Genomic DNA, 52,509 nt, shown 5'->3' with positions numbered 1-52,509 from the left:
CGCTTCAAGGCCAGCGCCGCAACCGCAAAAGGACGAAAGGAGAAAGCCAATGCCTTGACCAAAACCTGACCGCAGGAACATAAAAAGGCGGGTCACTTCTCAGTGAAAATCCCGGGTCAGTTCCAAACGGAAATCAACACCACGTCCTTTCCATAACGCCTTTCAATCAGTTCCAATGGTACTTCACAATCCTCAACTGCATCGTGCAGGAGCGCCGCCACGACCAGGTCGGGGTCTTTGCCGTTCGTTGCCTCTGCGACGAGGTTGGCGACCTCAAGGAGGTGGTTGATGTAGGGCTCGGCGGCTGGGCCCTTGCGCCGCTGGTGGACATGCCAGCGGGCCGCCGCATTGGCGGCTTCGAGGACGGCGATCCATTCTTTCATGTGGTCTGTCTCATTGTTGGGGATGTTGATGAAGTGGCCAACGACTCGGCGATGCCGCGAGGAAATGGCGTTTGGCTAATGTGATCTCCTGTCAGCATTCCATTAGGATCTGGAAAGCCATAGATTGGCGGCGGCTCATATCGAAAGCGGAACCGGAGTAAGCTTGCGGCAGCCGCCTATCATGCGACAGCGAAAATTGATGGAGCGCCCCGATGGTGAAAATAATCGAAATGCCAACGCCGGATTTAACCGACCCGATGTGGCACGAAGGGGCGGCGAGCTTTACTCCCCGCCCGGTCGTTAAGCAAAACTCATTAGAACCGCCGCCAAAAGGTCGGGCGAGCGTCCCACGCCCTCCATCCACGTCGGACAAAGCGCCGAACCCAGTAGAGCGAAATACCGTCTAGCCCAAAATACCCTGCGCGATATCAAAGGGGAAGTCGCGTTAAACTACCTAGTTTTATAAGCAATAACCTTGGACTACATAATGGGAAAAGAACCATCAAGCACCAAAAAGCGAGCCAAAACACTTTATGCTAAACCGGCATTTCCGCCGCTAATTTCTGGTGAAATCACCCCAGCTCAAATCGATGCTGTGAGGCGCTCAACTATATTACGCCCTAAACTGAGCGAATCGCTAGAAGATTCAATAACGTTTTTTAGAGCTGAGGCAGACAAAAAAAAGAACGGGTGCCACACGGAATATGAGCTATCTTCTACCATGATAGAAAATATAACTTCTGTTACGATAGAAAGCCTGTTAACTAAACCTATTATATCTTTTAACCAAGCTCAGGTAGACCTTCTTGCGGATGCCGCTCTCGATACGCTAGGAAATAATTCGGTCGATTCTCGCCTAATTCGACGATGCTACGAAGAGACCGACCCCGGAGACTCAGAGGGCTGCAAATTTACGTGGTTCATAACGGGAGTTCGGGGGGCATATATCGTCTGTGGTCCACCAGAATCAGACGATTTGGGAGTTTATTCGACACTCAAAGAAGCGGAAATGGCTCTCCGGGTACTGGGAGTTGCTTTAAAGCGAATCAGCTAACCCATCTTATTCATGACAGTTTAGTTTTTTGAGGCTGCGAGCGTGGCGCAAAGCGCTGATACGATATGGCATAGGATTGGGTTGTATACACCCTTCCGATGCGCAAATCGCGCCAGCCACGACCACCATGAAAAAGACTACGATTCTCCCTTCAAAGTCACAGCGGATTTCGATGACCGCTCCTTCAGACGGCGGCGTCACGCTGCTTGCGATGGCGAAGAGGCGGCTCGATCTCGCCAAACGGCTGGCCTGTCGTCTTCCTGTTCGCCGCGATCCGGCGCGTGTCGCCCATAATCTTGCCGACATAATACGCGCGCGCGTTTTCGCGATTGCCTGCGGTTACGAGGGCACCGACGACCTCGACTTGCTTCCGCGCTTCGATACGCGAATGAGCGTGCAATCACCCGCCAGGGGGAGACGTGAAGTCGTCCGCCGCAAAGCGATATTGTACAAACATTGCACAAAATTTGTGGGAAACGTCGTAACTATTTGATTTTATTGGCGCGCCCAAGGGGAATCGAACCCCTGTTTTCGCCGTGAAAGGGCACGAAAGGTCCAAAACGACCACACAGCCAGGCGAAGTGCGAGAGCCGCTTTGCGGTAGCTATCTGGTAGCTACAACGCGCCCTCAATCGCATGTTTCCATCTAAGTCATTGTTTTGATGGTGCTGCGAGAGAGGATTGAACTCTCGACCTCTCCCTTACCAAGGGAGTGCTCTACCACTGAGCTACCGCAGCTGGCGTCCCAGAAACCGACGAGACCGTCTGGTGGGGCGCGCGGTTTCTGCCACAGCGTTGCGGACATGGCAAGCGGCAGTTTCGACGCGCAATCGCAATTTGTCGCAATTCGGTCGAGAAAGCTTGTTCGCAACGTCATTCGCGCTTAGAACCGGCCCGCATGCAAGGGATATCCATGGACCAGGAAGAAAAGCCCGCGTCAGTTGACGGCCCCGCCGAGGCGCGGCCCACTCTTTCGCCCGCGAAACTGGCCGAGAAGCGGCGTCTCGCCGAGGCCTTGCGCGCAAATTTGCGGCGACGCAAGGCGCAAGTGCGCGGGCGCCGCGCCGAAACAAGCGAGGATTCAGGGCCTCGGGAGGCCTAGCGGCCGGTTCGCGCCGTCAGCCGCCGCGCCGCCGCCGCAATCGGGGGCCATAGGCGAGAAAGCGGAAGACGCGCGATTCGCGCAGACAAACATTGCGCGGGATTACGCCGCGCCAGCGAGGATCAATGGATCGCATTCGTATCGTCGGCGGCAAGACGCTGAATGGAATCATCCCGATTTCGGGAGCCAAGAACGCGGCGCTGCCGCTGATGATCGCCTCGCTGCTGACGGATCGCACGGTCACGCTGGAGAACTTGCCGCGCCTCGCGGACGTCAGCCTGCTCGTCCGCATCCTTTCCAATCACGGCGTGGACTATTCCATCGACGGCCGCAGGCAGGGCGAGGACCCGGATTCGGGCCAGACCGTCCACATGACCGCGCGCGAGATCGTCGACACCACCGCGCCTTATGATCTTGTGTCGCGCATGCGCGCGAGCTTCTGGGTGGTGGCGCCGCTGCTGGCGCGCTGCGGCGAGGCGCGGGTGTCCCTGCCGGGCGGCTGCGCCATCGGCACGCGCCCGGTCGATCTGTTGCTCATGGCGCTGGAGCGCCTCGGCGCCTCGATCGAGATCGACGCCGGCTATGTCGTCGCCAAGGCGCCCAAGGGCCTGCGCGGCGGGGAGATCGACTTCCCTAAAGTCACGGTCGGCGGCACCCATGTTGCGCTGATGGCCGCCGCGCTGGCCCACGGAACGACTGTGATCCACAATGCCGCGCGCGAGCCGGAAGTCGGCGATCTCGCCGATCTGCTGACGAAAATGGGCGCGAAGATCCGGGGCGCGGGAACCTCGACCATCGAGATCGACGGCGTGGCGCGGCTCAATGGCGCCAAGCATCGCGTGCTGCCGGACCGCATCGAAACCGGCACCTACGCCATGGCGGCGGCGATGACCGGCGGCGACGTCTTCCTTCAGGGCGCGCAACCCGAACATCTCCAGGCTGCGCTCGACGCGCTCGAACTGGCCGGCGCTCATGTCCAATCCAGCCCCGAAGGCATTCGCGTTTGGCGCAATGGCAATGGACTCCGTCCTGTCGATGTCGAAACCGCGCCCTTCCCCGGCTTCCCGACCGATCTTCAGGCCCAGTTCATGGCGCTGATGACCCGCGCGGAAGGCGCCTCGCGCATTACTGAGAAGATTTTCGAAAATCGCTTCATGCATGTGCAGGAGCTGGCGCGCTTTGGCGCCCATATCCGCCTCGAAGGCGACAGCGCGATCATTGACGGCGTGCCGCTGCTCAAAGGCGCGCCGGTGATGGCGACGGACCTGCGCGCCTCGGTCTCGCTTGTGATCGCGGCTCTGGTCGCCGAAGGCGAAAGCATGATCCAGCGCGTCTATCATCTAGATCGCGGTTTCGAGGCGCTGGAGCGCAAGCTGAGCCGCTGCGGCGCGGACATCACCCGCATTTCCTCGGGCGGCTGACGCCGCCCGAACCATCCCGCTCTTCCTCGGTCTTCAGATTTTGGAGAGCGCCTTGCCGACGGCCGCCGACACGGCCGAGGCGGCGGCGCCGGAGCTCACCGTGGCGGACGGCGGCTCATTGACTGCCGGCGCCGGGGCCTTGGCGTGGAAATCCGCGACCTGCTTCTTGGCCGCGCCCAGAGTGGCGGCGTCGAGCTGAGCGCCGACCTCGTCGCGCTTTTTGGCGGCGTCCTCGTCGCCCTGCTGCGCGGCGATTGCGAACCAGAGATAGCTCTGCCCAAGGTTCCGCGGCACGCCCATGCCGCGCGCATAAAGAATGGCGAGGTTGAACTGGCTGTCGCGCACGCCATATTCCGCCGCACGGCGGAACCAGTTGGCGGCGGCGGCATAATCGGGCTTGCCATCCACGCCTTCGGCCAGGATCACGGCCAGATTATGCATGGCGCGGACATTGCCCTGGTTGGCGGCCTTTTCATAATAATCACGGGCCTTGGCGGGGTCGCGCGGCGCGCCCACGCCCTTTTCATAGATCGCGCCCAGGCGATATTGCGCCTGCGGCAGGCCCTGAGCCGCCGCCTTTTCGAACCAGGCGACAGCGGCGGCCTTGTCCTGATTGACGCCCCGGCCCTCGGCGAGCCGTGCGCCATAATCGAATTGCGCGGCCGGGTCGCCCTTTTCGGCCATGTCCTTGATGGCCACCGCCTGGACGCCGGCCTGAACCGCCGACAAGCTATTGGGACGCGTGCTGATGGCGCCGGTCGCGAGCGGGTCCGGCAGACCCGCGCTCTTGCCGATGTCCGAAACCTTGGCGCTCTCGGAAACCTTAGCGCTCTTGGGAGCCAGAGCGGAACTCGGCATGATGGGCGCGGAATTGAGCGTCGCGGTCGGCATGGCGACAGGCGCCGCCGAGGACTGCGGTCCGGGCAAGGCGGGGAAGGCGGTGGCGGGCGGCGCGGCGGATTCGACAGGCTTGGCCGGCGCCGCGTCGGCGGCGGGCGCAGGGACTTGGGCAGAAGCGCCTTGGGCAGGAGCGGCCTGGGCAGGATTCTGGGCCGGAGCCTGGGCGGCTGGCTGTCCCTTGTCGGCGTGCGGCTCGGGAACGGCCTGCATCGGCGGCGTGGAATTATCGAAGATCCGATAGGCTTGATAGGCGCCGATGGACAGCACCGAAACCGCCGTGAACAGCAGCGCCGGCATACGGCGGCTGCCGCCCTTGCCGCTGACCTTCAGCGGACGGACGAAACGGGCGGAGGCTTCCTCGGCGGCCGGAGCGGGGGCGGCCGGGCGCAGCTGCTTGTCGGCGTCGAACTTTTCCGCCGCCTCGGCCGCGACGCGGGCGGCAAGCGCGCGGCGGGCGACGTCGATATAATTGCTCTGCGTAGACTTGGCCTCTGCCTGTTCGGCGGCCTCCGCGCGTCCGCCCAGTCCGAGAACCGTGTCTTCCGGCGCCAATTCATCGCGTTCGCGCAAGGAGAAAGCCCGCGAATGGTCCTGACGCTCGCCCGGACGCCCGGCGCCCGGCTCCATCAGGAAATCGTCCGCATCCACATCCAGCTGCGGCCGGCCATCTTGCGCCGGAGTGGCGGGCGCCCGCGCGGCGGCTTCGGCGGCGCCGCGCGCCTCGATGACGTCCTCCTCGATCATCGCCAGGCGATCGACGACCTTCTCCAGCGTCTCATGAACGGCGGAAAGGGTTTGCTGGGCGCGACGGTCCGAGGATTCGGTCTTTTCCCGCAGGTCCGCGATCTCGCGGGCGTTGCGATCTTCGCGCTCGGGATCGCGGGCGAGGTCAAGCCGCTCCGTGATCTGCTCGATGGCGCGCTGCAGCCGGCGCTCGGCTTCGGTGTCGCCATGCTCGAGCCGCTTGGAAATCTCCGCCATGCGGCGTTCGACCGATTCGAACGCGTCCGCGCCGATCGCCGCCGCAGGCTCGGCGTCGAGCTTTTCGGACAGCGCGCGCATCAGCGATTCCAGCTCCGGCGCATGAGCGCGCGACTCGGTTTCCGCGTCGTCTATCCGCGAGGCCAGCGCATGATGGACGAAATCGAGCCGGCGCGAGAAATCCTCCAGCCGTGAATCGTCGATGACGCCCGGCGCGGGCGCACGATCCTGCGCGACGCGGTCGATCCGCGAGGCCAGGGCCTCGTGCATCACCTCAAGCCGCCGCGAGATGTCATCGAAACGCGCGTCGTCGACGGCGGGCTGCGGGGCGCGATCGAAAGAGGCGCGGTCGATCCGCGTGGCGAGATCGTTCAGGCGCGATTCAATCTCGCCCCAGGGCAAGGCGATCTGCGCCGCATTGGCTTCGCGGGTCTGGCGCGCGACGTCTTCCAGCCGCTCGCCCAGCCCGGCGACCTGACGCTCCAGCCGTTCGATCGGGGCCATTTTCTCCATAGCCTGCGCGATCATGGCGCGAATCTGCTCGGACTGGTCGAAGACCTGCAGGAAGTCGGCGCGGTCGACGCCGCCGGTCTGCCGCAATTCCTCGATCTTGCCCTCAACCTCCTGCAACTGGCGCGAGACGCCTTCGAAATTGGCGGAGGCCCCTGCTTCGGCGAGCGCGCGGCGCACGTCGCCGGCAAGGGATTCGATCGGCGCGAGCACGACCTCGCGCATGCCTTCGTCGCGCGAGCGTTCGATGCGCGCGGACAGGGCGCGCACGGCGCTTTCCAGCGAGCTGACCTGGCTGCGCGGCGCAAGATCGGCGAGGGTCCGGCTCATCGCCGCGACCTGCTTTCCGAGGGCCTCGAGTTCGGCGGACGAGGTCGGCTCGGGACGGGCGCTGGCGGCGCGAAGCATCGCCTCGCGCGTGGCGTCGACGCGGTTGGCGAGATCGCGCATCGCGTTTTCGAGGCCCGAGACGGCGGCGCGCGGCGCGACGTCGCCGAGGTTGCGGCTCAGGACGGAAATGTCGCGGCGCAACTCGGTCAGGCCCTTGACGCCGGCGTCGGAAGGCGCGGCCAGGGCCGCTTCGACGCGGCCCGACAGATCGCGCGCCAAACTCTCCAGCGCGGCGTGCGAATGGGCGCCTGCGGCGGTGAAATCCTTGCGCATGTCCTCGATGCGGCCGGACAAAGCCTGGATGCCGTTCTGCAGCAGGTCGATCCGCGCCTTCTCGGCCACCGCCGGAACCGGCGGCGCGGCCTGTGCGGCGAGGTCGAACTTGCGCGCCAGAGCTTCGAAACGCTCGTCGAGCATGGCGGTGAGTTGCGGCGATGGTGGACGCGGCCCACGCGAAGCGGCGGAATCGAGGTCGCGCTGGCGGGCGGCGATTTCAGCGACGGCGTCGTCGAGGCCCCGGCGCGGCGGCGCGGCGGGCGCCGGAGCGGGACGGTCGAGCCGGGTCAGCAGGGCGTCGAAACGCTTTTCGAGACGGGAGAATTGTTCTTCGCGCGCGGCGCTGGGAGGGCTGGCCTCGACCCTTTCGAGCCGCGAGAGAATGGCGGCGAGCCGCGCGTCGAGCTGGCGCAGCGGAGCTTCGTCGGCGGCTTCCTCGCTGCGGCGCGACACTTCCTCGCTGCGGCGGGACATGGCCTCGATCCGCCCTTCGAGCCGCTCGAGCGCACCGCGCAGGGGGCGATCGTCGGCGAAACGATCTCTTTTCGTCAGCCGGGTCTCGATCTCGCCAAGCCGGTCCTGAACCGAGGCGATCATCCCATGCAGCGGCGGCTTGATTTCCTGCTTTTCGTCGAGCTTCAGCCTGCGCTCGATCTCGGCCAGCCGCTCGTCGAGCCGCGCATGCAGCGGCTCGGCGTCCCGTGACGTGACGCCCCCGCGCGCGCCACGTCCGCTCTGTTCGTCCGAGCCTTCATCGTCCCACGTCGCGGCGGCGCTGGACGTGCGCGGCGGGCGAATGTCTTCGGCTTCGGTCCGGGCGAAGAAGTCGCGCGGCGCCGGACGCGGGGACTTGCGTTCGGTCGATGCGCGGCGGCGCGCTGCGCGTTCGCGCAGCAGATCGTCGTCCCATTCGGCGTCTTCGGTTCGCGCGACCGGCGCGCGCTCTTGTTCGGTTCGCGCGATGGGCGCGCGTTCTTGTCGCGCGATAGGCGCGCGCTCTTGCCGGCGAGCGGGTTCGGCGCTGCGGCGCGGCGACGGCGCCTCGCCCTCGGATTCGCGGCTCAGGCGGGCGAGCTGGGCGGCGACCGCCTCCAGCCGCTCATCGGCGTCAAATTCCTGCGCGCTGACGCCGATCTCGGCGGCGCGGTCGGCAATGGCCCTGTTCATCCATTCCCCCAGCGTGACCCCGTCGCGGCGCGCGGCCTCCTTGGCGGCCTCCCGCACGTCGAAATCAACGCCTTTGATGCTCCAGGGAACCGCTTTGCTCATTTTCTTGTCCCGGTTGATCCGCCGGATGAATGGCTTCATGCGACGGTCGGCCCGGCCGAGGCGCGAATCGGATGCGGCGAAGCGCGGCGGCCTTCGCGTTAACTTTCGTTTCTCTCGGTAAACAACCGGTTAATTCTGCCCAATTTTGGAACAATCTCACTGCGCGCCGGCCAATCCCGATTGCAACCTGAGATTACGAATGTTACAACTTTTACGTGTGTTACGTCGTGATTCACGATATCTCAGGACTCTCTCATGAACGCTTCCGCCCAACGCCAGCAAACCCTCCCGCAACCCGAATACACGACAGCCGAACTCTTCACGATCGGCGAGCTTTCTCGGATCTATGGCGTGACATTGCGCGCCTTGCGCTTCTACGAACAGCGCGGGCTGCTGAGTCCGGCCCGCAAGGGCGCGGCCCGCTTCTATGATTCGACCCAGAAGGACCGCCTTCAGATGATCCTGAAGGGCAAGCATCTCGGCTTTACCCTCACGGAAATCTCCGATCTGCTGGACGCCGAGCCGGGACGTCCCAAGGCGGATGGATTCACGCTGGACGAGAAAATGGTGCTGTCGCAACTGCGCCATCTCGAAGAGCGCCGCGCCGACCTCGAACAGGCGATCTCCGAATTGCGCGCCACCCATCAACGCCTGACCGGCGCAGCAAGCTGAAAAACGCGCCCTCAAGCGCATGATCCATAAAATCCTCCCAGGCTTATGTTTCTCGACTCGTCTCTCTCGGCTTATTGATCCCGGCCCGCCTCGTGCGGGCTTTTTTTCGCTTTTCGGGCGGCAGCGCGCGGCGCATCCTATGGCCATTGGGTCCGGGCGGAGGCCCGGCGGCGCGCCGGCAAAAAAACAAGGCCGCCTCTTGCCTCGTTCGGCACAATTGTTTATATGTGAACTAACTGATGCGGCAATCAAGCCGCGCCATCTGCTTTTCCTTGGGAGAACGCCATGCCGAGCTTCAAGGCTCCCGTCGCCGATTCGCTATTCCTGCTCAACGACGTGTTCCGCATGCATGCGCATGGCAATCTCGCCGGCTTTGCGGAAGCCTCGCCGGATATTGTGGAGGCGGTGCTGGAAGAAGCCGCCAAGCTCGCCGAAGAGCAATTGCAGCCGATCAACCTGCCCGGCGACCAGGAAGGCTGCCGCCGCAACGATGACGGCTCGGTGACCGCGCCGAAGGGCTTCAAAGCCGCCTTCGACGCCTATGCCGGCGGCGGCTGGATCGGCCTCGCCTTCGATCCCGAGTATGGCGGCCAGGGCCTGCCCTATGTTCTGTCGGCGGCGGTCGGCGAATATTTCATCGCCGCCAACATGGCCTTCTCGATGTATCCGGGCCTGACCGCTGGCGCCGTCGCCGCCCTGCTGACCCATGGCTCGGAAGAGCAGAAGCAGCTTTATGCGCCGAAAATGCTGGAAGGCCGCTGGACCGGCACCATGAATCTGACCGAGCCGCATTGCGGCACGGATCTCGGCCTGCTCAAGACCAAGGCGGCTCGCCGCGAGGATGGCGGGTTCGCCCTCACTGGCCAGAAGATCTTCATTTCGGCCGGCGAGCACGATCTTGCCGAAAACATCATTCATCTCGTGCTTGCGCGCATCGAAGGCGCTCCGGCCGGCGTGAAGGGCATTTCGCTCTTCGTCGTGCCGAAGTTCCTGCCCGACGCGGACGGCAATCCCGGCGCGCGTAACGCCGTCTCCTGCGGCTCGATCGAGCACAAGATGGGCATCCACGCCAACTCGACCTGCGTGATGAATTATGACGGCGCCATCGGTTGGCTGGTTGGCGAGGAGAATCGCGGCCTGAACGCCATGTTCGTGATGATGAACGAGGCGCGGCTGATGGTCGGCCTGCAAGGCCAGGCGCAATCGGAAGTTGCCTATCAGAACGCCCTCGCCTATGCCCGCGACCGCCTGCAAGGCCGCGCGCTCACCGGCGCGAAAAATCCGGAAAAGCCTGCCGATCCGCTGATGGTCCACCCCGACATCCGCCGCACGCTGCTCGAAATCCGCGCCTTCAACGAAGCCGGCCGCGCGCTCGCCTATTGGGCGGCGCTGCAAAGCGACATCGCCCATCGCAGCCCGGACGCCAAGGCGCGGGAAAAGGCCTCCGACATGCTCGCCTTGCTCACCCCGGTGATCAAGGGCGTGCTGACGGATCGCGGCTTCGACAATTGCGTCAAGGCCCAGCAGGTGTTCGGCGGCCACGGCTATATCGTCGAATGGGGCATGGAGCAGTTCGTCCGCGACGCCCGCATCGCCATGATCTATGAAGGCGCCAATGGCATTCAGGCGCTGGACCTCGTCGGCCGCAAGCTCCCGGCCAATGGCGGGCGCGCGATCATGGCCCTGCTCGGCGAGATCGGCGCCTATGCCAAGGCGCATGATACGGATGAAAACCTCAAGCCTTTGCTTGGCCCCCTGAGCGCCAGCCTCGGCCATTTGCAGCAGGCGACGCTCTGGCTGATGCAGAACGCCATGGCCCAGCCCGACAACGCCGGCGCCGCCGCGACCGATTACATGCATCTGATGGGCCTCGTGATGTTCGGCTATATGTGGGTCCAGATGGCGCAGGCCGCGCATGCCGCCGCCGACCCTGGCCGTGCCGATTTCATGAGCGCGAAACAGGCTTGCGCGGCCTTCTATGTCCAGCGCATCCTGCCGGAAACGGCCCTGCGCCTCGCCCGCATCACCAGCGGCGCCGCCAATGTGATGAGCCTGCCGGCGGAGTTGTTCTGAGACGAGAGCCGTCTCGCCTTCGGCGCCCCCTCATCCGGCGCTTCGCGCCACCTTCTCCCGCGAGGGGAGAAGGGAAATACCACAAAGAATTCGACCTGTTTTTTCGAGGAAACGTCATGACCGAAGCTTTCATTTATGACGCCGTTCGCACGCCGCGCGGGCGCGGAAAGCCTGACGGCGCGCTGCATGAAGTCTCGACCCTTGGCCTCGCGGTCAGCGCCCTGACTTCCCTGCGCGAACGCTCCCTGCCCGACCCGTCTTTCGTCGAGGACGTCATCCTTGGCTGCGTCGATCCGGTTGGTGAAGCAGGCGGCAATATCGGCCGCGCCGCCGCGCTTGCGGCGGGCTATGGCGACAAGGTTCCCGGCCTGCAGATCAATCGTTTCTGCGCCTCGGGCCTCGACGCCGTGAATTTCGCCGCCGCGCAAGTCATCTCGGGCCAGCAGCACGTCGCCGTAGCCGGCGGCGTCGAGGCCATGGGCCGGATTGGGATCGGCGCCTCGGGCGGCGCCTGGCCGGTCGATCCGTCCATCGCCGTGCCGAGCTATTTCATGCCGCAGGGCGTCTCGGCCGATCTCATCGCCACCAAATATGGCTTCTCACGCGAAGCCTGCGACGCCTATGCGGTCGAGAGCCAGAAGCGCGCGGCGCGCGCCTGGAACGAGGCCCGTTTCAGCAAATCCATCGCGCCGGTCAAGGATTGCAACGGCATCGCGCTGCTTGACCGTGACGAGCACATGCGGCCCGGCGCCGACATGCAGTCGCTCGGCGCGCTCAAGCCCTCCTTCCAGATGATGGGCGAACAGGGCGGCTTCGACGCCGTGGCGATCCAGGCCCATCCCGAGCTCGAGCGCATCAACCATGTCCACCACGCCGGCAATTCCTCCGGCGTCGTCGACGGCGCCTCGGCCGTGCTGATCGGCAACAAGGACGCGAGCGCCATGCTCGGCCGCAAGCCGCGCGGCAAGATCAGGGCCTTCGCCAATATCGGCTCGGAGCCGGCGCTAATGCTGACCGGCCCGGTCGACGTCACGCACAAGTTGTTCGCCCGCACTGGCCTGTCGTTCAAGGACATCGACCTCATCGAGATCAACGAGGCCTTCGCGGCGGTCGTGCTGCGCTATCTGCAGGCTTTCGACCTCGACCCGGAAAAGGTCAATCCGAACGGCGGCGCCATCGCCATGGGCCATCCGCTCGGCGCGACGGGCGCGATGATCCTCGGCGCCGCGCTCGACGAGTTGGAGCGCACCGACAAGACGCTCGCCCTTGTCACACTCTGCATCGGCGCCGGCATGGGCACGGCGACCGTCATCGAACGCGTCTGAGGGGGATAGAAATATGAACCTGACCCAATTCCGCCTTGAGAAAGACGCCGACGGCATCGCTCTTCTGACCTGGGACGCGCCCGGCAAGAGCATGAATCTCATCGACGCCACAACAATGAACGAGCTGGAAGCTGCACTCGACGCCACGACGGCTGACGCCGAGGTCAAAGGCGTCGTAATCGCCTCGGGCAAGGACAGCTTTTCCGGCGGCGCCGACCTGACCATGCTGGAGGCCTCTGGCCGAGCCTATCGCGACGCCGCCAAACGCGACGGCGCCGACAAGGCGATGCTGGCCTTTTTCGCCGCCATTTCCAACCTGTCGCGCATCTATCGCAAGATCGAAACCTGCGGCAAGCCGTGGGCGGCGGCGATCAATGGAACCTGTCTCGGCGGCGGCTTCGAGCTGGCGCTAGCCTGCCATCATCGCGTCATGGCCGATGACGACAAGACTCGCGTCGGCCTGCCGGAAATCAAGATCGGCCTGTTCCCCGGCGCAGGCGGCACCACCCGCGTCTCCCGCCTGATGTCGACGCCCGACGCGCTGCAAATGCTGCTCAAGGGCGACCAGATCAAGCCCGCAGCGGCCAAGGCCAAGAACGTCGTTCACGCTGTGGCGCCGCGCGCGGAAATCGTGCAGAAGGCCAAGGACTGGATCAAGGCTGGCGGCAAGGGCGTCGCGCCCTGGGACGTGCAGGGCTGGAAGGCGCCTTCCGGCAAGATCTTCTCTCCGGGCGGCATGATGATCTGGCCGCCGGCCAACGCCATCTACCGCCGCGAAACCTTCGACAATTACCCCGCCGCGCGCGCCATCCTCCAAAGCGTCTATGACGGGCTGCAATTACCGATGGACCTCGCTTTGCGCGTCGAGGCGCGCTGGTTCACAAAGATCATCCGCTCGCCGGAAGCGCAGGCGATGATCCGCACGCTGTTCGTCTCGATGGGCGAGCTGAACAAGGGCGCGCGCCGTCCGAAAAACGTGCCGCCCGTCGCCATCAAGAAGATCGGCGTACTCGGCGCCGGCTTCATGGGCGCCGGCATCGCCTATGTCTCCGCGCAAGCTGGAATCGAGGTCGTGCTGATCGACCGCGACCAGGAGGCCGCCGACAAGGGCAAGGGCCATGCCGACAAGCTGCTGTCGACCGCTGTCGCCAAGGGCCGCAGCACCGAGGCCAAAAAGGCCGAAGTGCTGGCGCGCATCGCGCCGACCGCCGATTATTCCGCGCTCAAGGGCGTTGACCTGATCGTCGAAGCAGTTTTCGAGGATCGCGCGGTCAAAGCCGAAGCCATTGGCAAGGCGCTGGCGGTGGTGGGGCCGGATGCGATCTTCGCCTCCAACACCTCGACCCTGCCGATCACCTCGCTCGCCGAAAACTGGCCGAAGCCGGAGAATTTCGTCGGCGTGCATTTCTTCTCGCCGGTCGACAAGATGCTGCTGGTCGAGACCATCCTGGGCGCCAAGACGGGCGACAAGGCTTTGGCCACGGCTCTGGACTTCATCCGCGCCATCAAGAAGACGCCCATCGTCGTCAATGACTCGCGTGGCTTCTTCGCCAATCGCTGCGTGCTGAACTATATCCGCGAAGGCCATCTGATGTTCATGGAGGGCGTGCCCGCCGCCATGATCGAGAATGTGGCGCGCATGGCGGGCATGCCGGTCGGCCCCTTGTCGCTTAATGACGAAGTCGCGCTCGATCTCGGCTGGAAGATCCTGCAGGCGGCCAAGAAGGATCTGGGGCCGGAGGCCGTCGATCCGGCGCAGGAGAAGCTGCTGGGGGAAATGGTCGTCAAGCTTGGCCGCTTCGGGCGCAAGAACGGCAAGGGCTTTTACGATTATCCCGCCAGCGGGCCGAAGGTTCTGTGGCCGGGCCTCGCCGATCTCCAGCCGCACAAACTCGACCCCGACAGCCTCGACGTCGCCGAACTGAAGCAACGCCTGCTGGTGACGCAGGCGGTCGAGGCCGCGCGCACGGTCGAAGACGGCGTGGTGGTCGATCCGCGCGAGGCGGATGTCGGCTCGATCATCGGCTTCGGCTTCGCGCCATTCACCGGCGGCGCGCTGAGCTATATCGACTTCATGGGAACGAAGGCTTTTGTCGCCCTGTGCGACAGGTTGGCGGCCAAATATGGCCCGCGTTTCGACCCCCCCGCCCTGCTGCGCGACATGGCGGCCAAGGGCGAGACCTTTTACGGCCGGTTCTCGGCCAGGAAAGACGCGGCCTGACCGCCGCGTTTAGACTGTGCTAAAGAGAGAGGCGGCCGATGGCCGCCTTTTTCGGCGAGGATCCCATGAGCCGTCATCTCACCGTCTATTTCTCGCTGCTCAGCCCCTGGGCCTATATTGGCCATGGCGAATTACAGGGCCTCGCCGCCAAGCATGAGCTTCGGGTGGATTATCGCCCGGTGGCGCTGTCGCAGGTGTTTCCGGAATCCGGCGGCCTGCCGCTTTCCAAGCGCCACCCCGCGCGCCAGCGCTATCGCATTCTCGAATTGCAGCGCTGGCGCGAGAAGCGCGGCCTCGATTTCCATCTTCATCCGCAATTCTGGCCCTTCGATCCCGCCCCCGCCGACCGGATCATCTGCGCCATGGTCCTGGCGGGCGCCGATCCGCAGAAATTCATCGCCGCCGCCTTCGCCGCGACCTTCCAGCGCCAGCGCGATCTCGCCGACCCCAAGGTTCTCGTCGAAACGCTCGAAGAAACGGGCTATGAGCCGCATTGGCTGCAACGCGGCGAGAGCGGCGAGGCCGAAACGAGCTATCAGCGCAACCTCGCCCTGGCGCTCGAATCGGGCGTGTTCGGCTCGCCCTCCTATGTGCTGGATGGCGAGGTTTTCTGGGGGCAGGACCGGCTCGACCTGCTCGATGACGCCTTGACTTCCGGCCGCAAGCCTTATCAGCCCGACGCCTGACCCGGCAAAAAAGGCTTCCCCTTTGCCGCCTCGCGCTATAGGAAGAGGCGTTTTTTGAAAAAGAGGCCTTTTCGTGGGTTCAAAACGCATTTTGGTGACTGGCGCTGCGGGTTTCATCGGCTCCGCCGTTGCGCGGCGCATCATTCGTCAAACCCCGCATTCGCTTCTGGTGTTCGACAAGCTGACCTATGCGGGCAATCTCGCCTCGCTCGCGCCGATTTCAAACGATCCCCGCTACCAATTCGTGCGCGGCGACATTTGCGACGCCAAGGCGGTTCGCGAAGCCTTCGAATCCTTTCGCCCAGACTGGGTGATGCATCTCGCCGCCGAAAGCCATGTCGATCGCTCGATCGACGGTCCCGGCGAATTCATCCAGACCAATGTCGTCGGCACCTATGTCATGTTGCAGGAGGCGCTGAACTACTGGCGCGGCCTGAAGGCGGACAAGGCCGAAGCCTTCCGTTTCCACCATATTTCCACCGACGAAGTGTTCGGCTCGCTGGGCGAGGACGGGCTGTTCCGTGAAGACACGCCCTATGCGCCGAATTCGCCCTATTCGGCCTCGAAGGCAGGGTCGGACCACCTCGTGCGCGCTTGGACCCATACCTATGGCCTGCCAACGGTGGCGACCAATTGCTCGAATAATTACGGGCCCTATCATTTCCCCGAAAAGCTCATCCCGCTGATCATCCTCAACGCGCTGGAAGGCAAGCCCCTTCCCGTCTATGGCGCGGGCGAGAACATCCGCGACTGGCTCTTCGTCGAGGATCACGCCGACGCCCTGCTCACCGTGGTCGAAAAGGGCCAGATCGGCGAGAGCTACAATATCGGCGGCGTCAACGAGCGGAAAAACATCGACGTCGTCCATGCGATCTGCGACCTGATGGACGAACTCGCGCCCGATTCCGCCATCGGCCCGCGCCGCAAGCTGATCACCTTCGTCACCGACCGTCCCGGCCACGACCTGCGCTACGCCATCGATTGCTCGAAAATCGACCGCGAACTGGGCTGGCGGCCGAGCGAAACTTTTGAGACCGGACTCCGCAAGACCGTGCAATGGTATCTCGACAACCGGTCCTGGTGGGGCGACATCCGCTCGGGCCGCTATCGCGGCGAAAGGCTCGGAACGCTCGCCAGCTAAGCGAAAGGCGCCCCATGAGTTCGTTATTGGTCGAAGCGACCGCCATTTCCGCCGTCAAGATCATCACCCCGAAAAAATTTGGCGATCATCGCGGCTTCTTCTCCGAAGTTTACAACCGCAAGGCCTTCGCCGAGGCCGGCATCGCGCTTGAATTCATCCAGGACAATCATTCGCTCTCGGCGCAGGTCGGCACCCTGCGCGGGCTGCACTTCCAATCCCCGCCCTTCGCCCAGGACAAGCTGGTGCGCGTCACCCGTGGCCGCATCCTCGACGTCGCGGTGGACCTGCGGAAAAGCTCTCCCACCTATGGCCAGCATGTCGCGGTTGAGCTTTCGGCCGAAAACTGGCGGCAATTGCTGATTCCGATCGGGTTCGCGCACGGCTTCGTCACGCTCGAACCCGACACCGAAGTCATCTACAAGGTCACAAATTATTATTCGGCGGCGAATGATCTCGGCCTCGCCTGGGACGATCCCGACCTCGGCATCGCTTGGCCGGTTCCGCCCGGCGGCGTGACCCTGTCCGACAAGGACACGAAACATCCGCGTCTGCGCGACCTGCCGGAGATTTTCCCAGAGATCGTCGCATGAACCGCGCCATGCGACTGATCGTCACCGGAACCAATGGGCAGGTCGCGCTCGCCCTGATCGAGCGCGGCGCGGCGCAAAACATCAGCGTCGCCGCCATCGGGCGCAGCTGGCGTCCTGGCCTCGATCTCGCCGATCCGGCGGCTGTCGCGAGCGTGCTGGGCTCGGTCGAGGGCGATGTCATCATCAACGCCGCCGCCTATACCGCCGTGGACAAGGCCGAATCCGAAGAAGAGATCGCAATGCGGATCAATGGCGAGGGCGCCGGCGCCGTCGCGCGCGTCGCCGCGAGGCGCGGGCTTCCGCTGCTGCATCTCTCGACCGACTATGTGTTTGACGGCTCGCTCGACCGGCCCTGGCGCGAGGATGACCCGACCGGTCCGATCGGCGCCTATGGCCGCTCCAAACTCGCGGGCGAGCAGGCGGTTTTGCGCGAGAACCCCGGCGCGACGATCCTGCGCACCGCCTGGGTCTATGCACCCTTTGGCGCCAATTTCGTCAAGACCATGCTGCGTCTTGGCGAATCGCGCGATGAGCTCTCGGTCGTCGCCGACCAGCACGGCTCGCCAACCTCCGCGCTCGACATCGCCGACGCGCTGATCGCCATTGCGCGCAAGCGCCTTGCCCATCCGGACGATTCCTCCATGTCCGGGGTTTTCCACATGACGGGCTCAGGCGAGGCCGTCTGGGCGGATTTCGCCGAGGAAATCTTCGCCGAGGCTGAAAAACATGGCCGCAAGCCGGTTCGCGTGCGCCGCATAACGACGGCGGACTATCCCACGCCGGCGCGTCGTCCGGCCAATTCCCGTCTCGACAATGGCAAGCTTGCCCGCGTCTTCGGCGTCGCTCTCCCGGACTGGCGCGTCTCCACCCGCGCCTGCGTCGCGCGATTATTGCAAAATCCTGCATGAAACGGATCAATTGATGAAGGGCATTATCCTCGCTGGCGGCAGCGGCACACGTCTGCATCCGATGACTCAGGTCATTTCCAAGCAGTTGCTGCCGATCTACGACAAGCCGATGGTCTATTATCCGCTGACCACGCTGATGCTCGCCGGCATTCAGGAGATTCTTCTCATCTCCACGCCCCAGGACTTGCCGCTGTTCAAGCGCTTGCTGGGCGACGGAACGCAATGGGGCATCGAGCTTTCCTATGCCGAGCAGCCGCGCCCCGAGGGTCTGGCGCAGGCCTATCACATCGGCGCGGATTTCGTCGCCGGCCAGAAATCGGCGCTCATCCTCGGCGACAATCTGTTCTACGGCCACGGGTTGCCGGGAATCCTGCGCAACGCCGCCGCCGTCTCGCGCGGCGCCAGCGTATTCGCCTATCACGTCCACGATCCTCACCGCTATGGCGTGGTGGAGTTCGACGCCGGCGGCCGCGCCACCTCCATCGAGGAAAAGCCAAAGCATCCGCGCTCCAACTGGGCGGTAACCGGCCTCTATTTCTATGACGAGCAAGCGACTGAACTGGCCGCCAATCTCAAGCCCTCCCCGCGCGGCGAGCTAGAGATCACCGATCTCAATATTGAATATATGAAACGCGGAGAATTGCGCGTCGAGAAGATGGGCCGGGGCTTCGCCTGGCTCGACACCGGCACCCCGGATTCCTTGCTCGAAGCCGCCGAATTCATGCGGACGCTGGAAAAGCGCACGGGTTACCGCGTCGCCTGCCCGGAGGAAATCGCCTATATTTCGGGCTGGATTTCGGAGCGGCAGCTACAGACTCTCGCCGAGCCGCTCAAGAAGAGCGGCTATGGCGCCTATCTCTCACAGCTTCTCAAAGGCCTCTAAGGCCGAAACACGCTCACGCAGAGTGTTTTCATGGCCCCGGCGCCTTCAGGCGGCGGGGCCTTTTCCTTCGGCCGGGGCGCCGATGCCGGAACCCTTGATCAGCTCGTCGCCGCGGGCCTGATCGGCCTCGATGCCCATGCCCTTGAACAGCATGATGCCGAGATTATACATGGCGAGCTGGTGACGGCTTTCGGCGGCGCGCTCGTACCAGCGCGCGGCTTCCTCAAGATTTTTGGCCGCGCCCCTCCCGGTGCACAACATGACGCCGAGCTGGAACTGGGCGGGTGCGTAGCCGGCCTCGGCGGCGCGGCGGAACCACTTCACCGATTCCGCCAATTGAGCGTCAGACGCGGTTTCCCCGGACATGAGCACGCCGACCTGATACTGGGCCGTCGTATTTCCGCCTTCCGCCGCCATCAGATAGAATTTCACAGCATCCGCCGGTCGCGCCATCCCGGGCTCCAGCCGCCCCGAATAATAATGTCCGAGCTGGAGCGCCGCATCGGCATTTCCGGCGCGCGCGGCGTCGAGCAGGAGGTTCTCCGCCTTGGCTGGATCACGCTTGCCATGGCTGCCGGAGAGATAGATCAGCGCCAGCTGGGTTTTCGCATTGCGATCGCCGGCGTCGGACGCCTCGCGCAAGAGACTCACGGCCTGTCCCACGTCGGGTTCGCCCATGGCGCCGCTCAGATGCAGGCCCGCGAGCCGGACCTTGGCCTCCTGAACCCCATTTTCCGCCGCGAACCGAAACCAACGCTGCGCCTCGACGAGGTCGACCGGGACGCCCGCGCCGCTGCTCAGGAAGCTCGCGATATTATGCGCCGCGATCGGATGGCCCTGTTCGGCCGCCTGCAGGAACCAGCGCGCCGCCTCGGAGAGGCTGACGGGCGTGCCGATTCCCTCGGCAGCGAAACGGCCGATGGTGAATTGCGCCTGGACGTCGCCAAGCTCGGCCGCGCGGCGGAACCATGTCGCCGCCTCGCGCAGATCGGGCAGGACCGCCCCGCCCTGGCTGTAAAAACCCGCAAGGGCGAGAATGGCGGGGAGTTTGTCCGCCTTGGCGGCGCGGCGCAAATGCGTCTCGGCGCGATCGAGATCAACCGGAAGGCCGTCGCCATTGAGGCACATGCGGCCAAACATCAGCGAGGCATAGGGATCGCCCGCATCCGCCGCCCGGCCCATGTAATAGGCGGCATATTCGGGATCGACATCGCGGCCCTGGCCTGAGGTGTAAATGGTCGCCATGGCGATCTGGGCGGCGACATGGCCCGCCAAAGCCGCGTGCTCGTAAAAATCGGCGCCAAGCGAAAAATCCGTCGGGACGCCGAGCCCACGGTAATAGATGTCGCCCAGATTGAACTGCGCATTGGCCGATCCTTCGGCGGCGGCGCGCTCGAACCAGCCGCGCGCGCGGTCGAGATCCTTTTCGATCCCGTGGCCTTGCAGGAAAACGACGCCCAGCAGTTCGAAAGCCTCCGTGGCCCCGCCCGACGCCGCAAGCTCCAGCCAGGCGACGGCGGCGGCGGGATCGGCCTCCAGATGCGAGGCGCGCGCCAGGAGATCGCGCGATACTGCGGCCGCCGCGGCCGGATCGCGGAAGGTGCGCTTCCATTTCTCGGCCATGTCGTTGGAGGCGCCGTTCAACAGGATGCGGCCCAGCCGGAATTGCGACTCGACATGCCCCGCCTCGGCGGCGCGAAGATACCATGACGCCGCTTCGACCGCGTTCCAGTGCACGCCCAGTGCGTTCTCGTAGATGAATCCAATCCGATATGCGCTTTCGCTGTCCGCCACGCGGGCTGCCTTCAGCCAGAGGCGAAGCGCCTTGTGGTAGGACTTGTCGTCGAAAGCCCGCGTCGCGCGCGACTTGAGCCAGGGGAGCGAGAGCGCGACGGCGGCTGTTCGCGCGCGTTCAGGAATGAGGCGCGACGACTGGATCATGGCTCACGCATCGATTCGTTCCAGCCCCGGATCATACCCTCCATCAGATAGGCGCCGGCGGAGCGGCGGCCGACCTTGATGTCCGCGGTGAGAGTCATGCCCGGCACCAGGCGGAAATTTTCCGGAACGCCGACGAAATTCAGGGAATCGATGCTGATCCCGACCTTATAGAAGGGTTCCTGCGGCTGGCTCGTCTGCTCATTGACCCAGAAGGCGTTCTCGCTGATCCATTTGACCGTGCCCGCCGCCGTGCCGTGTTCGATGAACCCGAAGGCGTCGACCTTGAGGACGGTCGGATCGCCCACGCGCACGAAGCCGATATCGCGAGTCGAAACTTTCACCTCCGCCACGATCTGGCCATTGACCGGCATGGCGGTGATGAGTTTCTCGCCCGGCTGGAGGACGGAGCCGACCGACAATTTCGCGAGCGACAGGATGATTGAATCGTCGAGCGCGGCGATCCGCACCAGGTCCTGATGTTTCTGCGCCTTGTCGAGCTGCGCCAGCGCCGTGTCGCGCGTATTCTGCGAAGTCACCAGATCCTGGCTGATCGTCGCGCGCCATTGCTGCGCGAAGGCGTCCCTGTTGGCCTTGAGCGCCGCGACCTGGGCGATCGCCTCGTTCAGGCTGTTCTGGAGGTTCTCCACGGTGCGCTGCATTTCGATGTTCTGGTCTTTCGACGACAGCTGGTTGAGCAGCGAGCCCGCGCCCTTGGCCAGCAATTGCGACCGCATGTCCTCGACCTTGCCCGCAATCTGGGATCGCTCGCCATAACGGGCGATATCGTTCCGAGTTTTGACGATCGAAGCTTCGGTCTGCTTGATCTGTTCGTCGAAGCTCTTGACCTGCGCCTTATATTGGGCGTCGCGGTCCAGATAGAGCTTGCGCTGCAACTCGTTGTAATGGCGCTGGTCCGCGTCGCCTGTTTCCACGAAAACCGGCGGGCGCCCTGCGAGCTCAGCATCGTCGCGCTGAATCTGGGCGTTGAGGCTGGCGACCTGCTGCCGGAGCTGCGTGGCGTCGGCGGCGGCGAAAGTCGAATCGAGCGTCGCCAGCACCTGGCCCTTGGAGACGCGCATGCCCTCCCGGACGTCGATGCTCTTGATGATGGATTGATCGAGCGCCTGGTAGACCTGGGCCGGACTCGTCAGCTGGATCTCGCCACCCATGCTGGCGATGACGCGATCGACCTTGCAGACCCAAAGCAACAGGAAAATGATGAGCACCAGCGCTGTCAGGGCCTGGACCGTGAACTGGATCGAACGCGGCTCGGGCGCTTCCCGGATCGCGGCGATGTCCGACTGGAAGCTGCGGATGACGGACCGGCTGGACGATTTAGCTGACACCGCGCGTTCCCTTCACGGAGGACATCGCGTGCGCGGCCTCGATATGGCCGTTCTGCTGGCGCCACAAACCTGCGTAGATTTCGCAGCGATTGAGCAATTCGCGATGCGTTCCCATGTCGAGGAACTTGCCGCGCTCCAGCACGAGAATCGCGTCCGAATTGACCAGCGAGGAAAGCCGGTGGGAAATGGCGATCACCGTACGGCCCTTCGCGATCTTCTTGATATTGGCGGTGACGATCGCCTCGCTATCCGGATCGAGCGCGCTGGTCGCCTCGTCGAGAATCAGGATGCGGGGATCGAGAATCAGCGCGCGGGCGATGGCCAGCCGCTGTTTCTGGCCGCCCGAGAGATTGGGCGAACCCTCAAAAATATAGGTGTCGTAACCGCGCGGCAGTCGATCGATGAATTCCTCGGCGCCCGCCAGACGCGCCGCGCGAACAACCTCGTCGAAAGTGGCGTTCGCCTTGGCCGCGGCGATATTCTCGCGAATCGTCCCGCTGAACAGAAAGTTTTCCTGCAAGACCACGCCGAGGCTGCGGCGCAGATGGGCGATATTATATTCCCGAACGTCAACGCCATCGACCTTGATAAGGCCTTCGTAATCGGAATGCAGGCGCTGCAACAGCCGCGTTACGGTCGTCTTGCCGGAGCCGCTGCGCCCGACGACGCCGATCGTGGCGCCGACAGGAACCTCGAAGGAAACGCCGTCGAGCGCCGGAGTGATCGAGCCCTGATAGGTGAAACGCACATTGCTGAATTCGACCTTGCCCTCAAGCTGCTTGCGAACGCCGCGCTCGCCATGGCCCTCTTCCTTCGGCTGGTTCACGAGCTTACGCACGATCTCGACGGCGATGCGGACCTCGTCATATTGATTGATGAGCTTCGCCAGCTCCATTAACGGGCCGGACACACGCTGCGACAGCATCAGGAAGGCGAACAGCGCGCCGGCGAAATAAGCGTCGGTGCTGGTCAGCGCCACATAGACGCCGACGGCGAAGGACCCGGTCACGGCGAGGCGCTCCAGCGGACGAACGCCCGTCTGAACCACGGAAACCAGCCATCCGGCGCGGTCCTGCGCCTTGGCCACACGGCCGACATGCACGTCCCACATCTGCCGCTGACGACTTTCGAGCGAGAGCGACTTCACCGTGCGAATGCCGGCGAGGCTTTGATACATGAAGGCGCCGCGCTCCGTCTGCCGGCGGATGACCTCGCCGCTCGCCAGACGGATCGACGGCAGCATCGCCAGCAGCCAAAGGACGATCAGGCCGCAGAAGCCCAGCACGACGAAAGTCATCATCGGGCTGAAAGCGAACATCACCGGGATGAAAACCAGCAACACCATCGAATCCAGCACGGTTCCGAACAATTGTCCGGCCATGAAATCCCTGATCTTCCAGAGCTCCTGCACGTCATGCATCGTCTGGCCGATCTGGGTCCGCTCGAAATAGTCGATCGGCAGTTTCAATAGATTATCGAAAATATATTCGGACAGCCGCACGTCGACGCGCGATGTCAGGTAAAGCATGAGATAGCTTCTCAGATAGGCGAAAATCGTCTCGAAGACGATGATCACGCCCATGCCGATGCAAAGAACGGTGAAAGTGCTGAAGCCTTTGTAGAACAGAACCTTATCGGTCATCAGCCGCCAGAACACGATTGGCGCGAGGGCGAAAACGCTCAGGATCATGGCGCAGATCACGATATCGCGGACCAGCCGCCTCTCGCGGAAGATCAGGGATCCGATCAGGCCGAGCCCGAAGGGCTGCTCTTCGTCCGCAAGCTCGTAACTGCGGCGCGCCAGCAGGATGTCTCCCGTCCAGGCTTCCTGAAACTGTAGCCAGTCGATCACGAGCAATGCGTCGGCGGCCGCATTCGGGTCCCGCAAGGTGACGCTAAGCGGCGTCCGCTCGTCTTCGGAATTGACCGAGAGCAGCACGAGGCTGTTGCCGCCTTTAAGGCGAATAATCGCGGGCAGCGCCGTGCCGAGGTGGGTCAGCCCCTCCCAATCGAGCACGAGCGCCTTGGCTTTCAGGCCGGCATGGCGGGCGCAATGCGACAGTTTCGCGTAATCGACGTCGGTGCTGGCCAGCGCGCTGTCCTGGACGAGCTGCGGAACGGTCAATTGCAGGCCATGCATCGCGCCGACAATTGTCAGGCACTCCAGAGCGGAGGCGTCGGCGGGCTTTGACGCCGCAATAGGCGCTTTAATCTGATTCATGGGGTTCTCTGAAAATACCGCGCAATGCTTACCAGCGTAATGCATCCTATCACAAGTGCGCCGGTTACGCCGCGCCAAAGGGCGAGCCGTCCCCCATCACTTTTCGGGCAGTCGCGGCGGGAGACTTTCCGCCTCCGGTCAAGGCGGCGCAATTTCCGGGACGCCTCCCCTCGCGCGCCGGCTCGCAACTCCCGCGCCATGCGAAGCGTCTGGACAGTGGGAGGCGTTTCTGTTATCGCAACCCCAACGGTCCGGCGCTCCGTCAGCGCATGGAAGACTTTTCCCTAGCGGCTTTTCTGTCATGGCGCCCACGGCGCGGCGATGGGCGGCCTTTCGAAAACAGGAAACAAGCGTGCAAGTTCTCGTTCGCGACAACAATGTCGACCAGGCCCTCAAGGCGCTCAAGAAGAAGATGCAGCGCGAGGGCATTTTCCGCGAAATGAAGCTGCGCGGTCATTACGAAAAGCCCTCCGAAAAGCGCGCCCGCGAGCAGGCCGAGGCCGTGCGCCGCGCCCGCAAGCTGGCCCGCAAGAAGATGCAGCGCGAAGGCCTGCTTCCGATGAAGGCCAAACCCGCCGCGCGCTGAGCGCCCTGCGGGGCGCCGATTGGTCGGTCTTCCGATTTTCGGCGCAGTTCGACCCATCGAATTGACGCTCTTCGCCTCCCCGCGAAGGGCTCTTCGGGCTTTTCAGAACCCGTTTGCGCCGCCCCTCGCCAGCTCCGCCGGATTGGGGTAACAATTTATACACCATGCGAGGTTAGCTTGCGCCTCGCCCGTTCCCGCGCCGTGGCTTTCGTCAGCCTGGACGCTTCGTCGGGGGGACCGAATGGACCAAAGACGCAGAGCCGATTGGGATCGACATGGCGGGCCATCGCAAATATCTGATTTTCGCGGCGCTTGGACTTCTCGGCGCGCCTTTGGCCGGTTGCGAATCGGTTCCCGGCGGCGGGCGCGGCCCCGGATATGCCGAGATCTCGTCGGCCGATCCCAAGGCGCTTGAAGCCAATATCGCCTCGCTCAATGGCGTCGTCGCGGCTCATCCCAGCGATCCGGAAGCCTATAACACGCGCGGCGTGGCCTATGCCAAGATCGGGCGTTACAATGACGCCATCTCGGATTTCTCGCAGGCGATCAAGCTCGATCCGCGCCACGCCTCGGCCTATACCAACCGGGCGCTCGCCGAGCGGCAGGTCGGCGCCAATGACGCGGCGATGCAGGATTTCACCCACGCGATCGAATCCAATCCGAATCACGCCCCGGCCTATCTCGGCCGCGCCAATCTCGAGCGTGCCCAGGGCCAGCTCGATCCCGCGTTGCGCGATCTCGACCAGGCGATCCGCCTCAATCCGGAAAACGCCCAGGCTTTTCATGCGCGCGGCCTGATCTATCAAAAACAGGGCAACAACCAGCGCGCGGTCACCGATTTCGACAACGCCATCGACCGCGATCCCTTCGCGGCGGCGCCCTATCAGGCGCGCGGCCAAAGCCTGCTGGCGCTCAACAAGCCGGACAAGGCGATCGAGGACTTCAACGCCGCGCTGAATGTGGACAACCGCAATGCGGCAGCCTGGTCCGGCCTCGGCCTCGCCTATGAAAAGCAAGGCGACCGCAAGAAGGCCTATGAGAATTACCAGCGCGCCCTGTCGCTCAATCCCGACGACGCCGTCGCCCGGTCCGGCGCCGGCCGGGTTCAGGGCTGAGCGGGCCGCTGCAAGCCCGCGTCGGGGCGGGCCGCCTCAGGCGCCTGCGTAGGATGCGAAACGCGCGCAGACGCTCTCATAGACCTTGCGCTTGAATGGCACGATCAATTCCGGTAGCCGCTCCATCCGCTCCCAGCGCCAGGCGTCGAATTCCGGCTTGTGGCCGTCCGGCGACACGATATTGATCTCCGAATCCTTCCCGGTGAAGCGCAAGACAAACCATTTCTGGGTCTGGCCGCGAAACCGCCCCTTCCACGTCTTCTTGGTGACATCGCCCGGCAGATCGTAGCTGAGCCAATCCGGCGCTTCAGCCAGGAAGCTCACGCTGCGCACATTGGTTTCCTCGCGCAATTCCCGCAGAGCCGCGCGATAAGGCGCCTCGCCTTCGTCGATGCCGCCTTGCGGCATCTGCCATTCATGCTCGGAATCGATGACGTCCGGCGTCCGCCTCGATTTGCGGCGCCCGACGAAGACCAGTCCTTCCGCATTGAGCAGCATGATGCCGACGCACGGCCGGTAGGCTAGAGCCTCCATGAACGAATCACCTCTTTTCGCTACGCGCCGTCGCATCGGCGCCCAGAACCGCGGATACAGGAACCAGCGCGACGCCGCGCCGCGCCAGATCCGAGGCAAAACGCGCGATGCGCTCGTTCGCCTCTGGCAGGCCGGCGGCGAATCCAATGGCGACGCCCTGTTGCCGCGCGAGTGATTCCAGACGGAACAGGGCCGCGTCAATGGCTTCCGGGCTTTTTGACGCGTCAATGCGCAGATCGGCCTTGGCGAAGCCGACGCCATTGGCGCCCGCGACTTCGCCCGCAATGCTTTGCGGCGACGAGCCGTCATCGACAAAATCGAGACCGCGATCGGCGAGTTCGCGCATCAGGACCTCGGTCGCGGCGCGATCAGCGGTAAATTTTCCGCCGAGAAAATTGACGAGACCGAAATAGCCGACGAAACGGCCCATCTGCCAGCGGAGATCGTCTAGCGCCCGGGCGCCGTCATTGGCCGGGAGAACATGCGGCCCCGGAGAATCCGCCGTGTCGAAGGGCTCCATCGGCGTCTGCAGCAGAATTTCATGTCCCGCGTCGCGCGCGGCGGCGGTCTGTCGCTCCAGCTGATCGCCATAGGGCGCGAAAGCAAGGCTGACGCCGGCGGGCAAACGCCGGATCGCTTCGTCGGTCGCTGGCGCGTTCAAGCCCATGCCGCCCACGAGAATGGCGATTCGCGGCGCGCCCGGCTTGATTGGCGGCTGCAGCGACAGCGGCCGCGCATAAATCCGGGCGGGCGTCGAGCCGTCCTTGCCGCGTCGCGGCAACAGGCCGAACCGGCTTTTCTCGACCAGACGGCGGTCGGGCGCGGGGACCAGCGGCGACGAGCCGGCGCCGTCCGGCACCTGAATGATGAGGGAGCTCGGCGCGCCGCCATTGCCACGGAAAATCTTCACGCCGCTTTCGACTTCCATCTGCTGCGCGGTGGAGACGCCGTCGTTCCTGGCCTCCGGCGGCGGCGCGGGCGGCGCTGGCGGAACGGCCGGAGCAGGCGGCGCGGGCTGGATCGGCGCGACGGCTTCCGGCTCCCCGCCCGGCGCCCGGCTTTTGCCGGCGAAAAGCGCGGCGCCGGCGCCCGCCGCGATCAGCGCGACGGCGAGCAGTCCGAGCCAGACCTTTCCCCCGGCCTTTTCGGGCGGCGGTTCGCGGTCCTGTCCGAGTGGGCGATCAAGATCGTCGAGCATGGCGCTTTCGCAAAGGGGCCGCGAATCGCCAAAGCCCCGGACCATAAACTACACCAGTTCCCATACAGGAAACCACGGGGACGCGCGGCGGGGCGCGCCCCTCATTTGGCGTTTGCAGGCCAGACGGACGCGAAAAGGCCGAGGGATGCAAAAGGGCGGGAGCCAAAAAGGCCCGGAGCCGCATGTTCACGGTCCGGGCCTTTGGAATTGCGCGTGTTGAACGCCTCAACCGCAGAACATCACTTGCTGTCGGCGGGGCCGGGCTTGAGAACCGGCTCGGATTTCGGCGCGGCGTCGGGCTTGTCCGCGTCCGTCTTGGGCGCGATCTTTACGGCGTCGGACTTTACCGTGTCGGCCTTTGAGGCTTCCTTCCTCTCCGCGGCGGCCGCCTTGGCGTCCGCTTCGACCTTGGCCGTCTCGGCCTTGAGCGCATCGGCGGTCTTCACGCCGCGCAGCAGGTCATAGGCCGCGTGCAGCGCCTTGTCCTTGGTCTCGTCGGCCGGGACATAGGCCTGCGAGCCGTGCTCCTCGTCGTCGCCATTCTTGAGATGACCCTTGAGCGAGGCTTCGCCCTCGGTCTTGTCCTTGCCCTTGAGTTCGTCCGGGACGTCCTCGAGCACGATGATATCGGGCTCGATGCCCTTGGCCTGGATCGAACGGCCGGAGGGGGTGTAATAGCGCGCGGTGGTCAGGCGCAGCGCGCCATTGTTCTGGCCAAGCGGAATGATGGTCTGGACCGACCCCTTGCCGAAGGAGCGCGTGCCGATCAGCGTGGCGCGCTTGTGATCCTGCAGGGCGCCGGCGACGATTTCCGAGGCCGAGGCCGAGCCGCCATTGATCAGCACGATCACCGGCTTGCCCTTGGAAAGATCCATCGGGCGCGCGTTGTAGCGCTGGGTTTCGTCGGCGTTGCGGCCGCGCGTCGAGACAATCTCGCCATGGTCGATGAAGGCGTTGACCACCGCCACCGACTGGTCGAGCAGGCCGCCCGGATTATTGCGCAGATCGAGCACATAACCCTTGAACTTGTCAGCCGGAATTTCCTTCTGGATCTTCGCGATGGCGTCCTTCAGCCCGTCGAAAGTCTGTTCCGTGAACTGGGTGATGCGAATATAGCCGATGTCGGGCTGGTCGATGCGCGAGCGCACCGACTTGATCTGGATGACCGCGCGGGTCAGATTGATGTCCAGCTTTTCCTTCTTCGGTCCGCGCAGCACCGTCAGCTTGACATTGGTGTTGACGTCGCCGCGCATCTTGTCGACGGCCTGGTTCAGCGTCATGCCCTGAACGCTATCGCCATCGATGGCGGTGATGAGGTCCCCGGAGAGGACGCCGGCGCGGGCGGCCGGGGTGTCGTCGATCGGCGCGACGACCTTGACGAGGCCGTCTTCCTGCATGACCTCTATGCCAAGGCCGCCGAACGCGCCGCGCGTCTGCACCTGCATGTCGGTGAAGCTCTTGGCGTCCATATAGCTCGAATGCGGATCAAGCGAGGTCAGCATGCCGGAAACGGCGGCCTCGACCATCTTCTTGTCGTCCGGCTTTTCGACATAATCATTGCGGACTTTTTCGAAGACGTCGCCGAAAAGGTTGAGATTGCGATAGACGTCGGACGCGGCGGCCACCGCGGAGCCGCCGACAGGCAAGTTGGAGCGAGATCCGACAACAACAGCCGAAGCGCCAATGGCGACGCCCAGCAGAACCAGCGATGTTTTGCGCATTATCCGCGAACCCTTTGCATATCCGACTTCGACCACCACGGACCTGGGTCGATCGCCGCCCCGTCCTTGCGAAATTCAACATAGAGAACTGGCTGCGTCGCGCCAATGGCTACCGAAGCCGCCGTTTTCGCGGTTCCATCGCCCATGACCCCCACAGGCTCGCCCGCGAGAACAAACTGTCCGACGGTCACGTCGACTCGCGCCAATCCCGCCAGCACCACATAGTAGCCGCCGCCGGCGTTCACGATCAAGAGTTGTCCATAGGTTCGCCACGGTCCGCTGAAGGCGATATAGCCATCGCTTGGCGCCGAAATAATGGCGCGCGGGCGGGTTGCAAGCGAAAGCCCCCTTTCCACGCCGCCAAATTCGCTCGGAGCGCCGAAATATTTGATGACGCTGCCCGCCGCGGGCAGAGAAAGCATGCCCTTGGCGTCAGAAAAGGCGATCGCTGGGGCGAGCCGCGCCGGATCGCGCTGCGGGACATTGGCGAAGCGCGCCTTGGCTTCGGCGGCCTGCGCCTCCGTCAGCCGCGCGCGGTCTTCCTCCGCCTTGCGCGCCTGATCGGCCGCGTTGCGCGCGGATTCCAGCTCGCCCTCCATGCGCGCGATCAGATCCTTGAGGCTGGCCGCCTGGCTCGCCAGCGCCTGGGAACGGGCGCGCTCGGCGGCCAGGGCCTCCTGCGCGGCGCCAATCGATTTCTGCCGCGCGTCGATCAGGGCCTCGAGCCGCGCCCGCTCGTTGCGACGCGTCTCCAGTTCGCGCGCGAGATCCGCTCTTTCCCCCGCGATGGAGGCGCGCAGCGCGATGAGATCCTGCAAATCGCTGGCGAGCGCCTCGGTCTCCGAGCGCAATTGCGGCAGCACGGCCCCGAGCATGATCGAGGCGCGGATGGCGCGCAGCACGTCTTCCGGCTGGGCGAGCAAGGCGGGCGGCGGCTTGCGGCCCATGCGCTGCAGGGCGGCGAGCACCGCGATCAGGACTTCGCGCCGGCCCGTCAGAGAACGCTGGATCGCGGCTTCGCTGCCGGTGAGGGTGTCGAGGCGGCTCTGCGCCTCGGCCGCCCTGGCTTCGGACAGGTCGATTTTCTTGCGGGCGTCCATCAAGGCCGCCGTGAGCGCGGCGCGGTCGTTCTGAAAGGAGGCGATCTCCGTCTCGATTTTGTTGCGCTGCTCTTCTGACTGCGCGAGGACGTCCTGCACGCCTTGATAGGCTTGGCGCCGCGCTTCGAGATCGGCCGCCTTGGGATCGGACGGCTTGGGATCAGGCGCTTTGGGATCAAGCGCTTTGGGATCGGCCGCCTTGGCGTCCGGCAGGGCCGGATTCTGCGCGCGCGCGGGCGCGCCCAGGCTTAGCCAGACGCAAGCAAAGCTCAGCCAGACGCAAGCGAATGTGAGAGCGGACGAATTTCGTCCCGCCGTCCGAGCGCGCCGCCTGCCCTTTGCTCCCGCCATCGCCCTGCTTTCGGCCGAATCATTCCGGCGAGCTTAACCCGGAATTCCCCCGCAAGGGGAGATCGGCGCGCGACTTCCGCCGGCCAGAGGCTTCAACCCATCATAATTTCCGCCAAAGGCGCCGAAAGGCGATATCTCAGGCCCTCCGGCGTAAAATCCAGCACGCTTTCGCCCTGGATCGCCAGCGGCGCCATGCGGGTGAGCACTGTTCCGCCAAAGCCGGAGCGCGCCGGCGCTCTCACGGCGGGCCCGCCCCGCTCACGCCAGGTCAGCGTATAAAACTTGCCGTCGCGGTCGAGGCTGAAGCGAAGTTCGACGCTGCCGCCGGGCGCCGAAAGCGCGCCATGCTTGACGGCGTTGGTCGAAAGCTCATGCAGGGCGAGGCCATAGGATTCCGCCGCGCGCGGATTGATCTCCACGAAATCGCCGGACACCGCGATCCGGTCTCGCGCCTCGTCGTCGAGCTGGCCGAACTGGTTGCGGGTCAGATCGGCGATCTGGACCCCGCGCCAGTCACGCGAAACAAGAAGATCGTGGCTACAGCCGATCGCCGACAGGCGCGCCATGAAGCTCTCGATGAAATCGTCGGGCGAAGGCGACAGCCGCGCCGTCTGGCGGGCCACGGCCTGCACCACGGCGAGCAGGTTTTTCGAGCGGTGATTGACCTCGCGCAACAGGAATTCGATATGCTCCGCTGCGCGGGTCAGCGGCGCAATGTCGCGATAAATCATGGAAATGGCCGCCACATCGCCGCTTTCGTCGCGAATCGGCGCGGTGGAGAGGGAAAAATCCATCCCCGCGCCGTCCTTGCGCCGCCGCCGCACGATCCGCGCCTTGGAGGGTCCGGCAAAGGACTCGCGCAGCTTCTCTTCATATTGCGCGCGGTCTTCCTTCGGCACGATCAGATCGGCCAGTTTTGCGCCCGCGATTTCCACCGGCTCATATTGGAAGATCTCGCTAAAGGCGCGATTGGCGTTGAGCACGGCGCCCTGCGGATCGACGCTGACGATGGCGTCGCCGGAATTGGCGACAATCGCCGCCAGTTGCTCGGCCGCCCGCTTGCCGCGTTCAAGCTCGGCCTCCTGAAGGGCGCGACTCTCGCCACGGGCCGCCGCGAGATGGATCGCCGCGGGCGCGCCGACGCCGCCACGCCGAAGGGCAAAATGGACATAGGCCGGGAGCGCCTGCCCCGACGCGCCGCGCCACAGCAGGAAAACATCCGCGATTTCCTCGCATTGGGCGAGGGCTTCGGAGAGATCCGCGAAGAAGGAGTCTCCATTCCCCTCGATCAACTCGGCGAATCGCTTTCCGCCAACTGATCCGCTGCCAAGCAATTCGCCTTCGGAAAAGCCGATCCAGTCGCGAAAGGCGCGATTGACGCGCGTAAACGACCCGTCAGACGCCAGTACGGCCAGACCGGACGGGGCAAGTTCAAAACTATCATCCATCAACATGCGGCGGGCTCGATCCGGACCAGTTCTTTCGGAGGCCCCTTCCTGCGGGACCGCTGGTTTCGTAACGCCTTTCGCGTGAACGGCTTACACGCGATGATAGGGATGGCCGGAGAGAATGGTCAATGCGCGAAACAGCTGTTCGGCCGCCAGGGCGCGCACAATTTGGTGAGGCCAGGTCATCGCGCCGAAGGCGAGGGTCAAATCGGCCTTGTCCCGCAAGGCCGGATCGAGCCCGTCCGGCCCGCCAATGACGAGGGCGCAGGCCGGAGTCCCGGCGTCGCGCCACTCGCCCAGTTTGCGGGAGAATTCCTCGCTGGTCATGCTCTTGCCGCGCTCGTCAAGGCAGATTTTTCGCGCGCCCTGCGGCAGCGCGGCGGCGAGGGCCGCCGCCTCCTCGGCCTTTCGATCCTCCGGACGGCGCGCGCGCGATTCGTCGATCTCGCGCATTTCAAAGCCGGTGAAGCCGATCTTGCGGCCGCCGGCGACGCAGCGGTCGGCATAGCGCGCCACGAGTTCACGCTCGGGGCCCGCCTTGAGGCGCCCGATTGCGAGCAGCAACAGCTTCATCGCGAAAAAAGGCTCACGCCTCGGCCCGCTTCTCGCCCGGCCGGTCCACGCCCCACATCTTCTCCAGATTGTAGAACTGGCGCACTTCGGGACGGAACAAATGGACGATGAGGTCGCCGGCGTCGATCAACACCCAGTCGCAGGCGGGAACGCCCTCGACGGCGGGCGTCGGCGCGCCGGCGTCCTTGAGCGCCCTGACGACCCGGTCGGCCAGAGCGCCGACCTGCGTGGTCGAGCGCCCAGTGGCGACGATCATCCAATCGGCGATCGACGTTTTTCCGGCGAGGTCGATCGAGACGATCTCCTCGGCCTTGAGATCGTCAAGCGCGGTGAGAACGGCGCGCATCTGCGGATCCAGCGCCGCCGGGTCCAACCCGGCCGTCGGCTGCGGCTCGGCGCCTGTAATTTCTTTGCGGGTCAGTTGAAAAATCCTCGCTTCTTGCGCTTCGCTGCGCTGAGCTTGCTACATACGCCTAAAATGCAGGCGCGCGCGCGAAGAATCAACCGCTGGCGCGATTCAAGCAGCGAGGAGCGCGGTTCCGCGCCCAATTGGAGGCCGTCATGATCGCCAAGCGTTGGTCTGGCAAGCGTTGGTCTGGATTGCTCGTCGCTTGGCTGGTCGCCCTTGGCGCCCCCGCCGGACGGGCGCAGGTCGCCCCGGCGCAGAATTCCGTCGGCCCAGCGCATTATGGCGACATCGGCGACCCATTGAAATGGCCGCTTTCCGCGATCGGGACCGTCATGGTCACCTGGGGGATCGCCCATACGCAGCAATGCACGGGAACCCTTGTCGGACCAAAGCTGGTCCTGACCGCGGCGCACTGCGTCTTTTACGGAGATAAACTCGTACCGCCAGCCAATGTCCATTTCCTGGCCGGCCTCAACAAGGGCGTCCCGGGCGCTCATTCGCCTGCGGCGCGTCTCGATGTATCTCCGGGTTTCGTCCGCGCGGAAATTTCCGCCGTAAACGACTGGGCGTTGATCACCTTGCAGGAGCCGCTCGATATCAAGCCGGTCGAGGTTCGGGCGTTGAACGCCGCCGAGTTTCGCGAGATCGCAGAAGCCAATACGGCAATGCAGGCGGGCTACGGCAAGGATCGCCGTTATCTTCCCTCCGTGCATCGCAATTGCGCCATCGCCGCCGGACCGAAAGAGGAGACCTTTACCTTACGATGCCTGCTGAATTTCGGCTATTCCGGCTCGCCTATCCTGGCTGAAGTCTCGGGCGCGCCGGTTATCATTGGCATCCTGTCCTGGATGACGACGCCTCCCGACCCGGGCGCTCGAATCGGAACTGCTTGCGCATCGACGCAATTTGCGGCGCGCGTGGTTGAACTTTTACGCACTAAGTGAGGAGCATCAGCCTCGCTAAAGCGAGTTTGAGGCCTTGCGCGCTCTTGCGAGCAATTCATCCGCTGAAAGCGCGGCTCCCACGGGATCCTCGACGATCGCCCCGAACTGCTGCGCCAAGGCCGCTACCACAGCCAGCGCCGCCAGCTCCTCGCGCGGATCGCCGGCCCAGCGGAACGCCATTGCGACCGAATCCTCGGCAAGAGCGTATTTCGAACGCGTTTCGGCCTCGACCTCCTGGAAGCGCAGGTCGAAGCCGGCATCCTCGCCGTCCAGCGCGCAGGGGACATAGCCCTTGCTCTTCAAAGGCGCATAGTCGTCATCGACGACAAGTTTGAAGCCGAGAGGATCGAGCGCGGCTTGCAGCGCCTTGCGCGACGGAACGTCGGTTTTCTTGAGATAAGCGGTCAAAGCGCGCGCCATGGTCGCTCCCATTGCGATTGCGGTTGCGTTGGCCGCTCCAAGCATCTCCCGGGCCAAAAACGGGGGCGACATTCATGTCGCCAAGCTGACGCGGCAATAACTAGCCGCGCTTCTTCGCCCGCAATTGCGTCGATGACAGCGGCGACCGTGGACCGTGCAGCACGATCATCGCCGGGGGGCGGCGCAGCGGCAGGGTTTTCGCCTGCGATTCAGGCAGCCGGTAGCGCGCGAACCAGCCGCCAGCCAGACCATGCACGGCGCGATGGGTCGAGCCGGGCCGGTCGATGACCAGAATGGGCATGGCCCGCGCGATTTCCCGCCAGCGCCGCCAGCGGAAAAAGGCGGCGAGATTATCCGCGCCCATGATCCAGACAAAATGCACGCCCGGACAGGCCCGGCGCAGGTAATCGACAGTCTGGCAGGAATAGACCGCGCCAATTTCCGCCTCGAAGCCGGTCACCACGATGCGTGGATCGCGCATGATTTTTCGCGCTTGCGCCATTCGCTCGCCAAGCGGCGGCAGGCCCTCGCGCGATTTTAGCGGATTGGCGGGCGACACCATCAGCCAGATGCGATCCAGCCCCAGCCGGCGCAGCGCGATGGCGCAGACCAGCGCATGGCCCGCATGCGGCGGGTTGAACGACCCGCCGAACAGCCCGATGCGCATGCCGCGCGCAAAAGGCGGCATGCTCATGCGATTTTGGCGGAAATCATGGCCGGGTTTGCCCCTCGCCATGCACGACATATTTGAACGAAGTGAGTTGCGCCACGCCAACCGGCCCGCGCGCATGCATCCGCCCGGTGGCGATGCCGATCTCCGCGCCGAAGCCGAATTCGCCGCCATCGGCGAATTGCGTCGAAGCGTTGTGGATCACGATGGCCGAATCCACCTCGCGCAGGAACTGCTCGGCCTTATCCTTATTCTCGGTCACGATGCAATCGGTGTGGTGCGAGCCATAGGTCTCGATATGGTCGATCGCGCCCTGCACGCCGTCCACCAGCTTCACCGCAATGATCGCTTCGAGATATTCAGTCGACCAATCCTCTTCCGTCGCGGGTTTTACGCGCGGGTCGAGCTTCATTGTCGCTTCGTCGCCGCGAATTTCGCAATCGGCGTCGAGCAGCAGCCGCACCAGTGGCGCGAGCAGGCGGTCCGCCCCGGCGCGGTCCACCAGCAGCGTTTCCGCCGCGCCGCAAACGCCGGTGCGGCGCATTTTGGCGTTGAGCAGGATCTTTTCCGCCTTGGCGAGATCGGCCTCGGCATCGACATAAACATGAACGATGCCTTCAAGATGAGCGAAGACCGGCACGCGCGCCTCGGCCTGCACGCGCGCGACAAGGCTCTTGCCGCCGCGCGGAACGATTACGTCAATGGCGCCGTTCAGGCCGGTGAGCATGGCGCCCACCGCGGCGCGGTCGCGCGTGGGAATCAGCGCGATTCCATCCTCCGGCAGCCCCGCTTCCATCAGGCCCGCGACGAGGCAGGCGTGGATCAGCCGCGAGGAATTGAAGCTCTCCGATCCCGCGCGCAGAATGGCGGCGTTGCCGGCTTTAAGGCAGAGCGCGCCGGCGTCGGCGGTGACATTGGGGCGGCTTTCGAAAATCACGCCGACCACGCCGAGCGGCGTGGCGATGCGCTGGATGCGCAATCCATTGGGGCGCTCAAAGGTCTCCAATAGGCGACCGACAGGGTCAGGCAAATCGGCGATGTCGTCGAGGCTCTGCGCCATGCTGGAGATGCGCTTGTCGTCAAGCATCAAGCGGTCGAGCATGGAAGACGCGAGATTTTTCGCCCGCGCATTGGCCATGTCGAGCGCATTGGCGTCGAGCAGATCCTTTGCGCGCGCGCGCAAAATTCTGGCGGCGGCGCGGAGAGCGAGGCTTTTCTGCTCCGGCGGCGCGAGCGCCAGAATCCGCGCGGCCTTGCGCGCCTTCTGGCCGATCGCATTCATCAGGGCGCCGAGATCGCCGCCTTCGCCTTCGACAATTTTCAGATTTTCCATCGCCATTCTCTCGATCGCAGCCGCGATTTCTAGCAGAGGGCGGCCTCGCCGCCAATGTCAGGCGAACGCGTCGCCCGCCAGAGCCATATCGTCGCGGTGAACCATTTCCAGCCGCCCCTCGATGCCGAGGATCGCCGCGATCTGGCGCGAATTGTGGCCGATGATCCGCGACGCATGTCCGGCGTCATAGCCGACCAACCCGCGCCCGATCTCGCCGCCCTGGGCGTTGCGGATCAGCACGCAATCGCCGCGCGAGAAATCGCCTTCGACATTCTTGACCCCTGCCGGCAGCAGACTGGCGCCGCCGATGATCGCGCGGGCCGCGCCGTCGTCGATGGTCAGCACGCCCTGCGGCGCCAGCGAACCGGCGATCCATTTTTTGCGGGCGGTGACCGGCGTGGATGGCGTGAGGAACCAGGTGCAGGACGCGCCTTGCGCGATGCGCCCGACCGGATTGGGCTGCTGGCCGTCCGCGATCACCATATGAGCGCCTCCGGCGGTGGCGATCTTGGCCGCCTCGATCTTGGTCTGCATGCCGCCGCGCGACAGCTCGGAGGCGGCGCCGCCGGCCATGGCCTCGATCTCGGCGGAAATGCGCGGCACCACCGGAATGAGCCGCGCGTTGGGATCTTGCGCAGGCGGCGCGTCGTAAAGCCCGGCGACATCCGACAGCAGGATAAGAAGATCCGCCGAGGCCATGGTCGCGACGCGGGCGGCGAGGCGATCATTATCGCCATAGCGGATTTCGCTGGTCGCCACGGTGTCGTTCTCGTTGATCACCGGCACGGCGCGCATGGCCATGAGGCGGCCGAGAGTCTCGCGGGCGTTGAGATAGCGGCGGCGTTCTTCCGTGTCGCCAAAGGTGACGAGAATCTGCCCGGCGACGATGTTGCGCTCCGCCAGAGCCTCGGCCCAGATGCGCGCGAGCGCGATCTGGCCGACGGCGGCGGAAGCCTGGCTGTCCTCCAGCTTCAGCGCGCCAGGCGGCAGTCCGAGCACCGAACGGCCAAGCGCGACGGCGCCGGAGGACACCACGAGAACATCCGCGCCGCGATGGTGCAAAGCGGCCAGATCGTCGGCGAGACCGTGCAGCCAGTCGCGCTTCACCTCGCCGCGCGCCCGATCGACCAGCAGGGAGGAGCCGACCTTGACGACGATGCGGCGGAATTGATCGAGCTTGGGAAGAATCATTTTGCTTTCCAAAAAATGCCGGTACGCCTCGGCGGATCGGCTAGGAGCGAATGCGACTCCAAGCTGATGCGCGGGATCGGCGGCTGCTCACGCGGCCGCCAGACAGAATTATGGCCGCCATGCTTCTTGCGGCGTCTGGGCCGCCTCCTGCCGACGCCGCGCGTCGATGATGCGCCACAGCGAGCGCAGCACCTCCGTCACGCCCTCGCCCGCGATGGCGGACATTTTGAACGGCGGGCGCGGCTTCTCGCCATCGGCCAGAGCGGGACCGGCGCTGCGGATCGCGCGCTTCAACCGCTCGACCTGCTGCTTCAAGGATTCGGCATCCACCGCATCCACCTTGGACAAGGCGACGATTTCTTCCTTGTCCTCCAGCCCGTGGCCATAGGCGGAAAGCTCGCCGCGCACGATCTTGTAGGCTTTGCCGGCATGTTCGCAGGTGGCGTCGATGAGATGCAGAATCGCGCCGGTGCGCTCGACATGGCCCAAAAACCGGTCGCCGAGGCCAAGGCCCTCATGCGCGCCTTCGATCAGGCCGGGAATGTCGGCCAGCACGAATTCCTTGCCGTCGACATGGACCACGCCGAGATTGGGATGCAGCGTGGTGAAGGGATAATCGGCGATCTTGGGCCGTGCGGCGGAAACCGTGGCCAGAAAGGTCGACTTGCCGGCATTGGGCAGGCCGACAAGGCCGCCATCCGCGATCAGCTTCAGCCGCAGAATGAGCGTGCGCTCTTCGCCCTCCTGGCCCGGATTGGCCCGGCGCGGGGCGCGATTGGTCGAGGTCGTGAAGTGCAGATTGCCGAAGCCGCCATTGCCGCCCTTGCAGATCACCACGCGCTGGCCGATTTCGGTGAGGTCGGCGATCAATGTCTCGCCATCCTCCTCGAAGATCTGCGTGCCCTCGGGCACTTTCAGCAGGGCGTCCGCGCCGCGTCCGCCGGCGCGGTTCTTGCCCATGCCGTGCATGCCCGTCTTGGCCTTGAAATGCTGCTGGAACCGGTAGTCGATCAGCGTGTTCAGCCCCTCGACGCATTCAGCGACGACATCGCCGCCGCGCCCGCCATCGCCGCCGTCGGGTCCGCCGAATTCAATGAATTTTTCGCGCCGGAACGAGACGCAGCCAGCGCCGCCATCGCCGGAGCGCACATAGATTTTCGCCTGGTCGAGAAATTTCATGGGTCAATCCGGCGCGAGCGCGCCACTGGATGGAAAAAAGGAGCGGCCGCGCCGGTCGGACGCGAGCCGCAATGTCATTTTCGCGCGCTGCTCTAGGATAAGGCTCTAGCGGAGGCGAGCCCGGGCCGCAAGCCAAGGCCCGCAAAGCCCTGCCAATCGCGCCGCCGCAGGACCAGCCGCGCGAACGGGCTGTCGGCATGGCGGCCTGGCCCGGCTTCGATCCGGCCTTCTTCGACGAAACCGGCCTTTTCCAGCACGGAGCGCGAGGCCGCGTTTTCCGGCAGGACGAAAGCGGCGAGTTCGTCACCCTCCGTCAGCCGGAAAAAGACGTCGGTTGTCGCCTCGACGGCTTCGCTCATCAACCCGCTTCCCCAATAGGGCCGGCCGAGCCAAAATCCGATCCGCGGGCCGGTCTCGTCCAGCTCGACGCCGATCATGCCGACAAATTTGCGCGGGAAGGACTTGAGCGTCATGCCGAAACGCAGGGCCGCGCCGCGGGCGTTGGCGGCGCGGGCCGCCAGAATGAAACGGTCGGCGTCCTCGGGCGCATAGGGATGCGGAATCATCGCGGTTGCGCGCGCCACATCCCATTCGCTCGCCAGAACGGAAAGGGCCGGCGCGTCGGACTGGCGCGGCCAGCGCAGCCACAGTCGCCGCGTTTCAAGACGGAAAACATCGTCGCGCGCGAGATCGGGAAACATGAAAAGGCTCCGGTCAAAGCAAAAGGGGAAACGACGCCGTTCCCCCTTGAGCATTGGGCTCCGGATTTGATCCTGACGGAAGAATGTGACCTTCTTCGCGCCGGAACATGTCCTTTTGTCGTTTCGTCGGCTTCCGACCGGATGTCGGGACCACAACTTCGGGACCATCCTGGGGGCTTGCGCCTTGGAGGTCCCGAAATTCGCGACCTCGTTACTCTGCGGCCTGGGCCGCCGGGGCTTCCGTCACCGTAATGACGGAGCGGGCCCCTTGCGTCTTGAACAACACCTTGCCGTCTACGAGGGCGAACAGGGTGTGATCCTTGCCGATGCCGACATTGGCGCCGGGATGCCACTTGGTGCCGCGCTGACGCACGATGATGTTGCCGGCCACGACATTCTCGCCGCCGAACTTTTTCACGCCAAGGCGCCGACCTTCCGAGTCGCGCCCGTTGCGGGATGAACCGCCAGCCTTTTTGTGAGCCATTTTTCCGCTCCGAAACTTTTTCTATGACCGACTTTTACACGGCCCTGCGTCAATGGATGAAGCGCGAGCCGATCAGGCGACCACTTCGGTGATGCGCACGACCGTCAGGTCCTGACGGTGGCCGCGCTTGCGCTTCGAATTCTTGCGGCGGCGCTTCTTGAAGGAAATGACCTTCGGGCCGCGAGCCTGTTCGACGATCTCGCCCTTGACGGAGGCGCCGGCGATGAAAGGCGCGCCAACCTGCGCGGCGCCGTCCTTCTCCACCAGGAGAACGTCGGAGAAAATCACCTCGGAGCCGGCTTCGCCGGCGAGGGACATGACGGTAATCTTTTCATCGGCGGCGACGCGATACTGCTTGCCGCCGGTTTTAATGACTGCGAACATCGTTCTTCCTCGTGTTCGATCCGGCTCTGCGCTCGCGCGGCCGGCTTCTTTGCAGCTGAACCAGCAGGGGTGGACCCTTGCGCGCCGCGCGATGGCGGCCAGCCGGGGTCCGGCTTGCGGGCGGAGACCGGCCAGGCCGGAAAGGCAGGGCCGAAAAACGCAAATGCCGCGGCGGAGGCCACGACAAACCGTCGGTTTTCCTATGCCGCGCGCGGCGCGAAGTCAAGCCGCTATTGCGCTCGCGCGGGGCGCGACATGAATTTGCGCTTTCGGCACAAAGGCGCTTGCGCGTTCGCGCGAGGCCATGTTATTGCGCCGCCTCACCACCGGATGGGCGCCTGCCCTCCGACACACCTTGGATTGGAGAGGTGGCAGAGTGGTCGAATGCACCGCACTCGAAATGCGGCATACGGGCAACCGTATCGGGGGTTCGAATCCCTCCCTCTCCGCCAGCCACCATTGATTTCATTGATAAATTTAGGTTTCGGCGGCACAGCGCTTACAGTCACGCTTACATTGCGGCGCTCGTTCAGACATGGACTTACGAAAAACGGCCCCGAAGGGTCGTTGTCTGTCACCGGGTTTTCGCTAAAAGTTCAGCCTGGCTCCGATTCGTATTTCGGCGACTTGGTGTTCCGGCCGCGACTTCGGACGTGGTTGCTAATTTTCGTCTCGGAGCGGTCCAGAGCGAGCGCAACCGTTCGATCGAGCTTTAGCTTTTTGCAAAGTGCGTCCAGGCGAGCGAATTTCGTTGGCGACGGCGTCGCTTTGCTGCCCTCGGACGAAGCTCCGGAGCTATCGTCCGTTTCGCCCAACCCATTTCTCCACTATTCCGCCAAACGGCTCGTCGGCCTTCCCTTCGACAGTGATAACGCCCATGGTTTGCTGCGGCGTTTTGCAAGTACAAGCAGATCGGTTTGGCTCGCTCTTCCTGGCGTACCCAAGTCGGTCTTGACCTCGAACGTAGCCTCGACAAATTCCACGCCCCTCCACTCGGCGGCCGCGTCAAGCTCAGTCTAACGTTCGGCAGAAATTTCCGGCGTCCCACCACGCTCTTGCAATCTTCTTCGCCGGACGACCGTCACGCCAATGCGCGATGCCCTTGGCGAGGTGCTGAATTGGAAGGAGAACGCCCAGCCGGGCGCGACCCACGAAACGAATCAGCAACGTTTGGGGCTTAGCGGACGTAATTCAGCAGCCTGCTGTAAGGCCGCGGCCTCTTGCGCATCTTCGGGCTGAGACGCGACTCGGCCTCGCGCGCTCAAGACCACGTTCAATAAGGTTTCGGCCGACGATTGTGGGAACATCGCTTTGCCAGGAGAAAAAATATGTTGTGGCATGATCGCTCGGGTGATTGCTCGCAATTGGCCAGCGGTTCGAAGTCCACCTTGTTGCGCCAGATCACGATGAACTCGCGCGAAGGTTGGAGGCCGATGAGTCGCGCGTCCAGTTCAGACCGGCAACTCCATTTGATCAAACCTTCACGACATTCATGTTCGCTATTGCTGCCTTCACCTCGGCATACAGGTCAGCTTCAACTGCCTCGGCGTCAATTTCAACAACGAGAGCAAAGCGCGCTGAACGCTCATGAGGGTTTTGCACGGCTTTCGACTTCCACCATCCGGCAACCGGGTGCACCGCGATGATGTTGCGACGCGCGAGGTCCGATGCGGGACATGTTAGCTCATCGATTTGAAGCGATCCAACGTCACGGCGATTTTGCCCAAACGTCCAGCCATCGTCCTCGTCAACAAGGGCTTCATCAAAATCGTCGGCAACCTTGCTGATCCGCGCGATGAAAGCCGGTCGCTTCTCGTTGGGTCGGTTCAATTTGAAGCGGAGGTTGTGTGATGCGTACCTGAATTTTGATCCTCTGGCAGGCTCGGAAGGGTTTGGAAAAATGAATGTGCTGAGGGCTATGCGAAGCGTCACTGGTGTATTGGTCAGTTTGCGAAGCTCCTTCACCGGCCGAGGAAGCTCAAACAATTTCATCTCATTGTGCACATGGTCGGCGCCCGAACTGGCGCTTTTCCGATACGGAGTAATCGTGTCTTCCACGATCAAGGTCAGCGCGTTGGAAGCGCTTCGGCGAGCACGCTCCATTTCGGGCACGCCGTAGCCATACCGTCTGAACAACGGCTCATAGTGCCACTTGGCCGGATTTGGAGGAAGATGGCCGCGCATTTGCGTCGTCCATCGCGCTGACGATACGAAAATCGCGCGCACTGTTTCCGGCCACAGATCCGGATAATCCGACCAGAGTTCTGTGATCGCCTTTGCGGCCAGGGCGGTTGCGCCACTGGTATCCGCGCATGTTGTTAAGGCGCGCAGCGGGTATTGGTGGCAGGTGGTCAGCGTCGAAAGCGCCGGGTGTCTCATCGGAGGCGGGGCGCCATTGACGACCCAGTTCCCACCTTCGAACACGACCTCAGGTTTGATGGGCCAATGTGATATCCAACTCGCGGTTCGAGAACTGGGCGAGAGGTCTCCCGCAGGCGCGAACGGCGTACCCGGTTCTGCTGGTGGCAAAACGTTCTTTTCCGTGAAGGCCCCTACGCTGACCGCGTTCCAGGCCTGAGCCGGCGATTCGAGTTCATTTTCAGGATGATCGGAGACCGACAGGTAACCGGTGTTCCCAAACCTGTTCTGATCGCTGTTTCCGGCAGACACGACGAGCAGGCGCGGATGCTGCTGATTTCCTGAAACGCCGCTCGTAAGCTGATCCAGTTCGCTGGACCAGGACGTTGGCGCGCCATCATGTGGCGTGTCGTCCACCGTTGTGCTTGCCAATGCGAATGTACGCCGCCGCTGGCCAACGGTTTCAGCCGCATTCACGCCCGCTCGGGTCACCGCCCCCAAAAGATGGTGCGGGTTGAAGCCGGCATCGGGAATGATCTTGGCGGATTCCAGCCGATGACGGATGGTTATCGGCAGCGTTCCTTGCAAAACGGTTGTTAGGTCGCCGAAAAGAGCGAGCCCAGCCAAACTCGTGCCATGGCCTTTGAGGTCGTCCAAGCCCCAGGCCGGATCGGCTGCATGCCTGTCATTAGCTTGTAAAGCCGGCGCGATCAGTGGGTGGGCGCGGCTCACGCCTGTATCAAGCAGCGTAATGGCGTTCGGATCGTCGCCTCCGTCATATGTCGTCCGGTTAACGAGGCTCTGCACCCATCCGATCTGTTCTTCAGGTTCCAGGCCGTCAAAATAGTCAGCAGTCACAGTGGGCGCGGCGAGGGCGCGAACGCCTCCAAGCCGCCTGATCGCGCGCGCCAGCCCATCGCTTGTCGCGATCGCGATCACGACAAGGTCTTCGGGGAATTCTATGCGGTCAGCGCCGACGGCGACGCCATATTGAGCTGCACCCGAAATGAACTGCGAGGCTTGGTTCTTGTCGAGCCATATTTCCCATGGCTTAGAGCCGACATCGGAGGGGAATCGGTCTCCGGGGCTACGCCAAAGCGCGCGGAGACCAGCCTCTACAATGGCTCCGATGCTTTGCACCAGGTCGGCATTTTTCGGCCGACCGTCGCTGCCATCTTTCTTGATCGGCAGAGCTCCGGCGAAGTCCTCAATTTTCCGCCGCAGCTTCTCGATGCCGCCTGATGACGCAAAGACCGTGGCCCTATTTGGCTGTCCGTCCTCCTGCCGTGCAGGCGCCAACCGAAGCAGGGTAAGCCCACTTGCATTAAGGCTTTTAGTGATCATCACTTCGCCAGGCCGGCCAGTAACTTCTAAATAGACACCGGCACTTTGATCCCCGGAAATATCGGGGAGAGCGTCCAGCGCTCGCAGGAGCGCTTGAGCGTGGTTTGCGCGATCTGAAACATCACGTGGTTGTTTTCCGCCGCCGCGGCTTTTTGTTTTGAATTCCCGAGCGATCCCCAATCCGCTGAGTGTGAAGTGTCGACGATCCCTCGGCATCCGCCCCAATTCCCTGCAATGAGCGGCGACGTTCAAGCGAGGAAATCAGAGCCGACGTGACGATCGAGCTCGAATTCCCCAATACAGCGCGCCTTGCCGCATCTTCACCCGCGGCGACGACGTCGGCTGTCGAAAGCCCGTCCGCACAACGAATAACTTTGTTCCAATCAATATCGCTAACATCAAAGCCGGCAAGCCTACGTCGCATTGCCTTTTCGATAGCCGCGCCTTCAGGCATTTCGTATGGCAATACGAGGTCAAACCTCCGCAAAATGGCGCGATCTAAGATCTGAGGCAGATTGGTCGTGGCGATTACAATTGATGGCCCCGTGTCCTCGTCCAGGAATTGAAGGAAGGAATTCAAGATTCGACGCGCCTCGCCGACATCGTTTTCCGTGCCGCGAGCCGCTGCTAGTGCGTCGATTTCGTCAAAAAGGTAGATCCCGCGCGTAGTTCGAACCGCATCGAAGATCATGCGCAACTTTTGCGCCGTCTCGCCCATGAACTTGGTGATCAGGCCGTGGAGAAGCACCGTGAACATCGGAAACTTAAGTTCACCGGACAGCGCTGCAGCTGTCAGCGTCTTCCCTGTGCCTGGCGGCCCCGCAAGCAAGAGGCGACGCCGCGGACGTAACCCCTTTTCTTCGAGCTTTTCCGTCATCCGAGTCTCGACGACGATTTGGGCGAGCTCGTCTCCAATGTGGAACGGAAGAATCACGTCGGCAAGGCGAGTGGCCGGATAGCTGGCGCTCAGAAACGCCGCCAACTCGCCGCGCGGCGCGTTCAACGGCGTAGGCTTGTTCCGCACCGCAGATTTTGGGGGCGCTTGCCCAGCTTCTGCCCATTGTCTCAGTTGTTCTGCCAGGCGTTTATGGCCTTTTTGATCTTCCGAGGCAGCAAGCTGCATCGCGAGATCGAAAAACCGATCCCCGTCACCTTCAGCGTGGCTCTTAATGAGCCCGATCAGCTGCTGTGCCGATGCCATGCCAGAACCGTTAAACCTTGCAACTGGGAGCGACCGCGTACGCTGATCGCAACGATACTCTCTTTAAACAAGTTTCGTAAATAAACCAGCCCGGCCGGGCGTACGCGTCCCGCAGGAGTTTCGCACTGAAGGGTTACCCTCGACGAATGGTTGTTTAGTTACACGTCCTCGTCAGCGTTCGACGGACGCTGCCCCTCCGAGTGCCTCGTAGCGCCGATGGGCAAGCCACTTAAGGCGCTTGGCCTGAGTCAGAAGGACGCGGCGCAGGCCGCCGCGCTACGAAGGCCCCGTGTGTGAAAGGGCTCGATCGACTCCGGCGACAACAGGGATGGATTGATTTTGACGTCCTCGTGAACGCCGATCACGAATAGGCGCGGACGCGACTGCGACACGAACAATGCCGCGAGGTCGATCCCACCGCCGGGCTGGCGCCGTTTTTTATGACGGCGATTCGCCCGGCGAACAGGGTCAGGAGGATCATGACCGCTGGCTGCTGGCGCGGGTTTTGCGCGTGGGAAGTTGTGCTCTCATCGCAAGCCCAGTTTGATCACATTATAATACGCGGCCACTCCGGCCGATGCCGTGCCGCATAGAAGTCGGCCGGAGTCGGCTCTTAAGCTGACCTTCCCATTCGCCTGCAATGGTCTCATCGTGACCCAAGGCGGTCGCTCGCGACGTACTCTGCAGGTCAATATTGGAAATCTCCTAAGGTGAGGCCTATTCGGCGGCCGCGGTTTCGCTTTGCTTTGCGAGACGCGACGCAAATTGGCCTGATTGCGCTGCTGCGCTTTCGCCCGGAAGGGCAATACCCTTGACGAGGTCGTAGATGGCGGGGATGACAATGAGCGTCAGCAAGGTCGAGGAGACCATACCGCCAATCATCGGCACGGCGATGCGCTGCATCACCTCCGAGCCTGCGCCCGTGCTCCACAGGATTGGCACGAGGCCGGCTATGATAGCCGCGACCGTCATCATTTTCGGCCGGACGCGCTCGACTGCTCCGAGCATGATCGCTTCATGCAGATCGGTGCGCGTGAAGTCGCCGCCCTCTTTGGCGCGCGCGGCCGCAACCTCCTTCATCGCCTGATCGAGATAGATCAGCATGACGACGCCGGTCTCGGCGGCGACGCCCGCGAGCGCGATGAAGCCGACCGCGACCGCGATCGACATGTTGAAGCCCAGATACCACATCAGCCAGACGCCGCCGATCAGTGCGAAAGGCAGCGAAATCATAACGATCAGCGTCTCGGTCAGCCGCCGGAAGTTGAGATATAGCAGCAGGAAGATGATGAGCAGGGTAAACGGCACGACCACCCGCATCCGCGCCGCGGCGCGCTGCATATATTCATATTGCCCGCTCCAGGCGGCGTAATAGCCGGCCGGGAATTCGACCGAACTCGCGACCGCCTGGCGCGCGTCGGCGACGTAGGAGCCGATGTCGCGGTCGCGGACGTCGACGAAGACATAAGCCGCGAGTTGACCGTTTTCGGTGCGGATCGACGTCGGCCCGCGGACCAGCTCGATCTTGGCGACCTCGCCGAGCGGCGCCGTTCCACCCGCCGGCAGGGGAATCAGCACGTCGTTGGAGATCGCCTGCGGATCGGAGCGAAAATCGCGCGGATAGCGGATATTGACGCCATAGCGCTCGCGTCCCTCGACCGTGGTCGTGACCGTCTCGCCGCCGAGCGCCATGGCGATGACGTCCTGGACATCGCCAATCATCAGGCCGTAGCGCGCCAGTGCCGCGCGGTCGGGGACCACGTCTAGATAATAGCCGCCGATAATCCGCTCGGCATAGGCGCTCGATGTGCCGGGAACTCGCTTCAGCGCCGTTTCGACTTGGCGCGCCAGATTTTCGATCTGCGTCAGGTCGCGCCCGAAAATCTTGACGCCGACCGGCGTGCGAATGCCCGTCGCCAGCATGTCCAGGCGCGCCTTGATCGGCATGGTCCAGGCGTTCGACACCCCGGGAAACTGCAAAGCCGCGTCCATTTCGGCGATGAGCTTGTCGATCGTCACGCCTGGGCGCCATTGCTCCTTCGGCTTGAGAGTGATCACCGTCTCGATCATTTCGGTGGGTGCCGGATCGGTCGCGGTCGAGGCGCGTCCAGCCTTGCCATAAACCGACTGGACTTCAGGGAAGGCTTTGATGATTTGGTCCTGTGTTTGTAACAGCTCGGCCGCCTTGGTGACCGACAGGCCCGGCAGGGTCGTTGGCATGTAAAGCAGGGTGCCTTCATTCAGGTTCGGCATGAACTCACTGCCGATCTGGCGCGCCGGCCAGACCGTCGCCGCCAGCGCGCCGAGGGCCAGCAGGATCGTCAGGACTTTTGCGCGCAAGACCAAGCGGATCGCCGGACGATAGAGCCAGATCAGGAATTTATTGATCGGGTTCCTGCCCTCGGGGATGATCTTTCCGCGTATGAAAATCACCATCAGCGCGGGAACCAGAGTGACCGACAACAGCGCCGCCGCCGCCATGGCAAACGTCTTGGTATAGGCGAGTGGACTGAACAGCCGTCCCTCCTGCGCCTCAAGGGTGAAAATCGGCAGGAAGGAGACGGTGATGACGAGCAGGCTGAAAAAAAGCGCTGGGCCGACCTCGGTCGCCGCCTCGATCAATATGTCAAGGCGCGGCTTGCCCGGGGGGGCGCGTTCGAGGCGCTTGTGGGCATTCTCGATCATGACGATCGCCGCGTCGACCATGGCGCCGATCGCAATGGCGATGCCGCCCAGGCTCATGATGTTCGAGCCGAGGCCGAGCGCCTTCATTGCGGCGAAGGCCATCAGCACCCCGACCGGCAACATAACGATGGCGACGAGCGCGCTCCTCACATGCAAAAGGAAGATGACGCAGACCAAGGCGACGATGACGCTTTCCTCGAACAAAGTGTGTTCCAAGGTCTCAATCGCCGCATGGATGAGCTGCGAGCGGTCGTAGACGGAAACGATCTCGACGCCCTTGGGCAGGCTCGGTGCGAGCGCCGCAAAGGCCGCCTTGATATTGTCGATGACCGTCAGCGCATTGGCGCCGTAGCGCTGGAGCGCGATGCCGCTCGCCACTTCGCCCTCGCCGTTGAGTTCGGTGATGCCTCGCCGTTCGTCGGGGCCGAGTTCGACGCGCGCCACGTCCTTCAGCAATAATGGCGTGCCGTTGTCGGAGCGCAGAACGATGGATTCGAGGTCGGGCGCGCCGCGCAAATAGCCGCGCCCCCGGACGATGAACTCGAACTCGGACAGTTCGACCGTGCGTCCGCCGACGTCCGTATTGCTGGCGCGGATCGCGTCCCGCAGTTTCGCGAGCGGTATGCCGAGCGCGCGCAGGCGGTTGGGGTCCACGACGACATTATATTGCTTGACGAAGCCGCCGACGCTGGCGATTTCCGCGACCCCTTCCGCCTTGGCGAGGCCATAGCGGATCGTCCAGTCCTGAAGCGACCGCAATTCGGCCAGAGTCAATTCCTTGGCGACGACCGCATATTGATAAACCCAGCCGACGCCGGTCGCGTCCGGCCCCAGCACCGGCGAAACGCCAGCGGGAAGACGACTGCCGGCGGCGGAAAGATATTCAAGGACGCGCGAGCGGGCCCAATAGAGATCGGTCCCGTCCTCGAAAATGATGTAGACGAAGGACACGCCGAAAAAGGAAAAGCCGCGCACCACTTTTGAGCGCGGTACGGTCAGCATGGCGCTCGTCAGGGGATAGGTGACCTGATCCTCGACGACCTGCGGCGCTTGGCCGGGATATTCGGTGTATACGATGGCCTGAACGTCGGAGAGGTCGGGAATGGCGTCGAGCGGCAGCGTGCGTAGCGCGAAGACGCCGGCCGCGATGACGAAAACCATGCCGATGAGGATCAGAACGAGGTTGCGCGCCGACCAGGCGATAAGACGACCGATCATTTCGCGTCCTCCGGCTGGCCGAGGCCCTTGAGCGCCGCCTTGAGATTGCTTTCGGCGTCGATCAGGAAATTGGCGGCGGTGACGACCTTGTCGCCCTCGGCCACACCCTCGCGGATTTCGACGACGCCTTCCCCGCGCCGCCCGATCTTCACCTGTCGCGGTTCGAAACGCCCCTCGCCCTTGTCGAGAATCACCAATTGCTGCTTGCCGGAATCGATGACGGCGCTATCGGGAACCGTCACGACCTTGCCGCCGTCGCCTGCGGCGATTTCGGCGTCGACGTACATGTCGGGCCGCAGGACGAGGTCGGGGTTTTGCAGCTCCACGCGGACGCGTGCGGTGCGGGTTTCGCGATTGATCTGGGGATAAATCAGGCTGACACGACCGGAAAACATCTTGCCGGGCAAGCCGCGCGCTTGAATCGACACTACCTGTCCCGGTCGGATTCGATCGTAATCGCGCTCCGAGACGTCCACGAGGGCCCAGACGACCGAAAGATCGACCAGTTTGAACAACGCCTGGCCGGGATCGGCCTTCATGCCGTCAACCGCCATGCGTTCGAACACGATTCCATCGCGCGGCGCGGTCCAGGCGACGCTCAGGGGAACCTTGTGCGCGCGGTCGATCTCGGCGACGAAATCGGGCGGAGCGTCGAGAACGTCGAGGCGCGTGCGCGCACCCGGATAGCTGGAATTGGAGAAATATTGCGCCGCCGCCGCGGCGATTTCCGGCGAATAGAAGCGAAACAGGATTTGGCCCTTCTTGACCAAATCGCCGGTCGTCACATCGGCGACCTTTTCGATGAAGGAGGTGGAGCGCGTCGCGACAACGACGACCCGGCGCTCGTCGAGCTGAATCGATCCCGGAACCCGGATTTTCGAGACCACGATCTGGCTTTGCGCCGGCTCGGAGCGCACGCCGGTGCGCTGCACCTTGCCGGGGGCCAGTTTGATCGTCGATGAATCCTCGCCTTCCCCTTCGTAGACGGGCAGGTAATCCATATCCATCGCATCCTTCTTGGGAACCGGCGAAACATCGGGCAGGCCCATCGGATTGCGGTAATAGAGGATGCGTTTCTTGCCCGGTTCGGCGGCCTCGCCCGCCGTTGCGGTCTTTTCCGCCCCAATCGGCGCGAGCAGGCGAGAGAGTTCCTCGGCGCCGACGGGCAGGAAGTCCATGCCCATCGCGTCTTTCTTGGGCGTCAGGGAAATTTCCGAGCCGCCCATGGGATCCCGCCAGAACATTGGCTCCCGTGTGGAGGCCGATGGACTGGCCGGCAATTTCGCCAGCAGAGGCGCGATCATGGAACGGCGGACGGGCAGGAAATCCATGCCCATGCCATCCTTTTTCGGGTCTTTGGACAGTTCCGCCCCGCCCATCGGATCCCGGTAAAGGACGATGGGGTCTTCTTGCGCGCTGACCGCGGCCCCCGTCAGCGAAAACTTGAAAACCGAAGGAAAGCGCGGAGCGGCGAGCGCCGCCAAGGCGACGCCTCCCACGAGCGCGCAGACGCCTATGAGGCGAAAAGACGGGGTCATGATGATCGATCTCCCGACCGGAAAGCCGGCCGTCACGTGAAGACGCGTAGTCTCCTTCGCCCGGTTACGGCGAACGGAGGTCCAAAGTTACGGCTTCAGGCGATGGGAGGTCGCAAATCCGGCGACGGGGGCAGGCTCGGAATCCTGGCGTCGTCAAATAATGGTTGGAAAAAAAGAGCGAAGGTTCGCAGCGTGAGCGGGACGGCGCGTGCGGAAAAGTTGGGCGGCACGACAGAGCAGGAAGCCGCCGCGCAACAGTTCGGCATGGTTCCCTGATCGTTGCAGTCGCCGGAATGACTGTCCATCACCATTTCGGGACAGCAGTGATGATGAGCTTTCGCCGTTGTAGCGCCCCCCGTTCCCGCAGTGAGCAAGCTCACGAGAGCGAAAATCGAGAAAATGAAGCGGGCCCAGCGAACCATGGACACGATTTTCGGACAACTGGACGAAAATATCAACCGTGGCCTTGGCAATCACTGACTTGCATCATCGTTTCCCAACGTCTTCGACAGCTGAATGCTCAGCAATCCGCCCAAAAAATAGTTCATTCAGACGACACCGAACTTCCACTTTTCGCTGGAATTGACCGGACAAACTATTCGAATATCGATATATTAACGACCGCTTCTGGCGCCTGGCCGCACTTCCGCGAATGACGGCAGTCCTGCAAACAACCGACGTCGGAAGCTACGAACGAACGGGTAAAAGTGACCCATGGCGGTCCTTCCCTGAATTCGCCCGGCGTATCAATCAACGCCTCGAAGCGGCCATTCGCCGGATTGGGGCCCGCGTTTCTCGCGCGAAGTGCAGTGCTGTCGGTCTCATATGCCGCCGGCGCCGGCCACTATTTTTTCGGCGACGCCACGGCCTTTGCGCTTATGTCCGCGTTCGCGCTCATGCCTCGTGTTTTGCGCAATGAGACGCGCCTTCGGTCTCGCCGATCTCCCGCAATTTGGCGCTGAGCGCCAGTTTGTCGAGGCGGGCGATCGGAAGCGCGTTGAAGATTGTGATGCGGTTGCGCAGATAGCGAAAAGCCAGCACGAAGGCGCGCTCTTTTTCGAGGTCGGTTCCCTCGACGGCAGCCGGGTCTTCGATGCCCCAATGCGCGGTCATCGGCTGGCCGGGCCAGTGCGGACAGGCTTCGCCGGCGGCGCTGTCGCAAACCGTGAAGACGAAATCGAGCTTGGGCGAGGTTTCGGTCGCAAACTCGTCCCAAGGCTTCGAACGCAACCCGTCGGTTGGAAGACCATAGCTTTGCAGAACTTTGATGGCGAGCGGATTGATCGCGCCTTTTGGGTGGCTGCCGGCGGAAAAGGCGTTGAAGCGATCGGCGCCTTCCTTACGCAGGATGCTTTCGGCCATGATCGAGCGCGCGGAATTGCCCGTGCAAAGGAACAGGACGTTATATTTTTTTTCCATGGCGGCTTTCCTCCTCCGTAAGGTCGGCGTTGGTCCAGCGGGCAACGCGCCTGTGCGCGCGACTTTCGATCTTGCGCGCAAACAGTCTGCGACAAAAAGCAGCGGCCCGGCT

At 63.6% G+C, this 52,509-nt stretch carries 40 protein-coding genes, 2 tRNA genes and 2 pseudogenes; 17 read left to right on the top strand and 27 right to left on the bottom strand.

Going from position 1 to position 52,509, the window contains the following annotated elements:
* Positions 1-116 precede the first annotated feature (116 nt).
* Positions 117-383 (bottom strand): HD domain-containing protein, encoded by a 267-nt coding sequence (locus tag QZ409_RS03785; RefSeq protein WP_296707243.1) that lies wholly within the window; start codon positions 381-383, stop codon positions 117-119.
* A gap of 487 nt (positions 384-870) precedes the next feature.
* Here QZ409_RS03785 and QZ409_RS03780 point away from each other — a divergent pair, with 487 nt between their 5' ends.
* Together QZ409_RS03780 and QZ409_RS03775 are read left to right on the top strand one after the other, a co-directional pair.
* Positions 871-1,437, top strand: coding sequence for a hypothetical protein (locus QZ409_RS03780; RefSeq protein WP_296707242.1), 567 nt, complete (start codon positions 871-873; stop codon positions 1,435-1,437).
* A 184-nt stretch (positions 1,438-1,621) separates the two neighbouring features.
* A pseudogene (locus tag QZ409_RS03775) lies at positions 1,622-1,807 on the top strand (transposase); the annotation flags it as partial.
* A gap of 293 nt (positions 1,808-2,100) precedes the next feature.
* On the opposite strand, the gene QZ409_RS03770 reads toward QZ409_RS03775, so the two are convergent.
* A tRNA-Thr gene (locus tag QZ409_RS03770) sits at positions 2,101-2,175 on the bottom strand.
* Positions 2,176-2,350: 175 nt separating this feature from the next.
* On the opposite strand from QZ409_RS03770, the gene QZ409_RS03765 reads away from it, so the two are divergent.
* Together QZ409_RS03765 and murA are read left to right on the top strand one after the other, a co-directional pair.
* Complete coding sequence (locus tag QZ409_RS03765) at positions 2,351-2,539, top strand: hypothetical protein (RefSeq protein ID WP_296707241.1); 189 nt, start codon at positions 2,351-2,353, stop codon at positions 2,537-2,539.
* 125 nt (positions 2,540-2,664) lie between these two features.
* Positions 2,665-3,960 (top strand): UDP-N-acetylglucosamine 1-carboxyvinyltransferase, encoded by a 1,296-nt coding sequence (murA, locus tag QZ409_RS03760; RefSeq protein ID WP_296707240.1) that lies wholly within the window; start codon positions 2,665-2,667, stop codon positions 3,958-3,960.
* A 33-nt stretch (positions 3,961-3,993) separates the two neighbouring features.
* On the opposite strand, the gene QZ409_RS03755 is transcribed toward murA, so the two are convergent.
* On the bottom strand, positions 3,994-8,286 hold the full coding sequence (locus tag QZ409_RS03755; protein ID WP_296707239.1) for a hypothetical protein: 4,293 nt from the start codon (positions 8,284-8,286) through the stop codon (positions 3,994-3,996).
* A 255-nt stretch (positions 8,287-8,541) separates the two neighbouring features.
* Between QZ409_RS03755 and QZ409_RS03750 the strand changes: the two genes are divergently transcribed.
* The 9 genes from QZ409_RS03750 to rfbA all read left to right on the top strand — a co-directional run bounded on the left by QZ409_RS03750 (position 8,542) and on the right by rfbA (position 18,785).
* The gene (locus QZ409_RS03750) at positions 8,542-8,958 is read left to right on the top strand and encodes a MerR family transcriptional regulator (RefSeq protein ID WP_296707238.1); all 417 of its coding nucleotides are present in this window, start codon (positions 8,542-8,544) and stop codon (positions 8,956-8,958) included.
* Between the two features lie 285 nt (positions 8,959-9,243).
* The gene (locus tag QZ409_RS03745) at positions 9,244-11,031 is read left to right on the top strand and encodes an acyl-CoA dehydrogenase C-terminal domain-containing protein (protein WP_296707237.1); all 1,788 of its coding nucleotides are present in this window, start codon (positions 9,244-9,246) and stop codon (positions 11,029-11,031) included.
* A gap of 116 nt (positions 11,032-11,147) precedes the next feature.
* Positions 11,148-12,356, top strand: a complete 1,209-nt coding sequence (locus tag QZ409_RS03740; RefSeq protein WP_296707236.1) for an acetyl-CoA C-acetyltransferase — start codon at positions 11,148-11,150, stop codon at positions 12,354-12,356.
* 13 nt (positions 12,357-12,369) lie between these two features.
* Positions 12,370-14,577: an FAD-dependent oxidoreductase gene (locus QZ409_RS03735; RefSeq protein WP_296707235.1), complete on the top strand. Its 2,208-nt coding sequence runs from the start codon at positions 12,370-12,372 to the stop codon at positions 14,575-14,577.
* Positions 14,578-14,615: 38 nt separating this feature from the next.
* Positions 14,616-15,263, top strand: coding sequence for a 2-hydroxychromene-2-carboxylate isomerase (locus QZ409_RS03730; protein ID WP_342394824.1), 648 nt, complete (start codon positions 14,616-14,618; stop codon positions 15,261-15,263).
* Positions 15,264-15,336: 73 nt separating this feature from the next.
* Positions 15,337-16,404: a dTDP-glucose 4,6-dehydratase gene (rfbB, locus tag QZ409_RS03725; protein WP_296707234.1), complete on the top strand. Its 1,068-nt coding sequence runs from the start codon at positions 15,337-15,339 to the stop codon at positions 16,402-16,404.
* 14 nt (positions 16,405-16,418) lie between these two features.
* Positions 16,419-16,994, top strand: a complete 576-nt coding sequence (gene rfbC / locus QZ409_RS03720) for a dTDP-4-dehydrorhamnose 3,5-epimerase (protein WP_296707233.1) — start codon at positions 16,419-16,421, stop codon at positions 16,992-16,994.
* Between the two features lie 8 nt (positions 16,995-17,002).
* A complete protein-coding gene (gene rfbD, locus QZ409_RS03715) occupies positions 17,003-17,902 on the top strand; it encodes a dTDP-4-dehydrorhamnose reductase (protein ID WP_296707246.1) in 900 nt (299 codons plus the stop codon).
* A gap of 13 nt (positions 17,903-17,915) precedes the next feature.
* Entirely contained in the window at positions 17,916-18,785 is an 870-nt protein-coding gene (gene rfbA, locus QZ409_RS03710; protein ID WP_296707232.1) for a glucose-1-phosphate thymidylyltransferase RfbA, read from the top strand.
* A 45-nt stretch (positions 18,786-18,830) separates the two neighbouring features.
* Here rfbA and QZ409_RS03705 read toward each other — a convergent pair whose 3' ends face one another.
* Genes QZ409_RS03705 through QZ409_RS03695 form a run of 3 tightly spaced genes read right to left on the bottom strand, consistent with a single transcriptional unit; the run spans position 18,831 to position 24,293 of the window.
* Positions 18,831-20,726 carry a tetratricopeptide repeat protein gene (locus tag QZ409_RS03705; RefSeq protein ID WP_296707231.1) on the bottom strand — a complete coding sequence of 632 codons (1,896 nt, stop codon included), beginning with the start codon at positions 20,724-20,726 and terminating at the stop codon, positions 18,831-18,833.
* Positions 20,723-22,072: an HlyD family type I secretion periplasmic adaptor subunit gene (locus tag QZ409_RS03700; RefSeq protein ID WP_296707230.1), complete on the bottom strand. Its 1,350-nt coding sequence runs from the start codon at positions 22,070-22,072 to the stop codon at positions 20,723-20,725. Before QZ409_RS03700 ends, QZ409_RS03705 begins: the two co-directional genes overlap by 4 nt.
* Complete coding sequence (locus QZ409_RS03695; RefSeq protein WP_296707229.1) at positions 22,062-24,293, bottom strand: peptidase domain-containing ABC transporter; 2,232 nt, start codon at positions 24,291-24,293, stop codon at positions 22,062-22,064. The genes QZ409_RS03700 and QZ409_RS03695 overlap by 11 nt, the downstream gene beginning before the upstream one ends.
* Before the next feature lie 352 nt (positions 24,294-24,645).
* On the opposite strand from QZ409_RS03695, the pseudogene rpsU reads away from it, so the two are divergent.
* A pseudogene (gene rpsU / locus QZ409_RS03690) lies at positions 24,646-24,867 on the top strand (30S ribosomal protein S21); the annotation flags it as partial.
* A 287-nt stretch (positions 24,868-25,154) separates the two neighbouring features.
* Positions 25,155-25,994: a tetratricopeptide repeat protein gene (locus QZ409_RS03685; protein ID WP_296707228.1), complete on the top strand. Its 840-nt coding sequence runs from the start codon at positions 25,155-25,157 to the stop codon at positions 25,992-25,994.
* Positions 25,995-26,030: 36 nt separating this feature from the next.
* Here the strand turns inward: QZ409_RS03685 and QZ409_RS03680 are convergent, their stop codons facing one another.
* From QZ409_RS03680 to rsfS, 7 genes are all read right to left on the bottom strand, one after another.
* Positions 26,031-26,528, bottom strand: coding sequence for an RNA pyrophosphohydrolase (locus QZ409_RS03680; RefSeq protein ID WP_296707227.1), 498 nt, complete (start codon positions 26,526-26,528; stop codon positions 26,031-26,033).
* 7 nt (positions 26,529-26,535) lie between these two features.
* A complete protein-coding gene (locus QZ409_RS03675; RefSeq protein ID WP_296707226.1) occupies positions 26,536-27,726 on the bottom strand; it encodes a divergent polysaccharide deacetylase family protein in 1,191 nt (396 codons plus the stop codon).
* Positions 27,727-27,965: 239 nt separating this feature from the next.
* The gene (locus QZ409_RS03670) at positions 27,966-29,450 is read right to left on the bottom strand and encodes a S41 family peptidase (RefSeq protein ID WP_296707245.1); all 1,485 of its coding nucleotides are present in this window, start codon (positions 29,448-29,450) and stop codon (positions 27,966-27,968) included.
* On the bottom strand, positions 29,447-30,898 hold the full coding sequence (locus QZ409_RS03665) for a peptidoglycan DD-metalloendopeptidase family protein (protein WP_296707225.1): 1,452 nt from the start codon (positions 30,896-30,898) through the stop codon (positions 29,447-29,449). Before QZ409_RS03665 ends, QZ409_RS03670 begins: the two co-directional genes overlap by 4 nt.
* Before the next feature lie 92 nt (positions 30,899-30,990).
* Complete coding sequence (locus tag QZ409_RS03660; protein WP_296707224.1) at positions 30,991-32,352, bottom strand: PAS domain S-box protein; 1,362 nt, start codon at positions 32,350-32,352, stop codon at positions 30,991-30,993.
* An 84-nt stretch (positions 32,353-32,436) separates the two neighbouring features.
* Positions 32,437-32,919 carry a 23S rRNA (pseudouridine(1915)-N(3))-methyltransferase RlmH gene (gene rlmH / locus QZ409_RS03655; RefSeq protein ID WP_296707223.1) on the bottom strand — a complete coding sequence of 161 codons (483 nt, stop codon included), beginning with the start codon at positions 32,917-32,919 and terminating at the stop codon, positions 32,437-32,439.
* 13 nt (positions 32,920-32,932) lie between these two features.
* Entirely contained in the window at positions 32,933-33,265 is a 333-nt protein-coding gene (gene rsfS / locus QZ409_RS03650) for a ribosome silencing factor (RefSeq protein WP_296707222.1), read from the bottom strand.
* 215 nt (positions 33,266-33,480) lie between these two features.
* On the opposite strand from rsfS, the gene QZ409_RS03645 reads away from it, so the two are divergent.
* Positions 33,481-34,272: a trypsin-like serine protease gene (locus QZ409_RS03645; RefSeq protein WP_296707221.1), complete on the top strand. Its 792-nt coding sequence runs from the start codon at positions 33,481-33,483 to the stop codon at positions 34,270-34,272.
* A gap of 15 nt (positions 34,273-34,287) precedes the next feature.
* Here QZ409_RS03645 and QZ409_RS03640 read toward each other — a convergent pair whose 3' ends face one another.
* From QZ409_RS03640 to rplU, 8 genes are all read right to left on the bottom strand, one after another.
* Entirely contained in the window at positions 34,288-34,692 is a 405-nt protein-coding gene (locus tag QZ409_RS03640; protein WP_296707220.1) for a hypothetical protein, read from the bottom strand.
* 100 nt (positions 34,693-34,792) lie between these two features.
* Complete coding sequence (locus tag QZ409_RS03635) at positions 34,793-35,386, bottom strand: nicotinate-nucleotide adenylyltransferase (protein WP_342394823.1); 594 nt, start codon at positions 35,384-35,386, stop codon at positions 34,793-34,795.
* Positions 35,387-35,402: 16 nt separating this feature from the next.
* Complete coding sequence (locus QZ409_RS03630; RefSeq protein WP_296707219.1) at positions 35,403-36,695, bottom strand: glutamate-5-semialdehyde dehydrogenase; 1,293 nt, start codon at positions 36,693-36,695, stop codon at positions 35,403-35,405.
* 57 nt (positions 36,696-36,752) lie between these two features.
* A complete protein-coding gene (gene proB / locus QZ409_RS03625) occupies positions 36,753-37,886 on the bottom strand; it encodes a glutamate 5-kinase (protein ID WP_296707218.1) in 1,134 nt (377 codons plus the stop codon).
* 108 nt (positions 37,887-37,994) lie between these two features.
* Entirely contained in the window at positions 37,995-39,065 is a 1,071-nt protein-coding gene (gene obgE, locus QZ409_RS03620; RefSeq protein WP_296707217.1) for a GTPase ObgE, read from the bottom strand.
* A 92-nt stretch (positions 39,066-39,157) separates the two neighbouring features.
* The gene (locus tag QZ409_RS03615; protein ID WP_296707216.1) at positions 39,158-39,766 is read right to left on the bottom strand and encodes a GNAT family N-acetyltransferase; all 609 of its coding nucleotides are present in this window, start codon (positions 39,764-39,766) and stop codon (positions 39,158-39,160) included.
* Positions 39,767-39,977: 211 nt separating this feature from the next.
* Positions 39,978-40,250 carry a 50S ribosomal protein L27 gene (rpmA, locus tag QZ409_RS03610; RefSeq protein WP_296707212.1) on the bottom strand — a complete coding sequence of 91 codons (273 nt, stop codon included), beginning with the start codon at positions 40,248-40,250 and terminating at the stop codon, positions 39,978-39,980.
* A gap of 72 nt (positions 40,251-40,322) precedes the next feature.
* Complete coding sequence (rplU, locus tag QZ409_RS03605) at positions 40,323-40,634, bottom strand: 50S ribosomal protein L21 (protein ID WP_283366948.1); 312 nt, start codon at positions 40,632-40,634, stop codon at positions 40,323-40,325.
* A 362-nt stretch (positions 40,635-40,996) separates the two neighbouring features.
* Between rplU and QZ409_RS03600 the strand changes: the two genes are divergently transcribed.
* A tRNA-Ser gene (locus QZ409_RS03600) sits at positions 40,997-41,086 on the top strand.
* Positions 41,087-42,107: 1,021 nt separating this feature from the next.
* Here the strand turns inward: QZ409_RS03600 and QZ409_RS03595 are convergent.
* The 6 genes from QZ409_RS03595 to QZ409_RS03570 all read right to left on the bottom strand — a co-directional run bounded on the left by QZ409_RS03595 (position 42,108) and on the right by QZ409_RS03570 (position 52,397).
* On the bottom strand, positions 42,108-44,336 hold the full coding sequence (locus tag QZ409_RS03595; protein ID WP_296707206.1) for a S8 family serine peptidase: 2,229 nt from the start codon (positions 44,334-44,336) through the stop codon (positions 42,108-42,110).
* A 121-nt stretch (positions 44,337-44,457) separates the two neighbouring features.
* Positions 44,458-45,537 carry an ATP-binding protein gene (locus tag QZ409_RS03590; protein WP_296707204.1) on the bottom strand — a complete coding sequence of 360 codons (1,080 nt, stop codon included), beginning with the start codon at positions 45,535-45,537 and terminating at the stop codon, positions 44,458-44,460.
* Positions 45,538-46,254: 717 nt separating this feature from the next.
* A complete protein-coding gene (locus QZ409_RS03585) occupies positions 46,255-49,440 on the bottom strand; it encodes a CusA/CzcA family heavy metal efflux RND transporter (protein ID WP_296707202.1) in 3,186 nt (1,061 codons plus the stop codon).
* Entirely contained in the window at positions 49,437-50,978 is a 1,542-nt protein-coding gene (locus QZ409_RS03580) for an efflux RND transporter periplasmic adaptor subunit (protein WP_296707199.1), read from the bottom strand. Before QZ409_RS03580 ends, QZ409_RS03585 begins: the two co-directional genes overlap by 4 nt.
* Positions 50,979-51,131: 153 nt before the next feature.
* Positions 51,132-51,455, bottom strand: a complete 324-nt coding sequence (locus QZ409_RS03575; RefSeq protein ID WP_296707198.1) for a hypothetical protein — start codon at positions 51,453-51,455, stop codon at positions 51,132-51,134.
* Between the two features lie 417 nt (positions 51,456-51,872).
* A complete protein-coding gene (locus QZ409_RS03570) occupies positions 51,873-52,397 on the bottom strand; it encodes an arsenate reductase ArsC (RefSeq protein ID WP_296707196.1) in 525 nt (174 codons plus the stop codon).
* Between the last annotated feature and the right edge of the window lie 112 nt (positions 52,398-52,509).

The sequence above is a fragment of the Rhodoblastus sp. genome (genome assembly GCF_019449565.1).
Lineage (GTDB): Bacteria > Pseudomonadota > Alphaproteobacteria > Rhizobiales > Beijerinckiaceae > Rhodoblastus.
This window is presented reverse-complemented; position numbering and strand designations above follow the sequence as displayed.

Bases quoted from the DNA above. Each gene is read 5' to 3' on its own strand.
- QZ409_RS03785 (WP_296707243.1), bottom strand. From the start codon at position 383: ATGAAAGAATGGATCGCCGTCCTCGAAGCCGCCAATGCGGCGGCCCGC.
- QZ409_RS03780 (WP_296707242.1), top strand. From the start codon at position 871: ATGGGAAAAGAACCATCAAGCACCAAAAAGCGAGCCAAAACACTTTAT.
- QZ409_RS03765 (WP_296707241.1), top strand. From the start codon at position 2,351: ATGGACCAGGAAGAAAAGCCCGCGTCAGTTGACGGCCCCGCCGAGGCG.
- murA (WP_296707240.1), top strand. From the start codon at position 2,665: ATGGATCGCATTCGTATCGTCGGCGGCAAGACGCTGAATGGAATCATC.
- QZ409_RS03755 (WP_296707239.1), bottom strand. From the start codon at position 8,286: ATGAGCAAAGCGGTTCCCTGGAGCATCAAAGGCGTTGATTTCGACGTG.
- QZ409_RS03750 (WP_296707238.1), top strand. From the start codon at position 8,542: ATGAACGCTTCCGCCCAACGCCAGCAAACCCTCCCGCAACCCGAATAC.
- QZ409_RS03745 (WP_296707237.1), top strand. From the start codon at position 9,244: ATGCCGAGCTTCAAGGCTCCCGTCGCCGATTCGCTATTCCTGCTCAAC.
- QZ409_RS03740 (WP_296707236.1), top strand. From the start codon at position 11,148: ATGACCGAAGCTTTCATTTATGACGCCGTTCGCACGCCGCGCGGGCGC.
- QZ409_RS03735 (WP_296707235.1), top strand. From the start codon at position 12,370: ATGAACCTGACCCAATTCCGCCTTGAGAAAGACGCCGACGGCATCGCT.
- QZ409_RS03730 (WP_342394824.1), top strand. From the start codon at position 14,616: ATGGCCGCCTTTTTCGGCGAGGATCCCATGAGCCGTCATCTCACCGTC.
- rfbC (WP_296707233.1), top strand. From the start codon at position 16,419: ATGAGTTCGTTATTGGTCGAAGCGACCGCCATTTCCGCCGTCAAGATC.
- rfbD (WP_296707246.1), top strand. From the start codon at position 17,003: ATGCGACTGATCGTCACCGGAACCAATGGGCAGGTCGCGCTCGCCCTG.
- rfbA (WP_296707232.1), top strand. From the start codon at position 17,916: ATGAAGGGCATTATCCTCGCTGGCGGCAGCGGCACACGTCTGCATCCG.
- QZ409_RS03705 (WP_296707231.1), bottom strand. From the start codon at position 20,726: ATGATCCAGTCGTCGCGCCTCATTCCTGAACGCGCGCGAACAGCCGCC.
- QZ409_RS03695 (WP_296707229.1), bottom strand. From the start codon at position 24,293: ATGAATCAGATTAAAGCGCCTATTGCGGCGTCAAAGCCCGCCGACGCC.
- QZ409_RS03685 (WP_296707228.1), top strand. From the start codon at position 25,155: ATGGCGGGCCATCGCAAATATCTGATTTTCGCGGCGCTTGGACTTCTC.
- QZ409_RS03680 (WP_296707227.1), bottom strand. From the start codon at position 26,528: ATGGAGGCTCTAGCCTACCGGCCGTGCGTCGGCATCATGCTGCTCAAT.
- QZ409_RS03675 (WP_296707226.1), bottom strand. From the start codon at position 27,726: ATGCTCGACGATCTTGATCGCCCACTCGGACAGGACCGCGAACCGCCG.
- QZ409_RS03665 (WP_296707225.1), bottom strand. From the start codon at position 30,898: ATGGCGGGAGCAAAGGGCAGGCGGCGCGCTCGGACGGCGGGACGAAAT.
- QZ409_RS03660 (WP_296707224.1), bottom strand. From the start codon at position 32,352: ATGTTGATGGATGATAGTTTTGAACTTGCCCCGTCCGGTCTGGCCGTA.
- rlmH (WP_296707223.1), bottom strand. From the start codon at position 32,919: ATGAAGCTGTTGCTGCTCGCAATCGGGCGCCTCAAGGCGGGCCCCGAG.
- rsfS (WP_296707222.1), bottom strand. From the start codon at position 33,265: ATGCGCGCCGTTCTCACCGCGCTTGACGATCTCAAGGCCGAGGAGATC.
- QZ409_RS03645 (WP_296707221.1), top strand. From the start codon at position 33,481: ATGATCGCCAAGCGTTGGTCTGGCAAGCGTTGGTCTGGATTGCTCGTC.
- QZ409_RS03640 (WP_296707220.1), bottom strand. From the start codon at position 34,692: ATGGCGCGCGCTTTGACCGCTTATCTCAAGAAAACCGACGTTCCGTCG.
- QZ409_RS03635 (WP_342394823.1), bottom strand. From the start codon at position 35,386: ATGAGCATGCCGCCTTTTGCGCGCGGCATGCGCATCGGGCTGTTCGGC.
- QZ409_RS03630 (WP_296707219.1), bottom strand. From the start codon at position 36,695: ATGGAAAATCTGAAAATTGTCGAAGGCGAAGGCGGCGATCTCGGCGCC.
- proB (WP_296707218.1), bottom strand. From the start codon at position 37,886: ATGATTCTTCCCAAGCTCGATCAATTCCGCCGCATCGTCGTCAAGGTC.
- obgE (WP_296707217.1), bottom strand. From the start codon at position 39,065: ATGAAATTTCTCGACCAGGCGAAAATCTATGTGCGCTCCGGCGATGGC.
- QZ409_RS03615 (WP_296707216.1), bottom strand. From the start codon at position 39,766: ATGTTTCCCGATCTCGCGCGCGACGATGTTTTCCGTCTTGAAACGCGG.
- rpmA (WP_296707212.1), bottom strand. From the start codon at position 40,250: ATGGCTCACAAAAAGGCTGGCGGTTCATCCCGCAACGGGCGCGACTCG.
- rplU (WP_283366948.1), bottom strand. From the start codon at position 40,634: ATGTTCGCAGTCATTAAAACCGGCGGCAAGCAGTATCGCGTCGCCGCC.
- QZ409_RS03595 (WP_296707206.1), bottom strand. From the start codon at position 44,336: ATGATCACTAAAAGCCTTAATGCAAGTGGGCTTACCCTGCTTCGGTTG.
- QZ409_RS03590 (WP_296707204.1), bottom strand. From the start codon at position 45,537: ATGGCATCGGCACAGCAGCTGATCGGGCTCATTAAGAGCCACGCTGAA.
- QZ409_RS03585 (WP_296707202.1), bottom strand. From the start codon at position 49,440: ATGATCGGTCGTCTTATCGCCTGGTCGGCGCGCAACCTCGTTCTGATC.
- QZ409_RS03580 (WP_296707199.1), bottom strand. From the start codon at position 50,978: ATGACCCCGTCTTTTCGCCTCATAGGCGTCTGCGCGCTCGTGGGAGGC.
- QZ409_RS03570 (WP_296707196.1), bottom strand. From the start codon at position 52,397: ATGGAAAAAAAATATAACGTCCTGTTCCTTTGCACGGGCAATTCCGCG.